The sequence below is a fragment of the Limosilactobacillus gastricus PS3 genome (assembly GCF_000247775.1).
Taxonomy (GTDB): Bacteria; Bacillota; Bacilli; order Lactobacillales; family Lactobacillaceae; genus Limosilactobacillus; species Limosilactobacillus gastricus_A.
In genome coordinates this window covers 57,672-105,880 of the sequence record NZ_AICN01000014.1, presented here as the reverse complement: position 1 = coordinate 105,880, position 48,209 = coordinate 57,672, and the positions used below count along the sequence as shown (strand labels likewise).

The window sequence follows — 48,209 nt, the reverse complement described above, 5'->3', positions numbered from 1 at the left end:
GGCTGGAGTATTAATTTACACAATTCGTGGACGATAATTTTACTGGGCTTATTAGTAGTAACCATTGTTATTGGAATCGTATTTTAAGATACAAAAGCTGGATAGAAACATACCTCATGTTTCTATCCAGCTTTTTAAACTAGTTCAATTTTGATAATCCTAACTTGATAAGTGAACTCCGGAGCGGTAACGGTCACGATTTTACCGACTGATTGATGCAAGATGGCACTACCGAGAGGAGATTCATATGAGATTTTTCCTTGATTAACATCAGCTTCTTGACGTCCAACCACCTGGTAGATCATTTCTTCTTGATCTGATAGATCTTCTAAGACGACTTTTGTGCCAATTTCAACTAGTTTAGAATCTGTTGGCTCAATCACCTTAGCATATTTTAACTGTTTATTTAAAAAGCGGAGCCGACTATCAATATGACGTAAATCACGCTTAGCAGTACTATATCCAGTGTTCTCTGATAAATCACCCAGAGCTCGGGCAGCTTTTAAGCGGGCCACGAGGGTAGGACGCTGTGACTTTAATTTAGTGATTTGGCTTTCGATTTCCTGATAACCAGTAATCGTCATCAGTTGATAATAGATTTCGGGCATGGGTTCTGCTCCTTACTAGATTAGGGTTATAATAACAAAAAATAATTTAAATTTCAGGGAGCGGTTGAAGATGAGTATTGAAATTCCCACTAATATGGAAGAAGTGGCCATGAAAGTGGCCCAACAACAAGTTCGTGGTAATAATATTACGGTTGATCAAGTCATTCAAACAGCGATTCAAGAAACCATGCAGGCACTCTTAGATAATGCGTTCGATGGTCATTATGATGAAGTTAAGTGGCAGGATCAATCCTTGGTGGTGATTGATTTTATGGGGGAACTTGTTGGTCAAGCCACTAGTGAAACGAGCTTGGTTGATGAATTTAAGTCCAACGCTGATCAACTAACGGATCGCTTAGCTCAGGCCACTGAACAAATTGTTGGCGGTAGATAAAATCAGCTTAATGGCATTGTAATAAAGACGCGAGCTTCGAGAAAATCTTTTCGAAGCTCGCGTCTTTTTAGTTGAGGCGTTTTTTAACTTGGTAAGGTTGTGCCGCTTCATGATCGGCTGGCTTGGTATCCTTAGCATAAAAGATGGCATACTCTTCATCATGCGGGCCCTTAGCGATTACTAATTCATCATCAATTTGTTTTTCGCGAAAAATTTGTCCTTGCCGAACCGCTTCATCATAATCATGAACATTAGCAATTGAGTCAGCAGGATTAAAAAAGATTCTTGTAGGCATAAGATAATTCTCCTTTGTTTAGGCGCGACTAGGAATGGTCAACTTGGCTTTTTCTAAGATGTGTCCTTGGGCAGCCTTTAAAAATTCGTTCAACCAGTAACCTTTTGATAAAGGTAACTCTTGATCTAGCGCATAAACCGTTAGCGTATAATCATGATTTTGATCCGGTGGTTGGGGACCGACGTAGCCAGTTATAATCTGAGGATCGCCATTCACGAGGCTACCAGCATTGCTATTGTTACCTTGGACAAACTGATCAGCCAGTTTTCGGCTAGCGTCATCAGGGATTTGGGTCCACGTGGCTGGAAGGTTAGTTGCTAACCAGTGGATCCAAGTGAAACCGCAGACGGGAGTAGAGTCATAGTCAATGAAAACTAAGGCATAGGCTTTCGTCGCTGCCGGTGCCTCCGTAATATCGATGGGAAAAGAATGTACCGGATGGTCAGCTAATAAATCTGCTTCCGGTGCATATTTACCATATTGATCAGGTAAGAGTCCGTTAATTAATGGAACCGAAATTTTCATGGTGGCCTCCTTAGTCATCTAAATAGAGCGTCCGTAAATCTTTTAAGTCGGTGGCACTTAACTGCAAAGCATCCCTTAAGAACCGCTGAGTTGAACCATAGTTAGTGTTAATCTCTTGGATGGCAGAGTTCAGGTAATCCAAGGAAACGCCAGCTAATTGAGCGTAATTATCGATAAAGGTTTGGGTCGCTCCCTGATCCTTTAATTCATTCAACCGGTCATCAATCCATTGTTTGGTGGTTTGATTTGTTAAGAGATAATCTTGTTCGATGTTTTTTTGGTCTACCCCTAAGGTACTTAGTACCAGATATGCGCCAATTCCGGTACGATCTTTACCGGCTTGGCAATGGAAGATGACGGCACCATCTTCGGGAGTTTCCAGAAGATAAGTAAAGAAATTTCGATAGGCCTTAGTAGCGCTATCTAATTCGGTCATGAGCCGGTAAACCTCCCGCATATGTTGCGACCCGGTATTTGGTTTAACGTTCATCACGGGTTCGAGTTCGGAGGTGCGTTTGGAAGCCTCGGTTAAATCAGTTCCAAAAACGGGCTCATGATGAAAATGAGTGCCTTCGGGGACGCGGTCCGGTAAGGAGTTAACTTCGCGGGGGGACCGTAAATCAATATCATGAGTGAGGTTGAATTGTTGCAGGTAGGTTAAATCATTGGCCGAGAGTCGCCCGAGAGCTCCAGAACGAATTAATTTTCGCCATTTGACGGTGCGACCATCAGTTGTTTGATAGCCCCCTAAATCACGGAAATTTTCGCCATCATTAATTGATAATAATCGTTGAGTCATTAGTGGCTCCTTTCAAACTTGCTTATAAGTTGATTATACAAGCTTTTTGGGTGAGTGCCAAAAATCATGCCGGCCCAAAATTCTAAATTTTAATAAAAATGTAAGCGCTACCTTGACTGATTTAATGGGCAATAGTAAGATGAACAAGTAAAAGATTTTACTTAATTTTACTTAGAAGTGAGGAAAAAACATGGATAAAGCAGAATTATTAGCAAAGTATCAAGACCTCTTTCAAGTACCAGGAGACGATGTCTTCTTCTCACCAGGACGGATTAATGTGATTGGTGAACATACAGATTATAATGGTGGACACGTTTTCCCATGTGCTATTAGTCTAGGCACCTATGGGGTTTTTGGTAAGCGTGATGATCAAGAAGTGCACCTTTATTCTGGCAACATGGAGGGTGATGAGGTTATTTTTGACCTGAATGATGACCAACCGGAAACGGATGATGATCGGAAGTGGGCGAATTACTTTAAGGGGATGTTGGTGTACTTAAAGCAAGGTGGCTTTACAATTGATCAAGGTTTCAACCTCTATGTATATGGAAATCTTCCTTATGGAGCGGGACTCTCATCTTCAGCTTCAATTGAATTACTAATGGGGAATGTTTTAAAAGATGAATATAAGCTGGAGATTGAACAACTAGATCTCGTCAAATTAGGCCAGAAAACCGAAAATGATTTCGTTGGGTTAAATTCAGGAATTATGGACCAATTTGCGGTGGGGATGAGCAAAAAGGATAATGCCATTTTCCTCGACTGTAACACCTTGGAATATGAGTACTTGCCATTGAACTTAGGTGATTACGAAATCGTCATTATGAGTACGAACAAGAAGCATTCGCTTGCTGGGTCGGCTTATAATGATCGGGTGGCAGAATGTGGTGAAGCCGTGAAACGGCTCCAACAAAAGTTAGATATTCAGACTTTAGGTGAATTAGACGAACACACCTTTGATGAATACTCATACTTAATTAATGACGAATTGTTAATTAAACGGGCTCGGCATGCGGTCTTAGAAAACGACCGGACCTTGCGAGCTACGAAAGCGATGCAAGATGGTGATCTAGAAAAATTAGGTCGCTTAATTAATGCCTCCCACGTTTCCTTACACTATGATTATGAAGTTTCGGGAACGGAACTAGATACCTTAGCAGAAGCAGCCTGGGCCCAACCAGGAGTTCTGGGGGCCCGGATGATTGGTGGTGGCTTCGCTGGGAGTGCGATCGCCATTGTCAAGAAAGATCAAGCCGAGAACTTGAAGCAAGCCGTTGGTAAGATCTATCGGGATAAAGTAGGTTATGATGCTAGCTTCTACGATGCGGAAATTGTTGACGGACCACACAAGATTTAAGAGATGAAGGGATCGATGAAGATGGGTGTAATTAGTCAATATGCAGATCAGGTAATTGCCAGTGGCGCTTATGAACCGCTGGATCGCAATTATGTCATGAATAAAATCCGAGGATTAGTTGGTGATGAGGACGTCGCAGTGGGTGATGGCCGATTAGTCGATCAATTAGTGGAACTCGCGATTGCTCATGGAGCCATTGAAGACAGTGTAACTGACCGTTCAATTCTAAATGATCAATTATTTGATTTGATGACCCCAAGCCCAGCGCGGGTTAATGCGCGCTTTTGGGAAGATTATCATCGGAGTCCCCAAGAAGCGACTGATCATTTTTACCAACTTTGTACAGAAAATGATTATGTCAAAGTCGCGGCAATTAAAAAGAATATTGAATTTGTTAAAAAGGTCCAAGATGGCAATGAATTAGAAATTACCATTAACCTCTCGAAACCGGAGAAGGATCCTAAAGCCATCCAAGCGGCAGCTCATGATACAGCGGTGAAATATCCCCAATGTGCCCTTTGTATGGAAAATGAAGGTTACAAGGGTCGCTTAGGCTATGCTTCACGGAGTAACCACCGGATTATTCGCTTGACGGTGGGTGGTCGTGAATGGGGTTTTCAATATTCGCCATATGCTTACTTTAATGAGCATTGCATCTTTTTATTAGCCCAACATGAGCCAATGGAAATCAACCAACAGACCCTGGTTAACTTGGTTGAAATTGAGCAGACTTTCCCCCACTATTTCGTCGGGAGTAATGCGGATTTACCAATTGTGGGTGGATCAATGCTTGCTCATGAACACTATCAAGGAGGACGGCATACTTTCCCAATGATGAAGGCACCGATTAAGCAGGAGTTGACCTTCCCAGATTACCCAATGGTCACGGCCGGGATTGTTGATTGGCCAATGAGTGATCTTCGCTTAACTAGCACCGATACGACGGCCTTAGTTAACCTAGGTAGCCACATTATGCGGACTTGGCAAAACTATAGTGATCCAAGTTTACAAATTAATGCGGGAACGGCAGACGACCGGCATCATACAGTCACCCCAATTATGCACCGGGATGGTGATCAGTTTATTCTCGACCTAGTTTTGCGGGACAATAATACGACGAATCAATATCCGTTAGGGATTTTCCATCCGCACGAAAAATTGTGGCACATCAAGAAGGAAAATATTGGCCTGATTGAAGTGATGGGACGAGCAATCTTACCAGCCCGGTTAAAAGATGAGTTAGCCGAAGTCAAGAAGTATTGGTTACAAGAACCTAACAAAATTGCCGAAAGTCATTTGCCATGGGCTCAAGAAGTCCAAGCTCGACAAACGATTACGGCTGATAATGTTGAAACAGTGCTTGAACAAGAAGTGGCCCAAGTCTTTAGTGATGTCCTAGCTGATGCGGGAGTCTTTAAGCGTAATGCTGATGGTGAGGCAGGTTGGCAACGATTCATTAAACAGTTGTAAATTGAGGAGATGATCAGATGGCAGTCACCTTAAAAAATATAGCGGATGAAGCGGGCGTCTCGTTAGCCACGGTTTCTCGGGTGTTGAACAACGATCCCCAACTATCCGTTAGCCCCGAAACACGAGAACGGATTGTCACGATTGCCCAACGTTTGGACTATAATAAACGACGGCGTCAATCACCGATTAACCGGCGATTAGCGATCGTTGAGTGGTATTCGACTGAGCATGAATTATCAGATCTATACTATTTAAATTTGCGATTGAACGTGGAACGAGCTGCCCAAGAAGCGGGCTATTCGACGGCCACGGTCTTTGCAGGAAATTTGACTTCCCTAGCTGATCCGGTAGATGGGATCGTTGCGATTGGGAAATATAGTGCCCGTCAATTAGAAAAAATGAAGCGCTATGCCGACGTGATTGTGGATGTGGATGGCGACGCATTAGCTCAATCTATCCCTTGTGTTGTACCAGACTTTGTTGGGGGCATTACCCAAGCAGTTGATTATCTAGCTCCCCAGCATCAGCGGATCGGGATGATTGCGGGTCAAGAAACGACCGGTGACCAAGAAACGGTGGTCGATTTACGGTTAAAGACCTTTGTTAATTTGATGCAGGAGCGCAAACGGCCGGACAATTTAACCTGGTTAGGGGATTATTCGGATCATAGTGGTTACGAGCAAATGCAAGCTATTTTACAACTACCAGTTGACCAACGACCAACTGCCGTCATCGTAGCCAATGATGCCATGTCCATTGGGGCTAATCGCGCCTTACAAGAAGCTTCAGCGGCTGGGATCAAATTAATCTCGTTTGGAGACGTGGCTGGGGTTGCTAATTATATCTACCCACCCCTTGATGCGATTCATGTGCCGACTGATCAAATGGCCATGATCGGGATTGACCTGATTTCCAAGTATATGAACAATCAATTAGCGCCAGAACGCGTGGTGGTAGGGACGCAACTCGTGACAAGGTAGCTTTAGAACATAAAGTGATAAGGAGGCATTAGGGCCTCCTTTTTTAGTCACTAAAAGGAAAAACTTAAATTTATTAAAAAAGTCCTTTACATTCAACTTTGATCGCGTTACATTAGACTACAATTAAAAAATGATTAGAAAATGTGAGGCAAAAAGATGACAAGAAAAGTAGGTGTTATTGGTTTAGGTCACGTCGGGACAGCAATCGCGAATTATCTGTTAGTGACGGGAGCGGTTGATGAATTAGTCTTAGTTGATACTAATGAATTAAAGGTGAATGCGGAAGCGACTGATTTTGAGGATGCGGCTGCGAACTTAAATTGGCATAGTAAAGTGGTGGTGAATGATTTTGCAGCTTTGGCGGATGCGGATGTAGTTGTGTCATCCGTGGGGGCAATTAGCTTACAAAATGATGATGCTAAACATGATCGGTTTGTCGAGCTTAAGTTTACCAGTCAGGCGGCTAAAGAAGTCGGAACTCACTTAAAAGAAGTTGGTTTTAACGGGGTGCTGGTATCGATCACGAATCCGTGTGATGTGATTACGGCGCTATACCAACGCTTTACTGGCCTACCAACCGATCAAGTGATTGGGACTGGGACTTTGCTTGACTCGGCTCGGATGAAGAAGGCGGTAGGGCAAGCACTCGATATTGATCCGCGTTCGGTAACGGGCTATAACCTTGGTGAACATGGTAATTCGCAATTTACAGCTTGGTCCCAAGTTCGGGCCTTAGGTCATTCCCTGCCAGAATTAGCGGAAACTGAGGGGCTGGATTTAGATGAATTAGCAGAAGTTTCGCGGGCCGGCGGTTACACCGTGTTCCACGGGAAACACTACACTAATTATGGGGTCGCTTCTGCAGCCGTCCGGTTAATCAACGTGATTTTAAACGATGCGAATGCGGAATTACCGGTTTCAAACTGGAATGAAAAGTACAAAACTTATCTTTCTTACCCAGCGGTTGTTGGTAATAATGGAGTGGTTCAACAATTAAAGTTAAATTTAACGGACGAAGAAGAACAGCAATTAGCTCAATCAGCTAATTACATTAAGACGCGTTTTGATGATGTTTATGCCAAACTAACCGCAAATGACTAAAAACTCGGCCCACAAGTAGGGCCGAGTTTTTAGTTGAGCAAGTAGGTTATTGCTTTGTTTTAGCTTGTAAGTGGAAATTGTACCAAACAGTAATAGCGATAATAACCGCTAAGACAAACATCATAATAAAGTCTTGACGACCACCCAGGTAAGTGTGAAAGGCAATTGCACTGGTGGGTTTACTCCGTTGCTGGATAGAAATGAGAGCGGCCGAGAGACTCACGCTGATGGATCCAGCAAATTGTTGAACCATATTAAAGACAGAATTAACGTCAGCAGTTTCTTGCCGGCTCACGACGGTGGAAGCGTTGGAGATGGTGTTAGCAAATGCCAAGTTAAAACCAACTCGGATGACAATGTACACTAACGAGATCATGAGAGGCGTTAGTAACGACTGTAAGCCCATGTAAAACCAGGTCCCAATAATTAATAAGTAGCTCCCAATACTGATCGGTAGACGGAATCCAATGCGATCAGCGAGAGTGCCGGCAAAGGGGGAAGTGAAGGCGCCCGCAAAGGATCCGGGAAGTAAGATTAACCCGGCTATAAAAGAAGAACTATGCAGCACATAGATGGCATAAGTAGGAATAATAACAGAAAGACCAATGTTGATAAATTGCAAACAGAAATAGGTGATGGTGGCTAAGGAAATCGAGCCGTTTTTAAAAATTCTGAGATTAATTAATTCGGCTTTGCCAAAGTGATTAACGCCAATAAAAACGACCAAGAAGAGGATGCCAAGTAGACACCAGATCCAAAAGTCTTGATTAAAGCCATGGCTACCTAATTGGGCGGTAGAATAAACAAAGGCGAATAGGGATAAACCGAGGACGAATAAGCCCAAGTAACTAAAGGGCTTGTCGTTACCCATTGGATGGTTGCGAATAGTTAATTGACCGATAACGGTCCCTAAGATGACAAAGGGAATAATGATCCAGAAGATCCAACGCCAGCTAAGACTAGTGGCGACGGCCCCACCGAAAGTTGGTCCTAAGGCGGGGGCAAAAGAGATCACCATCCCAGCAATTCCAGACATAACCCCTAATTTATTCTTCGGGATCTGGGTGAAAATTAAATGAAACATTAAGGGAGTGGAAAATCCGGTAGCAATTCCTTGAATCAGGCGCCCAACTAAAAGGACCGGGAAATTAGGAGCGAGGGCACATAATAAACAGCCGATAATAAATGCGATCCCCGCCGTCAAGTGGAGCCAACGAGCAGCGTATTTCCGAATTAAATAGGCCGTGGTCCCCATGACGATGGTCACAATTAACAGATAACCAGCGGTGATCCACTGGACCATATCTAAAGAAATATGGAATTCATTACATAAAATTTGATAGGTAACGTTCATGGAGGTCTCGTTTAAGATTCCTAAAAAGGTGATTAAAGCAGTACTAAACAGGGCCCAATAAGTGGTTTTGCTGGTTGTTTCGGTCATAATTTGCCATCCTTCACAATAAAAACGGACTGATTAGCGATGGTCTTCGCAACAGTCCGTTTAGTAATTTTCTATTTTATTTTAATCAATTTAGGAATCGATTTCAAACCCCAATTATGATTATTTAATCGCTTTAGCGATAAAGAGGCTACCCTTAAAGTCAGCAGGATCCTTTTCAGGGGTCCGTGGCATTACCCGTGGAACAAAGTAACCAGCTGACATTAATTCTTGGCCACTAAAGACTTCATCGCTGTCGTTAACTGTGTATTGCTTTTCAGGATCCAGTCCGGCAAAGTAGAAGCGGATGTAAGCTGGGTTAGCCCCGTTTAGGACCTGGAAGCGAGCACCGATGGCTTCGGTTTGATCGTCGTTAACGACTTCCCAACTAAAGACATTTTGTGCATCACTATCCGGGCTTTCCAAGCGGTAGAACTTCCCAAATTGGAAGAGGTGCCGGTATTGCTTGTAGAAAGCGACCTGATCGCGAATGGTTGCTTGTTCTTCGGGACTTAACTTGGTGATGTCTAATTCGTAACCAAAGTCACCAAAGTAAGCTACTTTAGCCCGTAGGTCAATGGAAGTCAGTCGACCGACTTGGTCATTTGGCACGGCAGAAACGTGGGCTCCCCACATATTTTGGGTGTAACCATATGAAGTCCCATCCTGGATGGCTAACCGTTCTACGGCATCGGTATCATCACTAGCCCATGCTTGGGGAGCATAGTACATCATCCCAAGATCAAAGCGTCCACCACCCGAAGCACATGATTCAAAGAGGACCTTTGGAAAGGCCTTGGTTAAGCGGTCATAAAGGTCATAAACCCCTAGGATGTAGCGGTGACCAAATTCAAGTTGCCGATCGGCAGGTAGGTCGGCGCTAAAGGCTTCGGTAATACTCCGATTCATGTCCCACTTAATGTAATCAAGCTGGGTATCTTTGATGATCGCACTCATCTTTTCGTATAAGTAATCAACGACTTCCGGCCGCGACATATCTAAGACGAATTGATGCCGGGCAGGCGTTAGTTGCCGTTTTGGCGCTCCGATCCGCCATTCGGGATGTTGTTGGAATAATTCACTATCCACGGAAATCATTTCTGGTTCGAACCAAAGGCCGAACTTCATGCCGAGATTATGAACTCGGTAAGAGAATCCGCCAATCCCGTTGATAAATTTCTTTTGATCAACGAACCAATCACCGAGACTGGAGAGGTCATTATCCCGGTGACCGAACCAACCATCATCCAGGACAAACATTTCGATCCCTAATTCCTTAGCCTTCTCCACGATTGGCATCAACTTATCTTCGGTGAAGTCCATGAAAGTAGCTTCCCAGTTGTTGATTAAGATTGGCCGATCTTGGTTAACGAAGTTTTGGTTCAAGAGGTGGTGGTTGTAAAAGGCGCCAAGTTGTTGACTTAATTGGTTAAATCCATTGTCGGTATAGGTTAAGACAGCTTCAGGAGTTTGGAAGGATTCGTCCGTTCCAAGGTGCCAACCGAATTCTTCTGGGTTAATTCCGACCAGAACTCGGGTGGTATCGAATTGATCGACCTCAACGCTATCTAAGAAATTACCAGAATAGATCAAGTTAAAGCCGAAAGCCCCCCCTTGGTTATTATCCGTGTGTGGTCGAGCTAACATAAAGAAGGGGTTAGATTGGTGACCAGAGTGAAGACGAAGACTGCTGTTACTTTGAGTACCGTAACGAAGTGGACTCCGGTGGAGATGACGTTCCCGGGCCCAAGATCCGTCAAATTGGACGAGATCATATTGGCGATCAGGTAAGTCTAATTGCATACTTAAAGCACGGTTTAATTCGACCGGTGCGCCATGATTGATAAAGGTGCTACTGCGGACGATGACATCTTCATTTTCAAAAACAGTGTAGTTAAGGACTAGTTCGACTTGGTTAACATCGTCTAAAAAGTGAAGTTTAAGCGTTTGACTGTCATCTTCGTCGCTAGCGAAAGCGGATGGTTGACCAGCCAATCGTTCCTTCCCGTTCGTTAGTTCATAATGATGGTACTTAAATTCACTGATTCGTGAACCGTCGGGATTAGTTAATTGGAATGCTGGGTAACGGAAGTCACCTTTACCAAAACTAGCATATTCTTGCTTTAATAATTCCAATTGGAAATCAGTTTGGTCATCAGTTAAAGTGTTGGTACAATCGTGTTCTTCGTGGGTGTCAAGGTTAAGGTAGTCGGCTTTTACCGGAATTTTGGTTCCGTAGTATAATTGGCCAGCATCGCCGTTGATCATCACGTGGAAGATGTAACTAGTGTTAGCGGTTTGTAAATGGAAAAGTTGATGTTCTTCATTAACATTAATACTCATGGAAGTTTCCTCCTCAATAATTTAAAGCAAAAGCGAGATTTACCATGGTAAACCTCGCTTTTTGTAGCCATTTGTTTACCAGACTACTTAGTCGTAACTTCTAGAACGGCTTCATTATGAAGGACCGCGCCAGAATCTTTAATTGTCGTAAGATCAAAGTCTGGTGATTTTTCATTCTTGGTAAAGACAACCATTACAGTATCATCTTTGCCGGCATTCTTAATAGCACTGGATGAGAATTCGAGTAATTTATCATCGGCGTGAACTCGTTGACCGTTATGAACGAAGCTGACGAAGCCCTCTCCTTGCATCTCAACGGTGTTAACCCCAACGTGGATTAAGACTGGAATACCATCATCAGATACTAAGGCCACCGCATGGTTAGTTGGGAAGGTTGCGACCACTTTCCCATCAAATGGGGCGTAAACATCACCAGCAGATGGATCGATCGCAAATCCTTCACCCATGGAACCACTGGCGAAAGCTTCATCACTTACGGAAGCCAATGGTAAGAGTTTTCCGTCAACTGGAGCTAAGAATTGCGTGGTGCTGTTAGAACCGTAAGCCGCATCTTCGTCCCCATCACGGGTTGCAATGGCTTCAGTATCATCTTCAGCCAAGTTTTGGTGCCAAGTCCGTTCCAATTCATCCACGATTTCAGCGTGGTATTGTTCAGATAACTTAACCTTCTTAGCGAAGATGAAGACTGAGATAATAACCATTACGGCAGGAACCGCAAACATCATCGTCTTGAAGACCAAAGATCCGTGGCTCGTAATCGTATCTGCCGTGGCACCGGAAATCATGCCGGCAGCAGTAGCAGTTAAACCAACAACCCCAGAAGCAACGGCGCCCCCGAACTTATCAAGCAATGGACGAACAGAAAGGACTAACCCTTCATCCCGGTGACCTAACTTCAGTTGACCATATTCAACACTATCCGTGATGATCATTAAGACAACTAAGAAGTTTAATGGTTGTGGTAAGGCAAAGAGCACCCCGGCAATCGTGGCCATAACGACTGACTTACCAGCAAAGGCAAAGAGGACAACAGCACAAAGCATGATGGCTACTGAACCAAAGAAGACGTTCCGCCGCGTGAACCGCTTGGAAAGGGCAGGGTAAAGTGCCACAGTGAAGATCCCGATTACCCCATTCAGTAATGGAAGGTAGGAGTAAGCAGCTGAGTTACCAATGATGTATTGGAAGTAGTAAAGTTCCAAAGAGTTAAGTAAGGTAACCCCAGTGGTGTAGAACAAGTAAGTAACGGCAATTGACATTAATTGGTCGTTATGAACCAAAACGCCTAAAACTTGACCAATCGTCGTAGATTCCTTGTTCTCCCGGAGTTCGTTTTGCTTTTCATGGGTGAAGAGACCCACCCCGATAGCAGTAATGGCGGAAATTCCGGCAACGATTAAGGCGAACATGAACCAACCACGGTCATCACCAGTTCCCCCATTTGACTTAATGGAGAAGAAGAGGACCACCGGCATAATGATGACCCCAACTAAGTTACCACCAATTGTTGACCCGATCCGGGCGAAAGTGGCGGTCTTTTCCCGTTCTTCCGAGTCAAATGAGATCGCAGGGATCATTGACCAGAAGGCCACATCGTTAAATGAATAGAAGATATCCATCACAATGTAGATAACGGCGAAGATTGCCAAGTATAGGTAAGGGCTACGAGTCGTCAAGCCACCCATGTTAGTGAACAAGATGGCGATAGCAACGGCAGAGATAATCCCCCCACCAACAACCCAAGGCTTAAAGTGCCCCAACGAGTGTTGGTTTTGTCGATGGCATTCCCGATATATGGATCGATGACCAATTCAACGATCCGCAAGATCATGATCAAACCAGAAATGTAACCGACCATCTTAGCGGTATTAGCGCCGCTTGAGAACAAGTGTCCCGTCACGAAGTTCATGAAGTAGGTGGACAACATCCCGTAGAACATATCGTGACCAAAGGCACCAAATGAATATGAGATCCGCGCGGTCATACCATTACCGCGTGGTGCAGTAGCGTCATTCATAAAAGAACCTCCTATCAAGCTTTATGAAATTCACAAATATAGTGTAACCGCTTTCAAATAAATGATCAAGATGTTTTTAGTAAAAAATTAAGTAAAAAATTATTTTTTACTTCACAAGTTGGTAAAAAGCCGGAATCATCGCTTTTGTGAAAGACTAAAATCTTATTGACCTTGCTAAAGCTTGGTGTCATAATTTTGAAGGAATCAGAATAACTAATGTCTGAGAGCATTAATTTTGGAGGGAAATATTGTGAAACAAGTAGATGCCAATTCATCGTCGATGAGTGCCAATCAAAAGTGGGTCTTAGCATCCCTATCGTCAGGGTTTATGTTGGAGAATATGGACGTGATGTTTCTGTCCTTTTCTTTATCAGCGATCATTGCCCAATTGCACATTTCTGGTGCCGCTGGTGGTTGGATTGGGACCTTCACTAATTTAGGGATGTTTGTTGGGGGTACCTTGTTTGGACTCCTAGGTGATCGAATTGGTCGGGTCAAAACCTTTACTTATACCATTTTTATTTTTGCGATCGCCACCGGCTTAACTTTCTTCGCCCATAACATTACCAGTTTGTATATTCTACGGTTTATCGCCGGAATTGGAGCCGGTGGGGAATACGGCGTTGGGATTGCCTTAATTGCTGAAAATTTCCGAGCCAGTCAAATTGGTCGCATGACTTCGATAGCAGCTATTGGTGGTCAAGTGGGATCGATCTTAGCGGCTCTGTTAGCGGCTTGGGTTGTCCCAACTTGGGGTTGGAATACTTTGTACCTCTTCGGGATTTTACCCGTGATTTTGACTTACTTTGTCCGTGAACACGTGCAAGAAAGTGATAGCTTTTTAAAGGCTCAGGCCCAAGCCAAACAGAATCAAGAGCGGATTTCTTTTGGTCGTTTGTTCGCAACGCCAAGCTTAAGCCTGCAAACCTTAGGCTTAATGTGGATGACCATTGTACAGATTGCAGGTTATTTTGGTTTGATGAACTGGTTACCATCAATTGTTCAACAACAACATGGCCTGAGTGTTTCTGGTTCATCCTATTGGATGATCGCCACGATTATTGGGATGAGTCTGGGGATGTTAGTTTTTGGAACAGTTCTCGACAAATTAAGTCCACGGTGGGCCTTTACTATTTTCTTGTTGGGGAGCGCTGGAGTAATGTTCACCATCTTAAATGCTCATACCATGGTAGGAATGTTGCTAGCGGGGGCATGTATCGGTTTCTTTTCCAACGGAATGTTTGGTGGCTATGGTGCCGTAATTAGTCTGCTTTATCCAACAGAGATCCGGTCAACTGCCAATAATGTCATCATGAACACGGGTCGAGCAGTTGGTGGATTTTCTTCGGTGGTAATTGGTTTGCTAATTGATCATTATTCCTTAACAGTTGTCATGGGCTTTTTGGCAACCCTCTATATTTTGAGTTTTCTGGTAATGATTTCATTGCCAGGATTGCGGAAAATTAAATCTTAATTTAATAACGATCAGTGAAGTGTCTACACTCTTCGCTGATCTTTTTTATAAATTTTGAAGCTCGTCTTTTGCCTATACACTAACATTCACGTGAATGAACGATATATAGTTCGTGTTTTAATGAAAAATATACCTTGATTTTTAATTAAAAGTTCGTTATTATGAAGTTGCGTTCGAACGAGAGATAGATAATTGATTAGAAAAGAGAGGTAATTGACGAATGGAATTTTCAACAGTTGAAGTGGCCTTGGAACACTTACAAAAAGGCGGTTTTATTATTTTAGCTGATGATGAAGGACGGGAAAATGAAGGTGACTTGGTGGCCTTAGCCCAAGACATCCAACCAGCTGTTGTTTACCAAATGTTGCATGAAGCAAATGGCTTAATGTGTGTACCAATGCCAAAGGCGTTAACTGAAAAGCTCGGCTTTACTCCAATGGTTAAGCACAGTACGGATCCTCATGGGACTCCCTTTACAATTACTGCCGACGGAACATTAGAAGCTACTGGCGTGACGACTGGGGTGTCTGCTTTTGATCGGGCGGCAACTATTCAACAAATGGCTAAGCCGGATGCAAAGGCAACTGATTTTAATCATCCAGGTCATATTCAACCCTTATATGCTCAACCAAATGGGTTGCGGGACCGGGTAGGGCATACCGAAGCGGCGGTAGATTTAGCCTATCTAGCTCATCGTCAACCGGTGGCGGTGATTATTGAAGTTTTAAAGGCTGATGGGACGATGGCCCGCCGGGATGCTTTAGCAGGAATGGCTGATCGATTAGAGGTGCCTTTCTTAACGATTGACGCTATTGTTAAGTACATGGATGACCATGGGATTGTAAAGGCTGCTGATGAGGTAGCTGAATTGGTTAAATAGTAAAATTAACTGCCAAATATAAAGATTTCATAATGACGCAAAATAAAAATCGAGAATGGTGAAATTTCACCATTCTCGATTTTTAATTACCAGGGCAGTGCTTTGCCATCCCGGAAGAAGCCACCTGTGGGGCCGTCATCCGGTAGTTCAGCGGCCCAGATAACACTCTTTGCACTATCTGCGACCTTTCGACCGAACCCACTGCCGTAAGTGTCAGTTACGTCTGGGCAGACGGAATTGACAAGGATGCCATATGGTGCGAGATCCCTGGCCATTTTCACGGTGAGTCCGTTGAGGGCCAGTTTACTGATACCATAGCCCATTGCGCCAAATTTACCATAACGAAGGCCGTAATCTGGATCGTCATAAGAGCCAGCACCACTAGATACGTTTACAATCCGGGGGTGGTCCGACTTCTTTAAAAGCGGTAACAACTTTTGGGTAACGTTCCAGGCACCAACGACATTAGTATCAAGAGTTTCCTTCATCAATTTAATGCTTTCTTCTTCGATGGAAGCACCGGCTTTCATTAAGGCCGCGTTATTTACGAGAATATCAATTTTGCCGTATTTGGTCGCAACGACTGAGGCAGCTTGTCGAGCGCTTTCTTCGTCAGTAACATCAAGTACAACATAAGAAGCATTAATATCGCTATCTTTTAGTTCTGCAACCAGATTTTCTAATTCTACTGCTCTTCTGGCGGCTAGAATGACAGTATACCCTTTTTCGCCCAGTTGTTTTGCTGTTTCGAATCCTAAGTTTCCTTGGCGTCCTGCGCCGGTGATAAGTGCGATTTGCATAATGAATACCTCTTTTTTCTGCATCAAAATATGATGGGGTGATTTTTGGTACCCAAAATTGTATCACATGGGAGGCGGAAGATGAATTTTCATGCATTTCGAACTCATTGATACAAAAGAACCATCAATTCCTGATATTTCAAGAATTGGTGGTTCTACATCGTTTTGGTTAATGTAATGTCGATTTAAAGTCAAGATGGTGATGCAGTTGCGGGAAAATATGTTGGTCAGCCCAACCAATAATGTAACCTTGCATCACAAAGTTAAGAATAGTCCCAATGTTAACGGCAAAGAGTTGATGCGTAAGGATGGCAGTAACAACGATGATGGCAATGGGTGGAATATTGCTGTCCCATTGTGACCAGCATGGTGATCCATGTAGAAAACGGAACCTTAAAATGAAAGGTAAATCATCATTTGGGTGTAAGACAACGTTGGCCCGTTGATAAAGGGACACGGCCACGGCCACGCCAGTTAGGCCAACTAGGTCGAGGACAAAGCGCCAGCCAATTGGTAATAAGGGAATCCCCATAGCGAAGAAAAGTTGCTTAAACCAGGCTAACAGATAACTATATGGCACAATAAAGATTAAATTACGGAACAAACGGAAGTAATCAAACTGCCCAAGTAAAATTAAATTGACAATGGCAACAATAACACCCTCTAAAAAGAGGGTGTTGCCTAGTGAAAGATTAAACAAGTGTGCCAAGTTAACGGCTGAAGCAGTCCAGACGGCACTTCCCATATTGGTAGAAACCGTTAAAGCGTTAAAAAAGACGTTCAGCAAAATTGATAGCATCAAAAAAATTAGACGCCCATCAAAGGTATTGGCAACTTTTTCTGACAAGATAAGATCCTCCCGTAAATCCTACTTTATAACGGTACCCATCTTAACACCTTTTTCAAAGGATGAACGATTAATTTTAAGATTTATCAGGATTCTGCTAAAATCATTAAATAATAAAGAACGATGAGGAGATTTAGTCTAAATGCCAAGCACACACTTACCTTTACGAAAAGATGTCCCGAATGAATTAAAGTGGGATTTAAGTTTACTTTATTCCGATGATCAAGCCATGCAGGCGGACTTAGCCGAGATTACTAAACTGACGGCACAATTAGGTGACATGAAGGGGCACTTAGGTGATAGCGCCCAAGCTTTAACTCAGGTTTTACAAGCGTCCCGCGACCTTGACGTGAAGTTAGAAAAAGCCTATGTCTATGCTTTCTTGCGTCGGGATAGTGATACTACTGATGCGAGGGCGAATAATTTATTTGGTCAAGCTGCGCAAACCTTAGTTCAGGTACAAACGCAAACGGCCTTCATTGAGCCAGAATTATTGGCACTTCCCGAAGATAAGTTAGCGAACTGGTTAACAACAAGTCCGGCCTTGCAAGAATTTGCAGTGGAAATTAAGCGGATGCGTCTTCAACGGGGCCATGTTCTCAAAACGAGTGAAGAAGCCCTTTTAAATCGACTAAATCGAACTTTAGACAGTGCTGAAGAGATCTACAATACCTTAAATGATGCCGATCTAAAATTTGGACAAATTAAAGATGAGCACGGCCAATGGGTCGAGTTAACCCATGGAAACCGTAGCCAGTATACCGAATCAATGGATCGCTCGGTACGCCAAGCAGCGGTAAAAGCCTATGCTAAGCCATACCATGATTTAAGAAACACCTTTGCCCAGACTTTTAATAGCTTTGTCAGCAGTCAAAATGCCCAAGCAGAAATTCGTCATTATCAATCGGCTCGGCAGGCAGCGCTTACTCCCCACCAAATTGATGAACAAGTTTATGACACCTTAGTGACCACGGTAAATGATCATCTAGACCTAGCTCATCGCTGGTATGCAATCAAGCAACGGACATTGGGAATTAGTGACTTTTCACAAGCGGACTTTAACGTTCCTTTAGCTGGCAATGAGGTTATGAAAACAACCTTTAGCCAAGGGAAGGAACTTACACTGGCGGCCTTAGCGGTGCTGGGTGATGATTATGTGAAAGGTCTCCAAACAGAATTTAACCAACGGTGGATCGATGTGGCCGAAAACAAAGGAAAACGCTCGGGTGGTTATCAAGTTAGTGTTTACGATGGCAATCCCTTCATTCTTTTAAATTGGACTGATAAGCTATACAGTACCTTCGTTTTAGCGCACGAATCTGGTCATGCGATGCATAGTTGGTTTAGTCAACACCATCAACCAGCCCAATATGCGGATGCACCGATTTTTCTCGCTGAAGTGGCTTCAACCTTTAATGAAAATATTTTGACCGAATATTTACTGGCCAAGTATCAAGACGATCCGCAAATTCAACTTTACGTTTTAGAAGAATCAATTAATGGCTACATTGGGTCCATTTTCCGCCAGACCCAATTTGCGGAATTTGAGCATCAAGCTTATCAAGCAGAACAAGACGGTCAAACCTTAACGGCCGATTATTTAGATCAACTTAGTACTGAGCTTTTGCATCGATACTACGGGCCCCAGGTGAGCTTATTAGCAGGAGGTGCTAGTCAGAGCTGGGCCTATGTACCGCATTTCTATATGAATTATTATGTGTACCAATACGCTACTTCTTGGGCTGCTTCATCCAGTCTTGCCCAACAAGTTTGGGCGGGACAGACAGGGGCTCTAGATCGGTACCTAGGCTTTTTGAAGTCAGGCAGCTCTAAAGATCCGATTGAAACCATGCAGGCAGCTGGCATTGATATGACCGGCCGTGCTTATCTTGATCAAGCTTTAAAGATGTTTGCAGAACGATTAGATCAAATCGAGGACTTGTTAAAACATCAAAAATAAGGTTCCGCTCGCGATCGGAACCTTATTTACTTTCTTCTTCTTCGGCGTCACTAAACATGATGCCCCGGTTTTCAACACTGGTGGAAAAGACAATTTGGGTGCTGGTTTTACCAAACCGCCGTTGGATTTCATTAATGAAGGAATCGAGTTCCGCAGTGGTAGGGAAAGCAACCTCCATGACTTCTGAAAAGTCACCTGTGACACAGTTACATTCGATGACATTCGGGACTGATTGAACATAGGGATAAAATTCGTCCTTTTGCCGTGGTTCGAGTTGAACCATGATGAAGGCTTTAACATAGTAGTCAATCGCATCGAGGTTGATGCTCATGTGATAGCCGTTAATGATCCCGGATTTTTCGAGCTTGTTAATCCGCGCCGCAATAGCGGGTGAAGAGATAAAACATGCATTGGAGAGCTCTTTAAGTGAGATTCGAGCATTCTCCTGTAGCATGTTAAGAATTTTCTTATCAATTGCGTCCATGATACAACTCCCTTAGGCTAGTAATATTAATTACTAAAATATTATTAGATTTTGATTAAAATGTCAATTGGATTATGGAAAAGCGTGGCAATCGTGAACCAGTGAATATGGTATAATAAATATAAAGATAGGTTGCACATGGAGGTTGAGATCATGCAAGAATACAACAACATTTTAGTTCCGGTGGACGGTTCAAAAGAAGCGGAGATTGCTTTTGAAAAGGCGGTAAACAATGCCAAGCGGAACCATGCACACTTAGATGTTTTAAATGTTATTGATACCCGAGCAATGTCATACAACTTTGCGGGGATGTCAGATAGTAGTATTGCTTACCAATTGGTAGATAAGTCTCAAGAATACTTAAATGAATTAGTTCAACGAGCTAAGGACGAATTTGATTTTACGGATGTAGATGTACATATCCGGCTAGGTAACCCAAAGACGGTGATTGCATACGATTTCCCAAAGGATCACCATAATGACTTAATTATGATTGGGGCTAGTGGTTTAACGCGGATTCAACGAGCGATGATTGGTTCGGTAACTTCATATGTTAAGCGGTGTGCGCCGATTGATGTTTTAGTGGTGCGGACAGAATTAGATAAATAAATTGGCTTAAAGAAAAAGCGACTGACGGTTAATCGCAAGATTGATGGTTGGTCGCTTTTAGTATGCATTAGGAGAATGGTACCATGTGAAATAAGTTCTGTTAGGGCCAGCAAATTTTACCTAAACTAATTATACCAACTTAGAATTTATTAGGAGGATTTGATAATGACTATAATCCGATTTCGAAATCGATTGATGATTACTATCATGACCATGATATCGGCGTTGGCAGCTTTTTGGAGTAATTTTAGTCAAGAAGACCAGGTCGAAGCGAGTCCGACGGCTGCCGCGAAAAAGACCTTAATCATTTACTTTTCTTTACAGGGCTCGACAAAAGAAGCTGCTCAGTATCTTCAAAAACAAACGGGTGCGGACATGGTTCGGATTTATCCTCAAGATCGGTATGATGGCTATAATGATGCAGCAAAGCGTGGGGAACGAGAGTTGAAGAATAATATTCACCCGGCCTTAGCAACGCAATTACCGGATCTGGATCAATACGATACCATTTTGTTAGGTTATCCGACCTGGTGGTCACGCCCGCCAATGTTATTTTGGACTTTATTTGAGGAATATAATTTTAAGGGTAAGACCATTATTCCCTTTACCACGAGTATGAGTACCCCCATTAAGGACTCTCAAAAATATGTTCGTCAATTGGCTGAAGCCGATGGAGCGAATTTCAAAAATGGGCTCCGTTATGATGATAACCAAGCCCAAGTTCGTCAATGGCTAACCAAGTTCGGTTTGATCAAGTAAGCATAGGGAGTTGCGAACCGTTCTTAATTTATCGAGTGCTATCTGAATGATTGACATTATATATATTAATTTGGTATTATAGATAAGTTGGATAAAATCAAATTAATAGGAGGGAATCATGAAGATTCAAAACTATGTCGCCGAATTCTTCGGTACATTCATGTTGGTCTTTTTAGGGACCGCAACAGTAGTCATTGCTAAGGGCAATGTCTTAGCAATTGGGTTAGCCTTTGGGTTAGCCATTACGATCTCCGCATACTCATTTGGAGCCGTATCTGGCGGGCACTTTAACCCAGCCGTAACGACGGCTATGTGGTTAAACAAAAAGATCGAAGGGGCCGATGCAATTGGCTACATTATTTCCCAATTTATTGGGGCACTTGTGGCTTCTGGCTTTGTAAAGTACTTTGTCTCTGCTTTAGGTCAAGATACCACGGCTCTTGGACAAACTGATTTTACGAAGATTTCATCATTCACCGCTTTAATCGTTGAATGTTTAGCAACCTTCTTGTTTGTCTTGATCATTTTATTGGTGACCAGCGATCGTTTTGGTAACGGGATGATGGCCGGTTTAATCATTGGGATCACTTTAGCCTTCTTGATCATTGTTTGCTTGAACTTAACGGGTGGTTCCTTAAACCCAGCGCGGTCATTTGGTCCAGCACTCTTAGCTGGTGGTAGTGCAATCAGTCACTACTGGGTCTACTTATTAGCACCCGAAATTGGGGCAGTTTTAGCAGCCTACTGTGCGCGGTTCTTTGATAAATAATCATGATGACGTCACCAACTTGGTGGCGTTTTTTGTTAGCCAACACTTTTTGATCAAGATGTTGTGTTTAGATTATTGATTATTAGTTATAGTATAGATAATCAAAGCAGAGCATTTTGGAGGAAAGAAAGATGTCAATTAACGAAAGAAATCAAAAAATTGCGAAGCAAGTGGTAGCCGCCCATCATCAAATTGAACAGGGTGTGACCAAGGCTTATCAAAAAACGGAAACGATGGCCGTGGATGGCTTTAACAATATTTCCGATAAATTCATTGCCCGCTTCTTTACCAGAGACGGCGAGGATATCGCCAGTGCGAAAGCGCGCTTAAAAGCGTCTGCTGAGGAATCGAAGCGTCACCATCAGGAGAAACAGTAAAATGGCAACTAAGGCGCAGATTAAATTACAACAAGCCCTGATCTTGTTATTAGATGAAGCAGATTTTGATCACATTTCGGTAAGTAAAATCTGCCAAACCGCTGGAGTAAATCGCTCCACCTTCTATGCTTACTATGGTAATCAATATGATCTGTTAGAAGAGGCCTATGAGTATCTAGTAGAGTTATTCCGGGCGGAGTTCGCGACATATCAAGCTGCGGGTTCATCGAATGAGGATCAAAGCCTGGTTAGTGAGCAATACTTAAAACCATATCTTCAGTTTGTGCGTGATCATGCACGAATTTACCGAATTTATTTAACCCACCAACGCGACTTTCATCATCAGGATCGCTTTGATCAATTGGTCGCTAATATTTTCCGACCACGGTATCAAAAGCATGGGGTGATGGATGAAGAGAAAATTCGTTATATGAGTAGTTTCTTCATGGCAGGAATTACCCAAGTGATCAGTCGCTGGTTGCGGCGAGATTGCCATGAAGATATTGATGAGATGGTGGAAATTATTCAAGCTTGCATTCCGCAAAGTCAATAAAATAAATAAGTATATAAAATTAGCTTGTTCCCACTAATTATTATGATATTATTTGAATAATCTTTAGTAATATTATTGGGGGACATTATGAAAAAATTGACGAAGGCAGATTATCTGATTCGGATCCTATGGTTGTTCTTACTTTATCTGGTTATCTCAATCCCGCCGGTCTTTCTGATGATCATGGGAAATTGTGAGAAAAATATTCGGTTAGAGCTTTTCTTTGGTGCTATAGCCCTGATCGCGTATGGATTAATTATTTGGTGGGTTGCATCTTATTATCCTAAATATCGACGTTGGCCAGTCGTGACAATGTCAAATGGTAAGAAGGCCCTTTGGGTTTTGGGTGGCTTAGTCATTGGCCGGGTATTGGTATCTTTATTTAGTTGGTTAAATGAGGTCCTTGCTCATCAAGGGGAAACGGCTAATGATATGCAGATAAATCAAATTATGAACGGTAATAAGATTTCGGTAACTTTTGTCGTGATCTCACTCGTCTTTATGGCTCCAGTGGTGGAAGAATTAATCTTTCGGGGCTTGATCATGAATTTATTCTTTAAAGATGAACGATTCTGGTGGCCAATTATCTTATCAGCCACTTTGTTTTCGGCTTGTCATGCAAGTACCACTATTTATAGTTTCTTGATTTACTTCTCGTTGGGGTGTGTCTTAGCTTTTATCTATCGGAAAACGGGTAATATCAAACTTTCGATTGGGGTACATTTCTTAAATAACGTGGTTGGATTCATTCCAATGTTGCTAATTCTATAAAATCAATGTTAGTGCTAGGTGGACGATGGGGTTGCCTAGCATTTTTTTACTGCATAGAAAAAGGCTCCCAAATTAGGGAGCCTAAAAACGTTTTAGGAATGTTTTTATTGTTCTTCGTACCAGCTGTAGTGGTAGTTACCGTCACGGTCAGTCCGTTCGTAAGTGTGAGCACCGAAGTAGTCACGTTGTGCTTGAAGCAAGTTAGCAGGAAGCACTTCAGCCCGGTATGAGTCGTAGTAGCTAATAGCTGCTGCGAAGGCAGGGACCGGAATACCAGCCTTAACAGCTAGAGCAACAACGTCCCGGATAGCCTTTTGGTACTTCTTAGTGATTTCCTTGAAGTAGTCATCAAGCAATAAGTTCTTCAATTCTGGGTCCTTTTCAAAAGCATCCGTGATCTTTTGTAAGAATTGGGCCCGAATGATACAACCTTCACGCCAGATTTGAGCCAATTCACCGTATTGAAGGTTCCAATCGTAACGTTCTGAGTCGATCCGCATTTGTTCGAATCCTTGAGCGTAACTCATCACCTTACCGAAGTAAAGAGCTTCCCGAACCTTTTCGATGTATTCTTGCTTTTCTTCATCCGTGAAGTTAGCACTTTCAACATCTTCTGGAAGGGCCTTGCTTGCAGCAACCCGTTCGTCCTTCAACATTGAGATGTAACGAGCGTAAACAGCTTCCGTGATAACTGATTGAGGAGCACCACCATCAAGGGCCGTTTCTGAACTCCACTTACCAGTACCTTTGTTAGCACCACGGTCGAGAATCATGTCAACGATTGGCTTAGTCTTGTCGTCACCTAAGTCATCCTTACGAGTTAAGATGTCAGCAGTGATTTCAACAAGGTAACTGTCCAATTCCCCCTTGTTCCAGTCAGCAAAGATGTCAGCCATGTCATCAACTGAAAGGCCAAGGACATTACGCATTACATTGTATGCTTCGTCGATTAATTCTTCATCACCATATTCGATCCCGTTGTGGACCATCTTAACATAGTGACCAGCACCGTTAGGACCGATGTAAGTAACACATGGCTTACCATCTTCAGCTTTAGCAGCAATTTGAGTCAAGATAGGTTCAACCAAGTCGTAAGCTTCCTTTTGACCACCTGGCATTAATGAAGGTCCTTGTAAGGCACCTAATTCACCACCGGAAACACCCATCCCGATGAAGTTAATTCCAGATTCGTCAAGCTTAGCATTCCGTGCCATCGTGTCGTGGAAGTTAGTGTTACCACCATCGATCAAGACATCACCCTTGTCAAGTAATGGGAGTAATTCATCGATCACTGCATCAGTCCCTTTACCAGCTTGAACCATCATCAAGATCCGGCGAGGTTTTTCTAATGAGTCAACGAAGTCTTCAATCGTGTAGCTTGGTACCAACTTCTTTTCACTGTGGTCCTTCATCATTTCGTCAGTCCGGTTACGGTGACGGTTGTAAACACCAACAGTAAATCCGCGGCTTTCAATGTTAAGCGCCAGGTTCTTACCCATAACGGCTAAACCAATAACACCAATTTGTGCTTCTTCTGACATTAGTTTGTCACACTCCTTAAAAGTTTTTACTCTATTATTATAACAGATAAACGGGGCTTATGTTAATTATTTGATAACTAGTGAGCAACATGAATAAATCTTAAGAATTGATGGATTCGCGCCATTTAAATACACCCAAATGACTGAAAGAAACTAAGCGTGATTCATATCACAATTAAAAACTCAGCACCCGCCGGACGGTCTCCAGTAATAATTCTTTGGTAATGTGCCCATGCCGCAACAAGAAACTAAGGTTAACGGCATTGTCGGCCATGGTGTTGTATTCATCCTCACTTAGGCTTTGGACTAATTGGTCTGCTTCGGCGAGCGTGTCTGCTAAAATCCCTAGGTGGTGTTCTTCGATGAGGTCGGCACATGAAATGTCACGATTAGCGACGACTGGCATCCCGGCTGCCAAATAGGTGCTGAGCTTATAGGAAGCATTCCATCTTGAGTAATCGCGTTCATCTTTTTCCGGCGAATTCTCACTCCAACATAAGCCCAAGCCGCGATTTAATTGATATAAGAGCAACTCATCGGGATAAAAGCCCTTGAAATTAATATTTAAATCCTGGAATTGTTCAGGATCGCCCATGGTGTATACGTCAACCGGGGTAGTAAAGTGCCAATTTTTGATAAAGGGGAAGCGCTCCGGTTGCCCAGTAAAGGAAAGTTTGCGTTCAAAAGTTGGCCGTTGGGGTTCAAAATTGGTAGGGTGATCCCACAAGCGTTGGAAGATAATATGATCGTGATCCATGGTTAGCCCTTCTTCACGCAATTTAGCTTCCATATTTGGACTCGGCAAGATCAAGTAGTCACTTTGATCATAGAAATCAACGAAAACTGGCATCCAGTCATGATAGTTACTCTTGAACATTAAGGGGAGAATGTCCTGGACGAACATGACGATTTTAACGCCATAGGCACGAGCTCGTTGCAAGAAGAGGCGATCGTATTCAATGGCATTCCAAGTTGGCAGTTGGAAGATAATGATGTCGCCAACGCCTACTGAGGCTAAGATCCCATCAATACGGGAGGCGCGTTGCTCTTCAGATTCACCCAGAGCATTATAGTAGTAGATTCCTAATTCGTTAAAGCCAAGCTCTTTGGCAATGTTGGTGACCTTGTTTTGGGCTAATTGGGCAGTTGAGTTAGCTGCCATTCCGTATAGATTTGTGATATTTACTTTCATCTTAATTTCCTGTGTATATATTTAAATGCTGAGATATTACTATTCAAATAATAATCAATTCTGGTTGATAAGGAAAGCGGGAATTTTAAATTGAGTAATAAAAAAACTCATCCCGACAAAGGATGAGCTTCTAAATAATTAAGAATTTAGTTTAGTAAACCCATTGACGACCATCACGAGCTAATAATTCATCAGCTTCTTTTGGTCCCATTGAACCAGGTTGGTAGTTCGGGAAGTTTGGTTCTTCGTGGTCCCAAACTTGGCGAATGACGTCAACGAATTGCCAAGCATCCGCGATTTCTGACCAAGAAGCAAAGTTGGTGCTGTTTCCTTCAAGGGCGTCGTGGAAGAGTCGTTCGTATGGTTCTGGCGAAAGAGCCTTTTGTTCGGCACTTTGATTAAAGGTCAAATCAATTGGTTCAGTGGTATAACCTTGACCAACCTTTTTAGCATTAAGGGTTAAGCTAAAGCCTGGTGTTGGATCAATGTAAATAGTTAAAACGTTGTTGTTTAACTTTTGATCGTTGGAATTGGCTGGAGTAGCAAAAATGTCAATAAGTGGTTTCTTGAAGACAACGTCAACACGGGTGAACTTACCAGCTAAAAGCTTCCCGGTCCGGACGTAGAAAGGAACTCCAGCCCAGCGGTAACTATCAAAGGTTAACTTAGCTGCCACGTATGTTTCAGTGATGGATTTTGGATCAACCCCATCTTCTTTACGGTATTCGTTATTGTTGTCACCGGCAGCGTATTGACCACGAACAAAATTAGCAGCTGCTTCAGATGGGGTGTACTTCCGTAAACTCCGTAAAGCCTTAGCTTTTTCAGCCCGGATGTCTTGGTCAGTGAAGGTTAATGGTTGTTCCATGGCTAATTGGGCTACTACTTGCATGATGTGGTTTTGGACCATATCCCGTAAAGCCCCAGATTGATCATAGTAACCAGCCCGTTCTTCAACCCCCATGTCTTCGCTTAAAGTAACTTGGATGTTGTCGATGTATTGGTTGTTCCAAAGAGCTTCGATGGCAGTATTACCAAAACGAAGGGCAGAGATATTTTGGACCATTTCTTTGCCTAAGTAGTGGTCAATCCGGAAGATTTGATCTTCATCAAAGGTTTCGGTTAATTCCTTATTTAATTCTTGAGCTGAGTCAAAGTCACGGCCAAATGGCTTTTCAATGACGAGACGGTTAAAACCATTGTCAGAAAGCAATCCTTGGGACTTGATGTTAGCCGCAATAGTCCCAAAGAATCGTGGGGCCATGGACATGTAGAATAACCGATTACCTTCAGTAGCGAACTTATCTTCTAGTTCAGCGATACGTTCGTTTAACTTATCGTAGTGTTCAGGATTAGTAACGTCATGTGGTTGGTAGAAGAAGTGCTTAACGAAAGCGTCGTATTGACCTGCTTGGTCTTCGTCAACTTTACTAATTGATTCACGAACCTTTGCTTGGAAATCGGCATCGCTCCACTCACTCCGAGAAGTCCCTAGCAAAGCAAAATTATCTGCGAGGAAACCTTTGCGGAATAAGTTAAATAATGATGGGTAGAGCTTCCGGTGCGCAAGGTCACCAGTAGCCCCAAACAATGTGATAACAGCTTTAATTTCGGTAGCCAAAATCGTCACTCCTTATGTTTATGATTGTGATCTAAATACATGTGATATTATAGCCTTTTTTGTTAATAAATGCACTAATACGGCGATTTTTAACCTTGACAGCTAAAAAGGTCTGGATTAAAAAATGGTCATGTAATCGCTTTTTATTAAATTGGTCTAGAATTGGTCTAGTTTAAAATAAATTCTAGTTAATGTATTGGTGCCGTTCGCTTAGGGCGCCAAAAGCGATCATAATGACGACGATGATAATGGTCATCCATAAACTGGCCTGCCAATTACCAGTCGCTGCTTTGATGTTTCCGGCAATCACAGGGCCTAAAGCCGCGAGAATGTAGCCGACGGATTGGACCATCCCTGATAACCGGCTCGTTTCTTCTGGCGAATGGGTTTTAAGGCCAAAGAGGGTGATAACAATCCCAAAAGTGGCCGAGGTTCCCGTTCCCAAGAGGAAACTAATAAAAATAAAGTAAGCCAAGGAGTTAAGTGGCCAGAGCAATAAGATCAGACCGATTAATAGGGGAGTGGCCGCCATAATAACTAAGGGAACTCGATTTTTAAACCGGGGAGTGATGGTCGGAATAAGAAAGGCAGCCGGGAGCGATAATAGTTGGAAAGAACTCGCGACTAAACTGGCGGTTGCATTTGAAAGCCCGGCGGCCATGGCAATCGAAGGAAGCCAAGCGACGATGATATAAAAGGCAAAAGACTGGAGACCAAAATACATTAATAACAACCAAGCCCGAGGATTTGTCCAAATCCGCGTTTGGTTTCCTGCTTGGATAGGAACGAGATGGCGGTGGTTAAAGCGCAGGTTAGGCAACCAGACGATAAAGGTCACGCCAATCAGGAGGGTAAAACCGATAATGGCGGTCTGCCAATTCGTTGCTTGGGTGACCGGGGTGATTACATAGGCGCCAATCGCACTAAAAATCGCTAAAGAAACATTGTACATCCCGGTCAAGAGACCAATCTTTTGCGGAATCTTCTCCGTAATTACAGCTGGCAATAATACATTTAAAAAGGTGATGGCAATTCCGACTAAAATTGTGCCAAAGATCAAAGTTACAAAATTAAAGATCCGGAGAAAAGAACCGATCACCATGATCAGCAAAGCTACCCCCAAAGTGACTTCGTTGCCCCAGCGGCGACTGATAGACGGTACAATAGTGGAACAAAGTCCAAAACAAATTAGGGGGATCGTGGTCAAGATTCCTAGATTAGTGGCTGGTTGATGGAAGCTAGCCGCAATTTGATCGATCACGGATGGCAAGGAAGTAAAAGGTGAGCGCATACAAGCAGCAAGTAAGAAGATTCCTAAAACTAGCCACCGACTGTATTGGCGTTTTTTCATAGATTTGCTCCTCAGTTAATTAAAGTAAATTCCGTCCATCATTCTATCATAGTAGAAGGCCCTGGTTTGACGGAAATTCGGATCTTGCGTATAATTTATCCATCGCGAAATGGAGGCATTATATGGCAAAAATATATCCATACTTAATTTTTGACAATGCGAAAAAGGCGATGGATTATTACGTTGAACAATTTGGTGCGGAGATCATTGCTCACCGGCCCCTCAGTGAGGAACAAATCGAATCGATGGGCTTAGATCCCGATCAAATGATGGATACGACCATGCAAGCGGAATTTTCGATTGCGGGACAAGTGATTGTGTGTGCGGATGCGTTGATGTCGGATCCACAGGTTTCATCGAGAATCGCTATTATGCTTGATTTTGATGATGACGAACGCGCGGCCAAGGAACTCTTCCAACGTTTATCTGCATCGGACCAACAGCGGGTCACGATTCCCTTTGGAAAACGGGAAAATGATGGGCAGATGGGTCAGATTGTGGATGCTTATGGAATTACTTGGCAGATTAGTGCGGGAATGGTTGATGCAGTTTTGTAGAATGGGGCTTGACAAGCGGGCCTGAGCTGAATAGAATCAATCATAAGTTAAATGAAAATGATAATTTCAAACCCGAAAGCGTTATGGTAATTGAACAGAGATCCAGTCCTGCTGAAAGCTGGTCATAACGTGAATACACACTTGAGAATAGATTATCCGGGCCGCTCCGTTAGTTGCGTAAGTCAAGACTGACTTAATGAGGTGATAATTGTGAGATTATCACGAACAGAGGTGGCACAGAGTTATCAACTCCCTCCAGGCATTTGCCGTGGGGGAGTTTTTCTTTTGGAATTAATAATTTAAAAGTTAGTTGGAGGGAAATATGGCAAAGGCAAAGAGTCGCTATCAAAAACCAAAGGGAACCGCCGATATTTTACCGGGGGATAGTGAATTATGGCAAAAGGTGGAAGCAGTCGCTCGGGAGACCTTCCATCAATATGGTTATTCGGAAATTCGGACCCCGATGTTTGAGGAATTTAATGTTTATTCGCGAAACGTCGGTGAAACGTCAGATATTGTCACCAAGGAAATGTACGACTTTGATGATAAAGGTGGCCGTCACATTGCCTTGCGACCAGAAGGGACGGCTGGTGTGGTCCGCTCTTATGTGGAAAACAAGCTTTTTGGCCCAGAATATCCAAAACCATACAAGATGTTTTATATTGGCCCAATGTTTCGCTATGAACGGCCTCAATCTGGTCGGCAACGCCAATTCACGCAAATCGGCTGTGAAGCCTTAAATAGTGAATCGCCACAAATTGATGCCGAAGTCATTTTAGAAGCCTTAACCTTCTTTAAGCGATTAGGGATTAATAACTTGCGGGTGGCAATTAATACCTTGGGAGATCGCGAATCACGGGAGGCCTATCATGCTGCCTTGGTCAACTACTTAACCCCTTATAAAGATGAATTAAGTGCGGATTCTCAAACTCGGCTAGAAAAGAACCCACTACGGGTCTTAGATAGTAAAGATGAGCATGATCAAGCAATTGTGGCCAATGCGCCATCAATTATGGATTCATTAAATGAATACTCGGCCAATTACTTTGCCCAAGTAAAGAGCTTGTTAGATGACTTTGAAATTGATTATGTGGTGGATCCGACGATGGTTCGGGGCTTAGATTATTACACCCATACCATTTTTGAAATTATGTCTGATTCTAAAGCCTTTGGGGGAGGTTATGTCACCGTCTGTGGTGGTGGTCGTTACAATGGTTTGATTGGCCAATTGGGTGGCCCCGAAGAAGAAGGCGGGATCGGTTATGGCCTTGGCTTCGAACGTTTATTATTACTCTTAGAAGAAGAAAATCCGGCCTTTATTCCCCAACCATCCCTGGACCTTTTCTTCGTATCCGCCAATCAAACAGGTGACCAGTATGCCTTTAAATTAATGCAAAAGTTGCGAGAACAAGGCCTGGCAGTCGATAAAGATTATCAAGGGATTAAGCTTGGGAAGCAGATTAAAGAAGCCGAACGGAAAAATAGTCGATACTTTGTCGTGGTTGGTGATCGCGAAGTTGAAACTGAAGAATTAGAAATCAAATCGGTGACTGATAATCAGCGTCAACGAGTGCAAGTAAAAGACTTGTTAGATGACCCAGAAAAGTATTTGAAATAATCAAAAAGTATATCGGATCGCATAAGCGAACCCCCTAAGTTGGATGGTTGGTCTAACTTAGGGGGTTCGTTTTTTATATATCAATTTAGTTTTTCTAAGTGGATTTATTTAAGACGACGGAGGCCTATCAGGCTAAGGAAACTAGTCAAACTAGCCATTAGGAAGGCAAAAACAGTCGTTGATTGATTGCCAGTTTGTGGCAAGGTAGTGTTCTTCTGGCCTTCATTAGTTGCCTTTTGAGTAGATGCGGTCGTATTTGTGGCAGAAATTGTTACGAGGCTGGTTGCTTTAGTAGCGGTGGCTGGAAGAATGTGAGGAGCTTGGCTAGTGGAAGTAACTGGAGTGGTTTCAGATACTAATGATGCAGTTGAAGCTGAGATAACATTCACTTGACTAAGCCGATTTGCAGTACTTGCCACGGTTGACGATGCAGTTGACTGAACGGGGTCTTGACTAACCATTTCACTGCTAGCAGTTGAGGTGCTTTCGACAGAGTTATTACTGGTTTGGTTAGTGGAAGTCGACGTTGCTGTAACAACTGAATTGCTAGTAGAAGTTGCAGATGTCAAGACAGTCGACGCAGTTATTGAATTGGTAGTCGCTAAACTAACGCTTGTGGGGCTCGTAGTCATTGAGACACTTTCAGCGGTGCTTTGACTGATTTCTTCACTAGCGGATGCCGTCGTATTTTCAGAAACAGAGTCACTCAGAGAAGAGTTGTCTGACACTGGAGCAGCGGTGTCGTCATCAGTAGGGATCGCGGTTACGGGAGTGGATGAGAGAACTGAATCATTGTTCGTAGCATTGCTTGCCTGATTCAATTGCTCTGTCGCCGTAGCTAAGGCGAGGTTGTAAGTTTCATTAGCCGCTTGAACTGCCGAAACGTAATCTTGGTTGATTTGAGCGGCGGTTGCTTCCAAGGTTGATAATTCACTTTGGGCATTTTGCCGAGCCGCGGTTAAAGCTTCTTGAGCTGCCACGATATTATCGCCAGTGTAGTCAATGTAAGTTTTGCTAGTGGGACTAGTAGCTTGCTTGATTTGATCAATAATCCCTGAAGAGACGGTTTCTTTACCGTTATCAGTGAGGGCTTGACCATTTTTAATACCGGCAAATTCCCAAATGACATAATAAGTATCGTCATCAACGTATTGGGTAGCGAGTGAAGCTTCCGAATTGTATGGCGTCAAAGCATTAAGCAGGTGACCACTGACGTAATAGGCTGGGTGTTCACTAGTACTGTCAGGAGTTTCTTGTAGTACCTCACTCCATAGCATGGCTTGCATCTTGTTGTAGAGGTCAACCTCTAGTTGCAACATGGTCTTTCCTGAGATCTCATAAAGGTTTTCGCCGGCATAAGAACTCTTATTGGCCGTTAACTGACGATCATTGGTCATTGCCCGATAGGTATATTGGGATCCCCGTCGGAAGCCCGAACCATCGAGGCCCTTTAAATTAACACTGTGTTGATAGCCAAGTTGTTCGGCGGAACGTTCCGCAGCGACTGCGCTTCATTAAAGTAGTCGAGATGGCTACTTAAAGTTAATAATTGGTTATCAGCGGTTTGGAAATCATCTTTGGAGTATTTTTCATCACTCGTGGCCGATTGAATGGTCCAGCCCAGGGTGTTGTAAATGTAGTTGCGCATCCAGTTCATCCAAGTATTGGACAGGTCATTTAATTCGATTACTTGATCCCGAGTCAGTTGTCCGGAAACCGTGGCTGAAGTGTCATTAGTTGGATCATACTGTAAGATCCCAGGATAAAAGGTTAAGGGAAGCTGATCGACAGAACCAACTATGTTGGTGGTTACGCCGTCTTTAAAGACATTGGTGCTGTTTTCGCCAATCGTGATGGTGGGGTACATACCGGCTAATTCAGCGGGATACGAAGATTGATAGTATTCATTTCCAGGTGTCGTCACAATGGCTTGGATCGCATTTTGTTCGGTCGTCGTTAATTGATTCCAATCATCACTACCAGTGGCGGCTTGTTGATTAGCGGCAACCGTTTTAGTAACTTCAGGCGCATTAGCTACTGCTTCGTTGTAGTTATTTTGTGCTGTTTCTAGCCGATTATTCACTGCTTCTACAGCGGCTGAATTAGCTGATAAAGCTGCGGATTGACTGGTTGCTGCACTTGCGATCGCTTGGTCCCGAGCAACTTGGGCAGAATCAATGCTGGCAGCGCTGGAGGAGTTAGTAATGCTTGGAGTTGAGTCGGCATGAATCGTGACTGGCTGACTCGAGAAGATCATTCCTGAGAGAACGGCAGCACTAAAGATGGTACTGATGACCCATTGTTTACCACTTTTGTATAATTTTCGGCGTGTTTTAAAATCCATAATGAAATCCTTTCGAATATACTCCTTGGTATCAGGGTCAGTTTTCACAAAGTTATGCGTTAATATATATTATATTCATTTAGAAATTTAACTGAAAGTAGGATAACTAACGATATATATCAAGAAATAATTTAAAATAATTAAGTTGCGGAGATAATTTAGCACTATTTTCGAAAATTCACTATAAATTTTGTGAAAAAGATCTTTTGATAAGTTTGTGAATAGATTTCTGTGTTATCAAATAAGTTTCGGCTTTATAAAGTCAGGCTTAAGATTAAGAAAATAAATATATGTTTGAAAATAATGAAAGCCCTGCCATCCTTGGCAGGGCTTATTTAAACGCCTTTTTAAATAACTTTTGATATAACTTCAAATGATCGAATAAAAATTTTCGAGGACTGATAACCGATAACTATTGATAAATACAGGCTTGACGTTGATTTATGTATATAACTCGATACATATATTTATTGGCAACAACATGCTAAAATGACGCAACTCCAAAATTAGAAAGGATGGTGAATTATGAAAAAGACCATTTTAACCCTTATTTCAACAACAGTCTTGGCGAGTGGAATTTTCTGGAGTCAGTCGCCAACCGTCAGAGCGGATAGTTCTGGCACGGCCGCTACTAACTCAAGTGCTACCAACCAGCAAAGTTCAGCTCAGGCGGCGCAGTCAGCTGTGGATTCGGCGCAAACAGCGGTTGACCAAGCCCAAAGTGAATACGATCAGGCACAAGCGGCAGTCAATTCAACCTCTGCGGCAGTCCAAAATATTCAAAGTCAACTGACGGCAACTTCGGCCAGTTCAGCGAATACCCCAACGGTAACCGTGAATACAGCTATGCAAAGTGCGACGAATGATTATTTAAAGGTTCTGACTAATAGCAATGCAACGAGTGCCCAACTGAGTGCTGCTCAGCAAACTTGGGGGCAAGCACTTGATCAAGGTTACGCCTTAAATTCATATGCGGATACGGATGCTAGTGACTTAGCGACCGCTGCTGATTGGACTAACTTGACTACTAGCCAGGCTGATGAACTATCTTGGTTTGCGGCCGAAGTAATTAACCAAGCGCGGGAACAGTTAGGTTTAGTTGATTATACTGGTCGGGTAGTTGTCACGACGGGAGCTGTTGCGATGGCAATTGATGTGGCCAATAAATACCAAAATGATCGTTATACTGATTTACAACATTACTACAGTGGAATCAATGCGGTGGCGAGTGGTTATGGATTGGCAACTACTAGCGGCAATAGTCAGTATTATGAGAATCTAGCAATTAATGTCCTTTGGGATTCTACTGGAAAATATGAAACAACCACGACCATGGCGGATTTGAAAAATCAGCTCTATACGGCTATTATGCAGATGCTCTTCCAAGATGCTGATTCCAACTATGGTCACACCGTTTCCTTGCTAGGAACCTTGAGATACAATAATTTTATTCGGGATCAAACTCCGGTAGAGCAACGGATTACTTATCTTGGTGTAGCTACGGATGCGATTGTAAATGATGGGAATTTGTATACTCGAATTCATATTATTGATATTACAGATGCCAGTGCCTATATCAAAGACCAAACGACCTTCCAGGATAAGGGAGGCGAAACAATTTTGACCGCACCGACAACCACGACCAGTTTAGATGCGAGTCAAAGCGCTAGTTTACAAACAAACTTAGCGCGGGCGCAAGCGGCCTATCAAGCCGCTCTAGAGCAACTAGACCAAGCCCAAACGAAACTTAACCAGGCTCAGGCCAACTTAAAAGCTGCGCAATCTCAATTATCCGCGGCAGACATAACAAGTTCATCGACTGGTTCGAGTTCCAAGAGTGGGACGAGTAATAATTCATCCTCATCCACGACGATTGTTAAAGTAATCGGTCCCGATGGTCAAGTGATCGGGACATGGTCCTTAGATGATCCTAATTTTCCTTATCGCTGGGCCCTAAATAGATGAGGTTGGGATACGGTCTGAAAAATAATGTCAGATATAAAAAATAGTGAAAACCCCATCGCTTAGATGAGAATTTTCACTATTTAGGCTAAACTACCTTGTTATGTCCCGAATCTTGTCTATTAAGCATCTTGCTTAGTATCAGCAATTTGAATTTCCCGAATGTTAACGGCTTGAGGCATGTCATATACAAAATGAACAGTCTTGGCAACGTCTTCTGGAGTTATTCGACCGACCCCAGTTTCTTTGAGCCAGGCATTGTAGTCATCTTTGATAGTATTACTAGTAGTATGGCTTAAAAGGTTAGTGTTAACCGCGCCAGGAAGGATACGGATAACACGGACGTCGTTAGCAGATAGCTCCATTCTGGCAACTTCTGAAAGACCAGAGACAGCGTATTTGCTTGCGCAGTAGGCAGCGTGGTTAACAAAGGGCTTAACGCCAGCAAGAGAAGAAAAATTAACAATCGTACCGTGCTGTCTTTTCTTCATATCTTCCATAACAATTTGCATACCATTCATAACGCCCATAACATTAATGTCTAGCATTTGCTGCCATTCTTTTGGATCTTGAATTTCTAGATTCCCTAACAACATAACACCAGCATTGTTAATAAGAAGGTCAGTCTTGCCATAAACTTCTTCAGCCTGACGGATAGCCTTTTGGAAAGTATCCTGGTCAGTAACATCGACTTTCTGGCAGATTGTATCCGAAAAGCCCAATGCTTCTAACTTTTCTACGTGGCGAGCTAACAGTAAAAGTGGATGACCTGCGTCGTGGAATTCCTTGGCCATCGCCTTACCAAAACCGGAACTTGCACCCGTGATTACAACTAATGATTTCATTTGTTTTTCTCCTTAGATTTTTGATACTTGTATGTTAATATCTAGAGTGAACTCTAGGTCAAGAGATTTTTGAAAAAATTAGGGGAATTTAAAATGGAATACAGTATTGGGCAATTTTCAGAAAAAACAGGATTAGGGATTCACACTTTGCGGTGGTATGAAAAAGAGGGCCTCTTATTTGATATTGCTCGAACCAAAAGTGGTCGGCGGTTATATAGTGACAAGGATGTAGAGATGGTGGAGGTCATCACCTGCCTTAAAAACACAGGGATGAGTATTGAAGACATCAAAGACTACATTGATTTATTCCGTCATGGTAGTGAGACCTATGCGGCTAGGGTAGACCTATTTAAAATGCAAAGAAATAGCATTAAGAAGCAGATGGCAGAACTTAGCAAGCAACTAGCCCAGACTGAATATAAGATTTGGTACTATCAAAACTTAGAGGAATTGGGAGATATTTCTGATCCTAAAAATTGTGACAATATGAAAGCCCTCTACCAACAACTACAAAGTCAATAACCATAAACAAAAGATGCTTAATCGAAGAGAAAACGCTTCACATAATTTTTTCATACGTGAAGCGTTTTTTGTGAAGTTTCGGTTTTATATTTTATCCTTATTTACGATAGTTCTTAGCTACTTGTACTAATTGGTGGTAAATTCGCTCAATATCCTCGTCGGTACCGCGGAGTTCGTAATCGCCAATGACCTCACTGTGACATTCCTTAGCGTACTTCCGAGCCGTTAAGCAGTATTGTTCGTTGAAGTTCTTGTTACCACTGCCAACAACCCCCATGACTAAATCAGTGTTATCGCCATCTAATAGGTATTCACCAAAGGAATTGGTCATAACTTCCGTCGTCCCAGTTTCAAATCCGTTTCCACCATCGAGGTAGGTTGGTACGAAAACGAAGAAGGGGCGGTCTTCGCGAGCAGGGATAGATTGATCGGAAATTTCCTTTAGATCAATGAGTGGGTAATCTTGATCAGGATTAATAGTATGAAGTTGAAGGGCGTATTCCTTCAGGCGTTGCATGAAGGAGCGGGTATTTCCGCTGATGGAAATGTAAAGGCAGTATAGTGGATCCATGACAGGTCTTCCTTTCGATTTAAGAGATTGTATATACTATTGTAGCGACAAATTTGGTGGATGAAAAGGCTTGTTTAACAGGTTCTATGATAATTTTTGTAGGATATTTAGAGTAGCTTGCAGATCATTTTCATCAATTTTTTCTAAGATTTGATTATAGTATTCATCCTCGCGCCGATGCATGGTCAGATGAATATGAGAAACTTGCTGACCAGTAGGGGTGATTTTTAAATAGACGGATTTTTTGTTGCCATTACGATGAAACTTTTCCAATAAACCGTTGGTAGTTAGTCGGTTCACATAACGCGAAATCATCCCTTGAGAAAGCTCGAGCTCCTGGGTTAATTGCTGATAAGAACATTCGCCGCCGTGGTTATCGATATAGGAAAGTAATTTCATCTCAGAATGTGAAAAGCGGTCCTGATTAAAACGATCTGTGAGTGTTTGGGGTAAAGGCGTTGCTTGCTCCTGGATAATCGTTTGAATTAACTGTTGTCGCCGGGATTCGCTAGCTTCATCAAAGTGCTGGAGGGCCTGACGAAGCTCTTGGAAAGTAATCATAATCATTCTCCTTTTTTGATTACGGGTAATTTATATTGACATTATAGCACAACTAGGTATAATTAAAATAAATTACCGGTAATATAAAAAGAAAGGAATGATAAATGATGAAATCAACAATGCAAGCTGCGGTGGTCGAAGATTTTAATAAGATCCCGCAAATCAAAGAAATCCAAGTTCCACAACCCCAAGCGGGACAAGTTTTAATCAAGGTGATAGCGGCCAGTATCAATAATGTGACTCGTTCACGGGCGAATGGGAGCCACTACTCCGCAGGTCAAGAAACTGGCTTTGTAGCAGGGTTAGATGGGGTTGGACAAACTGATGATGGGAAATTATATTATTTTCTGGGTTCAGAAGGACGATACGGATCATTTGCTCAGTATACCTTGGTGGATCAACACCGACTGTTACCTTTGCCGTCATCCACGGATGCCGCTAGCTTGGCAGCTTCGATGAATCCGGCTTTATCATCGTGGATGGCAATTTGGCAACAATTGTCTGCAGGGGTTAAAGGTAAAAAAGTGCTAATCTTAGGAGCGACGGGGAATGCCGGTAAATTAGCGATTGAAATTTCTCGTTATTTAGGTGCCCAAGCGGTTATCGGTGTCGCCCGGAATGCGGAGGCTTTGCAGCAGTTGAATTTAGATGGGCGGGTCTTGCTGGATGATCACTTAGCGCAAAATCTGCAACCCTATGCCGATGTAGATATGGTCTTGGATTACCTGTATGGTCAGCCAGCTGCCGACCTGATGGCGACCCTTTTAGCTGCTCGGACAGAGCATGATCGCTTATTAGAGTGGGTTCAAATTGGGAGCATTTCTGGTTCCGAAATGACTTTACCGGCTAACTATCTACGGTCCAATAATCTGCGCCTTCTTGGTTCTGGTCTGGGTAGCATTGCCACGGTTACTTTTGGTAAAGAATTATTTTTACTAGCTCAGTTAATTGCTGCCGGGAACTTTACAGTGGCCAATTATCCGATTCCATTAACGAATTTAAATAAGGAAAATTGGTATGAAAATCGGCACCGGGTGGTTTATCTCCCTAATCAACCTTGGCAAGCCCAACCCGTGTCATTTATTGAGAAAGTTAAATTTGCGGTAATGAAAACAGTAGTTTCGCTGAAATTAAAATCAGGTCGCTAAACCTTAATTTGGGTTAGCGACCTGATTTTAATTTATAAATTAGCATCCATCTTAAAAGTTAATTTAGATAATTCGAGTCCATGCATCATTAGTTGACTCATTAATTTTTTGGTGCGCTGGGCCATTTCCGCCGTTAGTTCGGTAGAAGCTGTATTTAAGACTTGAATTGCTTCGTTGGCAGTTAGATCAGCCGTTTGATGCGCGGTATCTTCAACAAACCGATACAGATACTCGCGAGCATCCTTGAGATAGTCGTAGTCAGCCTGGATAAACTCGGCATAATGGCTTTCGACGAGCATAGAAAGCCCTCGGTACATCCAGTAGGCACTCTTGAAATCAGGGTTCATTTCTGGCGGCGTTAGCCGATAAGTGGCATCTAAGGTATCAGCATTGCCAAAGAAAGGTACATAGGGAGTAAAGGATGGGATACCAAGACTCATCCACATGATCGTCGAAGCCATTTCCGGTAGGTCGGAACGAACCTGAAGGATGTGTGAATTTTGGGTCCGATTTAATGAAATCGGCCGGAATCGCTGCTTGTCAGCATCACTCCCATGTCCCAAGGGATCATAAGGAGTATTTTGATAGTGACTCGACAGGACGGCTTCCACATCGGTTAAGGATAATTTGCGATCAGGTTCTTGAATAAAGGGCAGATCGAAATCCGTGGGCTCAAGTTCTAGACTTGGCTTTAATAGGCGGTGACCATACCATTGCCGAGGGGTATTGTAATGTTGATCAAAGGTAGTAGCGGTTCCAAAAATATGGCGGAAGTTCCAGCCTTTTAAATCAGGATTAAGGTGATGTTGATCAACGAAGTCACGGATGCCATCTGACCACATGAATTGGTGGGGATCGGTGAAATCAACGTCTTGGATAGCGACCCGATTGCCGGTGACGGCATATGCTTGATCGGGAATCCGTTGGGCGACCCAGTGATGACCGGTAACGATCTCCATATACCAGACATCGTCACGATCAACGAAAATGACCCCATTCCCTTCGGCGGAACCATATTTCGCAATTAATTGGCCGAGATATTGGACCCCTTCTTTGGCAGAGTGAATAAAGGGCAGGGTCATCGCAACGATCACGTCTTCGTTGATCCCAGATTCAGTATTCAATGGGTCAAAAGCGAGCACGTGTTCGTTAGCATAAACACTTTCGGTGGCGCTCGTGCCGACATTGAATTCGTTGAAGCCATTTTCATCAAAGACCCCTTCTTGTTCGTAATTCACGTTCGGAACCCCTTGATAACGTGCGCCCTCCGCCGGTCGATCACCAACGAAATGGTTTAAATACGAATGTACTTGATTCGGGTGTTGCCGATATTTGGGATAAACCACCACCCGCTGGGGCGTTAAGGGCTTAAAAGTATCATCATTACGGGCAGCCATGGTAGAACCATCAATAGTGGCTTTTTTACCGACTAAAACCGTGGTACAAGCGGATAAGGATTGAGACATAGGTAAAACCTTCTTTCTTGAATTAACGTTTAAATAGATACATTAAATAAAAGGCTAACAAGACTAATAAATTGCAGGCAATTGCTAAGGCAAAGGCCCAATAAACCACTGGGAACCATGAGAAGATAGCGGTTTGAAAAGCACTTGCCGACATCAATAAACTTAATATAAGGGTAATAACGACAATTAAGCCAAGGGCAACAATTAAGCCTTGCTTAGAATTTTGTAAATCAGCGCGACTAAGATCAAAACAACCCACGCTAATATGAATCACAAGAATGATCGCGATTAAATATTGCCACCAAGGTGTTTGATTGGCAATCACCAGGTGTTCACTGCCCATCAAGGTTAGCCACCAATCGTACATTCCCGGCGTCAGCCAACGAAAAGTTGCTAGAAGAGCTGCAATTCCGCCAAAGAGAGGGGCAATCCCAATAAAAAGGTTCCCAACTTGTTGGTAAAAACTTTGCGGATTCCAAGTGTGGTTGACATACCCTAAGGCGCGATCATTGGGATCGTTTTTCCGCGGGATATGGAGCAGCCGAAAGCCGGTAATATGATGACGAAAAAGCAAGGCCATTAATAGGTGACTTAATTCATGGATCATGACGCCGAGTCCACCAAAAATAATTTGACCATAAAAACCGCCAAAGCGAACGGTCGCAGTTTTGCTGAGACGACCCACATAACAAAGAGCGATACTTAAAATCGTGGGGATGGCAATGATCCAGATTAAGATTACAAAGAAGATATTAATTAAATTTTCCATAGGCTATTTCTGTAAGTCGGCAAAGGTGGCGTCTACGAGATCGGCTAAATCACTGGCCTTGAGTTGGACGGAGCGCCCCACCTGTCCGGAAGAAACGTAAATAGTAGGGGTCGCTTGAGCTTCGTTATCGATGAAGATTGGGTAGTGGTATTTTTCGTAAATCCCGATCGGTGTATTAGCACCGTGGACATAACCAGTCGTTTTCAAGAGATCCTTTAAGGGGACCATTTCGACCTTTTTATTGCCGGAAACTCGTGCTAAGGCTTTTTCATCAAGGTGTCGATCGATGGGCACGACGCCGACCAGTGGTCCAGTGACGTTCCCTCTCAAGACAAGTGTTTTATAGATGAGATGGTCGTTAATGCCCTGATGATACATTTTCAAGGAACGGGCGCTGTCGCCATCCTGGGTGGTCGCAAAAGCGGCCTGCTGATATGGGATATGATGTTTATCTAAAATTTGTTCGACCTGGGTCTTTTTGATCCCTTTTTTCTTACTCAAGATTGGTACCTCCGTAAGCAAAAGTGGTTCGATCCAATTAATAAGGAATTAGTATCCACAAATAAATTGGACTGATATAATATAAAAATAGTGAATGACTAAAGGAGTCAAATTTAAATGGTAGATTTAGTATACCGCACCGTCATGAAAGATATAAAACAAAAGATCATGCATGGTGAGTACCCGGAAATGAAACTGCCGGATGAGCGGAGCCTGAGTCAACAGTATGCCGTTAGCCGTAGCTCGATCAAACGGGCCTTAGAAATTCTAGTGCGCCAAGGCATTATCTTTAAAAAGCGGGGCTCGGGAACCTTTATTAACCCCTTATACTTAAAGAAGCAGGCAATGTTTTCTTATGAAGGATCCAATCTGGGGATTACGGATAGTTATCAATTCGACGGAAAGACCCAGCGCATTGAGGTTAAGTCCTTTCAAGTAATCCCGGCCAGCGAAGAAGTTCAGACGGATCTATTCTTGAAGCCGACGGATTTTGTCTATGAAATCAAACGGATTCGTTATATCGATGACCAACCCTTCATCCTGGAAACGGGTTATATCCCGATTAAGATTGCGCCAACGATTTCAGAAGAAGTGGTTCAAGGATCGGTCTTTAATTATATCGAAGCTGCCTTGGGAAAGACGGTCACCCGCTCTTATGTTTCCGTTTCGGCCGCTCCTTCAACGGCCGTGGATCAAGAGTTGCTGGATTTAAAGCCGACCGAACCGGTAGCGGTTTTAGATGGGGTCTTCTTCTTAGACGATGGGACGCCTTTTGAGGTGTCTAATATGCGTTTTCACTACCGATATCTACGTTACAACACTTTTACCAACATTAATGGAGATTAAAAATGATTAAAGCAATTGCTGTTGACATGGATGGGACCTTTTTACATTCTGATGGAACTTATAATCACGACCGTTTCTTAAAGGTCTTTCGACAGTTACAGGACCATCAGATTACCTTGATTGCGGCGAGTGGGAATCCACATTACCAATTAAAAAAGCAGTTTGCTCCGGTCCAAGCCGACTTAGCTTACGTGGCTGAAAATGGGGTTGAAGTGATCCAAGCCGGACAGGTGCTGTCTTGTGAGCAAATGACTTCAAGTGCGATTCAAAATGTGTTCCAGTTACATCAAGACCTGCCCAATAGTCAATTTATCCTCTCGGGCTTTAATCAAGCTTATTTGATGGGCGAAAAAGATGATGAGTTTTTTGACTCCGTCAAGCACCATTATCTGGGCTTAAAACGAATTGATGATTTACAAGAAGTTAACGAGCCGATCGTTAAGATGCAAATCAAGGTCCCCGTGGATCAGACCAGCCAGCTTCAGACCTACATTAATGATCATATTCAGGGCGTGACCGCCGTTACCAGTGGCTATGACGATCTCGACTTGATTATTACTGGCCAAGATAAAGCGGCGGGTCTCGCCAAATTATGCCAAGCTAATCACTGGCAGGCAAGTGAGTTAATGGCCTTTGGAGATGGTCAAAATGACCTATCGATGTTGAATTTTGTCGGGCACAGTTATGCCATGGCCAATGGGATGGCGATCGTCAAGGAAGCGGCCCAAAATCTAGCACCGTCTAATGATGAAGATGGGGTTTTACAAGTCATTGAAGCTTATTTAATTCAGCAATATGGTTAAATATATAAGTTTTTTTAAAATTGGACCGGTCCAATTTCTAAAAAGGTTGACATTTCCGTCAAAACCGTTATGATAGTCTTTGTAATTTCGAGCAATGTGCGAGTTTACAATGCGTTTATAAGTCAAACGTAGTAGTTACTTTTTATCTAAAGGAGATAATATCTATGACTGTAGATTACGATTCCAAGCAATACTTGGAAAGCGTTGACGCCTACTGGCGCGCAACCACTTATCTTTCAGCTGGTGCGATGTTCTTAATGCACAACCCATTATTACGTCGGGAATTAAAGCCATCTGACGTAAAGCCAAAGCCAATTGGTCACTGGGGTACGATCGGACCACAAAACTTCATTTATGCTCACTTAAACCGGGCAATTAAGAAGTATGACCTTAACATGTTCTACATCGAAGGTTCTGGTCACGGTGGTCAAGTTATGCAAACTAACTCATACATCGATGGTTCATACACAGAACTTTACCCAGAATTTACCCAAGATGAAGCTGGGATGGCTAAGTTGTTCAAGCACTTCTCATTCCCAGGTGGGACTGCTTCACACGCCGCTCCAGAAGTACCAGGTTCACTTCACGAAGGTGGGGAACTTGGTTACGCCCTTTCTCATGGGGTTGGGGCAATCTTAGATAACCCAGACTTGATCGCTGCCGTTGAAATCGGTGATGGGGAATTCGAAACTGGCCCATTGGCTACTTCATGGTTCTCTAACAAGTTCATCAACCCAATCAAGGATGGGGCTGTTTTGCCAATCCTTCAAGTGAACGGGTTCAAGATTTCTAACCCAACTATTCCAGCGCGGATGAGCGACGAAGAACTTACTAAGTACTTCGAAGGAATGGGCTGGAAGCCACACTTTGTTTCTGCTTTCAAGACGTCTGACGATCCATTTAGTGGTTACAAGGACATCATGGAAACTCATGAACAAATGGCTAAGGAATTGGATGCTGCCGTTGAAGAAATCAAGGCTATCCAAAAGAACGCTCGGGAAAACAATGACAACTCCTTGCCAGCATGGCCAGTAGTTGTTGTTCGGGCACCTAAGGGTTGGTCTGGTCCAACGACTGATCTTGATGGGAACCCAATTGAAAACTCATTCCGGGCTCACCAAGTTCCACTACCAGTTTCACAAGATGACATGGAACACGTTGACATGTTAGTTGACTGGTTGAAGTCATACAAGCCAGAAGAATTGTTTGACGAAGATGGTCACCCAACTGAATTAGTTTTGGCTAACGCTACTGAAGGTAGCCAACGGATGGCTCTTAACCCTGCTACTAACGGTGGGGCAGACCAAAAGCCATTGGCATTGCCAGACATCAACGACTTTGCCTTGAAGTTTGACCAACCAGGTTTAGTGGTTGCTCAAGACATGATCGAATGGGCTAAGTACCTTGCTAAGATGATGGAATTGAACCCGAACAACTTCCGTGGGTTCGGTCCTGATGAATCCAAGTCTAACCGTCTTTACACGGTGCTTGACCAAGACAAGCGTCAATGGATGGAAAACATTCATGAACCAAACGATGAAAACTTGGCACCACAAGGTCGGATGATCGATTCACAACTTTCCGAACACCAAGCTGAAGGTTGGTTAGAAGGTTACACCTTGACTGGTCGTCACGGCTTCTTCGCTACTTACGAATCCTTTGGTCGGGTTGTTGATTCTATGTTGACTCAACACATGAAGTGGTTACGTAAGGCTAAGGAACAATACTGGCGGAAGTCCATTCCAGCCTTGAACTTCGTGGATACTTCCACGGTCTTCCAACAAGACCACAACGGTTACACTCACCAAGATCCAGGTCTGTTAACGCACTTGTTTGAAAAGGAACGTCCAGAATTAATCAAGGAATACATTCCAGCTGATACTAACCAATTATTGGCAGTTTCTGACGTGGCCTTCAACGACCAAGATGTCATTAACTTATTCGTTACTTCCAAGCAACCACGAGCACAATGGTACTCACTTGACGAAGCTAAGACGATTGTTAACAATGGTTTAGGCTACGTTGATTGGGCATCTACTGACCAAGGGGCAGAACCAGATGTTGTCTTTGCAGCTGCTGGGACGGAACCTAACGAAGAAGCCTTGGCTGCGATCGACATCTTACACAAGGCCTTCCCTGAATTGAAGATTCGTTTCATCAACGTGGTTCAACCACTTAAATTGATGTCACAAAGTCGGAACCCAGAAGGACTTTCAGATGCTGAATTTGACCATTACTTCACGGCTGACAAGCCAGTGATCTTCGCTTGGAGTGGTTTCCAAGACATGCTTCAAAGTATCTTCTTTGACCGTCACAACCACAACTTGAGCGTTCATGGTTACCGTGAAAATGGTGATATCACTTCAACCTTTGATGTGCGGGTTATGAGCAAGCTTGACCGGTTCGACCTTGCTAAGGACGCAATTTCAAAGGTTGCTGGTTACGAAGAAAAGGCAACAGCATTTGTTCAAGAAATGGACAACATGCTTGCTAAGCACACTGCTTACGTTCATGCTGAAGGTAAGGACTTACCTGAAGTTACTAACTGGAAGTGGACGGGGCTTAAGTAATTACTATTGACTTAAAATACATTGTAGATGTGAGAAAGAGGCTACCAATTGGTAGCCTCTTTTTTTAGATATGTCTGTTCTTTCAAGCGTGGAAAAGCTATAATTTGAATGTGTAAGAAAGCGCTATCAAATGATTGAAAGGCATAATTGAAATGAATCAAAATGATTTAAAAGCTTTGGTTGGTCAAGCGGCCGTTGATCAAATTGAATCAGGGATGGTAGTTGGGCTTGGCAGTGGATCAACGGTGGCATATTTAATTAAGGCTCTCGGGAAACGGATGCAAGAAGAACCCTTACAAATTGAAACGGTTACCACGTCTCGGCAGACCATGCAATTAGCTCAGGCAGTAGGCATCGATTGTCGTCAGATCGATGAAGTGCGGCAAATTGACCTCACGATCGATGGGGCGGATGAGGTGGATGCTGATTTTCAAGGGATTAAAGGGGGCGGTGGAGCGCTCTTGTGGGAGAAGATCGTTAATCAGTCATCGACGCGGAATGTATGGATTATTGATGAATCCAAATTGGTTGATCGGATTGGTCGTTTTGGAGTTCCAGTCGAGGTCATCCCATTTGGTTCGCAAAAGTTATTCCAAATATTAGCCGATCGTGGCTACCATCCGCAATGGCGAATGCAAGGTGATCAATTATTTAAGACCGATGAAGGGAATCAAATAATTGATTTAAAAACAGGTGTCATTGCCCATCCCCATGCCTTGGCAAGAGATTTAGCGTCAACAGCAGGAATTGTGGAACATGGACTCTTTCTTGATGCGGTCGATCTGGTAATCGTAGGTCGATCGAGTGGAGTTGAGCTGATGAATGCTCATTGATAAGGTGATGATATCAATTAAACCAACTTCTATTTTTTCAAATAGAAGTTGGTTTTTTTCGTTAATGGAGTTGGATCGAGCCTATAAATATATGTTAGATAAGTCACAAATATAGGGGCTAGTAAAATATTAGGGAAATTATTAGTAAAATTTGCTTATTTTAGAATACCTATATATGGGCGTTTTAAAAGAAAATAGACCATGAAAGATAAAATTTGATGTTGACACCAAAAATGTAAGCGCTATAATTCGAAGTATAAATTAGTGAAACGTTTAACTAATAAAAAGAAGAGATAAATTTTTATTAGACTGTTTGTGGGTGGTTCAAGCTTCATGAAATCATTGAAGTCTTTTTTTAGATGTTTTGGTGAAGCGGTTTACTTTATAAGGTTAAGGAGAATCGGGAATGTTATATGCTAATTTAAATGCTTTTGATTTTAGTGATTACCAACGGATACAAGAAGCTATGGCTTTTCTTAAAGTTACTGATCTCACAAAAACTCCTTTAGGAAGGAGTCATCAGGATGGTGAAAGATTCTACTGTCAGACTTTGGAATATGAAACTAACTCGATAAATGAATATGATTTTGAAATTCATAATAAGCGACTGGATCTTCATTACATCGTTGAGGGCGAAGAAAGAATTGATGTGTCGCCTGATACAAATTTCAGGCCAATCAGTGAATACAATGATGAACGTGATATTCAGTATGTTGAAACTCCAAGTAATTTCAATCAAGTTTTGCTGCATCAAGGTGATTTTATTTTGATTGGGATGCATGAACCACATCGTACAAATGGTTTTATCGATCATCCGGTGCATGTTCGTAAGATAGTTCTAAAATTGGGAAGGTAAAGGAGAAAATTAATGGATTCTACAGTAAAACAATCATCGAGTGGTAAATGGACTGGTAAACAAATTTTTATTATTACCGCTATTTGGCTGGCATTCTTAAT

General features: G+C 42.9%; 46 protein-coding genes and 1 pseudogene (1 of these 47 only partly in view). 25 read left to right on the top strand and 22 right to left on the bottom strand.

Going from position 1 to position 48,209, the window contains the following annotated elements; genetic code table 11:
• Positions 1-134 precede the first annotated feature (134 nt).
• Positions 135-608, bottom strand: coding sequence for a transcription elongation factor GreA (greA, locus tag PS3_RS01835; protein WP_007121839.1), 474 nt, complete (start codon positions 606-608; stop codon positions 135-137).
• Positions 609-678: 70 nt separating this feature from the next.
• On the opposite strand from greA, the gene PS3_RS01830 reads away from it, so the two are divergent.
• On the top strand, positions 679-1,002 hold the full coding sequence (locus PS3_RS01830) for a hypothetical protein (protein WP_007121838.1): 324 nt from the start codon (positions 679-681) through the stop codon (positions 1,000-1,002).
• A 67-nt stretch (positions 1,003-1,069) separates the two neighbouring features.
• On the opposite strand, the gene PS3_RS01825 is transcribed toward PS3_RS01830, so the two are convergent.
• The 3 genes from PS3_RS01825 to PS3_RS01815 are packed head-to-tail and all read right to left on the bottom strand — an operon-like array spanning position 1,070 to position 2,621.
• Positions 1,070-1,297 carry a hypothetical protein gene (locus PS3_RS01825; RefSeq protein WP_040467890.1) on the bottom strand — a complete coding sequence of 76 codons (228 nt, stop codon included), beginning with the start codon at positions 1,295-1,297 and terminating at the stop codon, positions 1,070-1,072.
• Positions 1,298-1,315: 18 nt separating this feature from the next.
• Entirely contained in the window at positions 1,316-1,822 is a 507-nt protein-coding gene (locus PS3_RS01820; protein ID WP_007121837.1) for a YbhB/YbcL family Raf kinase inhibitor-like protein, read from the bottom strand.
• Positions 1,823-1,832: 10 nt separating this feature from the next.
• The gene (locus PS3_RS01815) at positions 1,833-2,621 is read right to left on the bottom strand and encodes a tyrosine-protein phosphatase (protein ID WP_007121836.1); all 789 of its coding nucleotides are present in this window, start codon (positions 2,619-2,621) and stop codon (positions 1,833-1,835) included.
• Positions 2,622-2,811: 190 nt separating this feature from the next.
• Here PS3_RS01815 and PS3_RS01810 point away from each other — a divergent pair, with 190 nt between their 5' ends.
• The 4 genes from PS3_RS01810 to PS3_RS01795 all read left to right on the top strand — a co-directional run bounded on the left by PS3_RS01810 (position 2,812) and on the right by PS3_RS01795 (position 7,529).
• Positions 2,812-3,978, top strand: a complete 1,167-nt coding sequence (locus PS3_RS01810) for a galactokinase (protein WP_007121835.1) — start codon at positions 2,812-2,814, stop codon at positions 3,976-3,978.
• A gap of 21 nt (positions 3,979-3,999) precedes the next feature.
• Positions 4,000-5,448, top strand: a complete 1,449-nt coding sequence (locus PS3_RS01805) for a UDP-glucose--hexose-1-phosphate uridylyltransferase (protein WP_007121834.1) — start codon at positions 4,000-4,002, stop codon at positions 5,446-5,448.
• A gap of 17 nt (positions 5,449-5,465) precedes the next feature.
• The gene (locus PS3_RS01800; RefSeq protein ID WP_007121833.1) at positions 5,466-6,428 is read left to right on the top strand and encodes a LacI family DNA-binding transcriptional regulator; all 963 of its coding nucleotides are present in this window, start codon (positions 5,466-5,468) and stop codon (positions 6,426-6,428) included.
• Between the two features lie 156 nt (positions 6,429-6,584).
• Positions 6,585-7,529 carry an L-lactate dehydrogenase gene (locus tag PS3_RS01795; RefSeq protein ID WP_007121832.1) on the top strand — a complete coding sequence of 315 codons (945 nt, stop codon included), beginning with the start codon at positions 6,585-6,587 and terminating at the stop codon, positions 7,527-7,529.
• A gap of 46 nt (positions 7,530-7,575) precedes the next feature.
• Here the strand turns inward: PS3_RS01795 and PS3_RS01790 are convergent, their stop codons facing one another.
• From PS3_RS01790 to PS3_RS01780, 3 genes and pseudogenes are all read right to left on the bottom strand, one after another.
• A complete protein-coding gene (locus tag PS3_RS01790; protein ID WP_007121831.1) occupies positions 7,576-8,970 on the bottom strand; it encodes an MFS transporter in 1,395 nt (464 codons plus the stop codon).
• A 120-nt stretch (positions 8,971-9,090) separates the two neighbouring features.
• A complete protein-coding gene (locus PS3_RS01785; RefSeq protein WP_007121830.1) occupies positions 9,091-11,310 on the bottom strand; it encodes an alpha-galactosidase in 2,220 nt (739 codons plus the stop codon).
• An 83-nt stretch (positions 11,311-11,393) separates the two neighbouring features.
• Positions 11,394-13,348 (bottom strand): annotated as a pseudogene (locus PS3_RS01780) (glycoside-pentoside-hexuronide (GPH):cation symporter).
• Between the two features lie 280 nt (positions 13,349-13,628).
• On the opposite strand from PS3_RS01780, the gene PS3_RS01775 reads away from it, so the two are divergent.
• Complete coding sequence (locus PS3_RS01775) at positions 13,629-14,822, top strand: MFS transporter (RefSeq protein WP_040467904.1); 1,194 nt, start codon at positions 13,629-13,631, stop codon at positions 14,820-14,822.
• A 220-nt stretch (positions 14,823-15,042) separates the two neighbouring features.
• Complete coding sequence (gene ribB / locus PS3_RS01770) at positions 15,043-15,702, top strand: 3,4-dihydroxy-2-butanone-4-phosphate synthase (protein WP_007121827.1); 660 nt, start codon at positions 15,043-15,045, stop codon at positions 15,700-15,702.
• 86 nt (positions 15,703-15,788) lie between these two features.
• Here ribB and PS3_RS01765 read toward each other — a convergent pair whose 3' ends face one another.
• Both PS3_RS01765 and PS3_RS01760 read right to left on the bottom strand, forming a co-directional pair.
• A complete protein-coding gene (locus PS3_RS01765) occupies positions 15,789-16,502 on the bottom strand; it encodes an SDR family NAD(P)-dependent oxidoreductase (protein ID WP_202798047.1) in 714 nt (237 codons plus the stop codon).
• Positions 16,503-16,671: 169 nt separating this feature from the next.
• Entirely contained in the window at positions 16,672-17,352 is a 681-nt protein-coding gene (locus tag PS3_RS01760) for a membrane protein (protein WP_040467888.1), read from the bottom strand.
• 139 nt (positions 17,353-17,491) lie between these two features.
• On the opposite strand from PS3_RS01760, the gene pepF reads away from it, so the two are divergent.
• The gene (gene pepF, locus PS3_RS01755) at positions 17,492-19,309 is read left to right on the top strand and encodes an oligoendopeptidase F (RefSeq protein ID WP_007121825.1); all 1,818 of its coding nucleotides are present in this window, start codon (positions 17,492-17,494) and stop codon (positions 19,307-19,309) included.
• Between the two features lie 22 nt (positions 19,310-19,331).
• Here the strand turns inward: pepF and PS3_RS01750 are convergent, their stop codons facing one another.
• On the bottom strand, positions 19,332-19,793 hold the full coding sequence (locus tag PS3_RS01750) for an Lrp/AsnC family transcriptional regulator (RefSeq protein WP_007121824.1): 462 nt from the start codon (positions 19,791-19,793) through the stop codon (positions 19,332-19,334).
• A 150-nt stretch (positions 19,794-19,943) separates the two neighbouring features.
• On the opposite strand from PS3_RS01750, the gene PS3_RS01745 reads away from it, so the two are divergent.
• The 6 genes from PS3_RS01745 (at position 19,944) to PS3_RS01720 (ending at position 23,631) form a co-directional block, all read left to right on the top strand.
• Positions 19,944-20,402 (top strand): universal stress protein, encoded by a 459-nt coding sequence (locus PS3_RS01745; RefSeq protein ID WP_040467902.1) that lies wholly within the window; start codon positions 19,944-19,946, stop codon positions 20,400-20,402.
• Between the two features lie 165 nt (positions 20,403-20,567).
• Complete coding sequence (locus PS3_RS01740) at positions 20,568-21,161, top strand: flavodoxin (RefSeq protein ID WP_081478365.1); 594 nt, start codon at positions 20,568-20,570, stop codon at positions 21,159-21,161.
• 124 nt (positions 21,162-21,285) lie between these two features.
• A complete protein-coding gene (locus PS3_RS01735) occupies positions 21,286-21,930 on the top strand; it encodes an MIP/aquaporin family protein (RefSeq protein ID WP_040467900.1) in 645 nt (214 codons plus the stop codon).
• Between the two features lie 131 nt (positions 21,931-22,061).
• Positions 22,062-22,307, top strand: coding sequence for a hypothetical protein (locus PS3_RS01730; RefSeq protein ID WP_040467887.1), 246 nt, complete (start codon positions 22,062-22,064; stop codon positions 22,305-22,307).
• Between the two features lies 1 nt (position 22,308).
• On the top strand, positions 22,309-22,860 hold the full coding sequence (locus PS3_RS01725; RefSeq protein WP_040467886.1) for a TetR/AcrR family transcriptional regulator: 552 nt from the start codon (positions 22,309-22,311) through the stop codon (positions 22,858-22,860).
• 87 nt (positions 22,861-22,947) lie between these two features.
• A complete protein-coding gene (locus PS3_RS01720; RefSeq protein ID WP_040467885.1) occupies positions 22,948-23,631 on the top strand; it encodes a CPBP family intramembrane glutamic endopeptidase in 684 nt (227 codons plus the stop codon).
• Between the two features lie 104 nt (positions 23,632-23,735).
• Here the strand turns inward: PS3_RS01720 and gndA are convergent, their stop codons facing one another.
• The 4 genes from gndA to PS3_RS01700 all read right to left on the bottom strand — a co-directional run bounded on the left by gndA (position 23,736) and on the right by PS3_RS01700 (position 29,336).
• Positions 23,736-25,172 (bottom strand): NADP-dependent phosphogluconate dehydrogenase, encoded by a 1,437-nt coding sequence (gndA, locus tag PS3_RS01715; RefSeq protein ID WP_007121821.1) that lies wholly within the window; start codon positions 25,170-25,172, stop codon positions 23,736-23,738.
• A gap of 175 nt (positions 25,173-25,347) precedes the next feature.
• A complete protein-coding gene (locus tag PS3_RS01710; RefSeq protein WP_040467884.1) occupies positions 25,348-26,364 on the bottom strand; it encodes a sugar transferase in 1,017 nt (338 codons plus the stop codon).
• Positions 26,365-26,515: 151 nt separating this feature from the next.
• A complete protein-coding gene (zwf, locus tag PS3_RS01705; RefSeq protein ID WP_007121820.1) occupies positions 26,516-27,985 on the bottom strand; it encodes a glucose-6-phosphate dehydrogenase in 1,470 nt (489 codons plus the stop codon).
• Positions 27,986-28,169: 184 nt separating this feature from the next.
• Positions 28,170-29,336 carry a CynX/NimT family MFS transporter gene (locus PS3_RS01700; RefSeq protein WP_007121819.1) on the bottom strand — a complete coding sequence of 389 codons (1,167 nt, stop codon included), beginning with the start codon at positions 29,334-29,336 and terminating at the stop codon, positions 28,170-28,172.
• 122 nt (positions 29,337-29,458) lie between these two features.
• Here PS3_RS01700 and PS3_RS01695 point away from each other — a divergent pair, with 122 nt between their 5' ends.
• The gene (locus tag PS3_RS01695) at positions 29,459-29,893 is read left to right on the top strand and encodes a VOC family protein (protein ID WP_040467883.1); all 435 of its coding nucleotides are present in this window, start codon (positions 29,459-29,461) and stop codon (positions 29,891-29,893) included.
• 322 nt (positions 29,894-30,215) lie between these two features.
• The gene (hisS, locus tag PS3_RS01690) at positions 30,216-31,511 is read left to right on the top strand and encodes a histidine--tRNA ligase (protein WP_007121818.1); all 1,296 of its coding nucleotides are present in this window, start codon (positions 30,216-30,218) and stop codon (positions 31,509-31,511) included.
• Between the two features lie 104 nt (positions 31,512-31,615).
• Here the strand turns inward: hisS and PS3_RS01685 are convergent, their stop codons facing one another.
• Both PS3_RS01685 and PS3_RS01680 read right to left on the bottom strand, forming a co-directional pair.
• Positions 31,616-32,908: an LPXTG cell wall anchor domain-containing protein gene (locus PS3_RS01685; protein WP_040467882.1), complete on the bottom strand. Its 1,293-nt coding sequence runs from the start codon at positions 32,906-32,908 to the stop codon at positions 31,616-31,618.
• Positions 32,909-32,961: 53 nt separating this feature from the next.
• A complete protein-coding gene (locus PS3_RS01680) occupies positions 32,962-33,855 on the bottom strand; it encodes a KxYKxGKxW signal peptide domain-containing protein (protein ID WP_040467881.1) in 894 nt (297 codons plus the stop codon).
• A 525-nt stretch (positions 33,856-34,380) separates the two neighbouring features.
• On the opposite strand from PS3_RS01680, the gene PS3_RS01675 reads away from it, so the two are divergent.
• Positions 34,381-35,820: an SEC10/PgrA surface exclusion domain-containing protein gene (locus tag PS3_RS01675; protein ID WP_040467880.1), complete on the top strand. Its 1,440-nt coding sequence runs from the start codon at positions 34,381-34,383 to the stop codon at positions 35,818-35,820.
• A 119-nt stretch (positions 35,821-35,939) separates the two neighbouring features.
• On the opposite strand, the gene PS3_RS01670 is transcribed toward PS3_RS01675, so the two are convergent.
• Positions 35,940-36,662: an SDR family oxidoreductase gene (locus tag PS3_RS01670; protein WP_040467879.1), complete on the bottom strand. Its 723-nt coding sequence runs from the start codon at positions 36,660-36,662 to the stop codon at positions 35,940-35,942.
• Between the two features lie 93 nt (positions 36,663-36,755).
• Between PS3_RS01670 and PS3_RS01665 the strand changes: the two genes are divergently transcribed.
• Complete coding sequence (locus PS3_RS01665; protein WP_081478364.1) at positions 36,756-37,184, top strand: MerR family transcriptional regulator; 429 nt, start codon at positions 36,756-36,758, stop codon at positions 37,182-37,184.
• Positions 37,185-37,281: 97 nt separating this feature from the next.
• On the opposite strand, the gene PS3_RS01660 is transcribed toward PS3_RS01665, so the two are convergent.
• Entirely contained in the window at positions 37,282-37,755 is a 474-nt protein-coding gene (locus PS3_RS01660) for a class Ib ribonucleoside-diphosphate reductase assembly flavoprotein NrdI (RefSeq protein ID WP_007121817.1), read from the bottom strand.
• 84 nt (positions 37,756-37,839) lie between these two features.
• A complete protein-coding gene (locus PS3_RS09730) occupies positions 37,840-38,316 on the bottom strand; it encodes a MarR family winged helix-turn-helix transcriptional regulator (RefSeq protein WP_050950790.1) in 477 nt (158 codons plus the stop codon).
• 104 nt (positions 38,317-38,420) lie between these two features.
• Here PS3_RS09730 and PS3_RS01650 point away from each other — a divergent pair, with 104 nt between their 5' ends.
• Complete coding sequence (locus tag PS3_RS01650; protein ID WP_141566730.1) at positions 38,421-39,464, top strand: quinone oxidoreductase family protein; 1,044 nt, start codon at positions 38,421-38,423, stop codon at positions 39,462-39,464.
• Positions 39,465-39,496: 32 nt separating this feature from the next.
• On the opposite strand, the gene PS3_RS01645 is transcribed toward PS3_RS01650, so the two are convergent.
• The 3 genes from PS3_RS01645 to PS3_RS01635 are packed head-to-tail and all read right to left on the bottom strand — an operon-like array spanning position 39,497 to position 42,200.
• Positions 39,497-40,930, bottom strand: coding sequence for a C69 family dipeptidase (locus PS3_RS01645; protein ID WP_007121816.1), 1,434 nt, complete (start codon positions 40,928-40,930; stop codon positions 39,497-39,499).
• A 22-nt stretch (positions 40,931-40,952) separates the two neighbouring features.
• Positions 40,953-41,699, bottom strand: coding sequence for a hypothetical protein (locus tag PS3_RS01640; RefSeq protein ID WP_007121815.1), 747 nt, complete (start codon positions 41,697-41,699; stop codon positions 40,953-40,955).
• 3 nt (positions 41,700-41,702) lie between these two features.
• A complete protein-coding gene (locus PS3_RS01635; RefSeq protein WP_007121814.1) occupies positions 41,703-42,200 on the bottom strand; it encodes an aminoacyl-tRNA deacylase in 498 nt (165 codons plus the stop codon).
• A gap of 117 nt (positions 42,201-42,317) precedes the next feature.
• Between PS3_RS01635 and PS3_RS01630 the strand changes: the two genes are divergently transcribed.
• The 6 genes from PS3_RS01630 to PS3_RS01605 form a co-directional block, all read left to right on the top strand.
• Positions 42,318-43,046, top strand: a complete 729-nt coding sequence (locus PS3_RS01630) for a GntR family transcriptional regulator (RefSeq protein WP_007121813.1) — start codon at positions 42,318-42,320, stop codon at positions 43,044-43,046.
• A 2-nt stretch (positions 43,047-43,048) separates the two neighbouring features.
• Positions 43,049-43,849, top strand: a complete 801-nt coding sequence (locus PS3_RS01625) for a Cof-type HAD-IIB family hydrolase (RefSeq protein ID WP_007121812.1) — start codon at positions 43,049-43,051, stop codon at positions 43,847-43,849.
• A gap of 164 nt (positions 43,850-44,013) precedes the next feature.
• Entirely contained in the window at positions 44,014-46,419 is a 2,406-nt protein-coding gene (locus tag PS3_RS01620; protein WP_007121811.1) for a phosphoketolase family protein, read from the top strand.
• 152 nt (positions 46,420-46,571) lie between these two features.
• Positions 46,572-47,252 (top strand): ribose-5-phosphate isomerase RpiA, encoded by a 681-nt coding sequence (gene rpiA / locus PS3_RS01615; protein WP_007121810.1) that lies wholly within the window; start codon positions 46,572-46,574, stop codon positions 47,250-47,252.
• A gap of 406 nt (positions 47,253-47,658) precedes the next feature.
• Positions 47,659-48,108, top strand: coding sequence for a NanQ anomerase/TabA/YiaL family protein (locus PS3_RS01610; protein WP_081478362.1), 450 nt, complete (start codon positions 47,659-47,661; stop codon positions 48,106-48,108).
• 12 nt (positions 48,109-48,120) lie between these two features.
• Positions 48,121-48,209: the 5' end (the start) of an MFS transporter gene (locus PS3_RS01605; RefSeq protein ID WP_040467878.1), read on the top strand. It continues 1,177 nt past the right edge of the window; the window shows 89 of its 1,266 coding nt (coding positions 1-89); its start codon is at positions 48,121-48,123; its stop codon lies off the right edge, out of view.

Bases quoted from the DNA above. Each gene is read 5' to 3' on its own strand.
- PS3_RS01685 (WP_040467882.1), bottom strand. From the start codon at position 32,908: ATGACCAATGATCGTCAGTTAACGGCCAATAAGAGTTCTTATGCCGGC.
- PS3_RS01815 (WP_007121836.1), bottom strand. From the start codon at position 2,621: ATGACTCAACGATTATTATCAATTAATGATGGCGAAAATTTCCGTGAT.
- PS3_RS01785 (WP_007121830.1), bottom strand. From the start codon at position 11,310: ATGAGTATTAATGTTAATGAAGAACATCAACTTTTCCATTTACAAACC.
- PS3_RS01610 (WP_081478362.1), top strand. From the start codon at position 47,659: ATGTTATATGCTAATTTAAATGCTTTTGATTTTAGTGATTACCAACGG.
- pepF (WP_007121825.1), top strand. From the start codon at position 17,492: ATGCCAAGCACACACTTACCTTTACGAAAAGATGTCCCGAATGAATTA.
- PS3_RS01790 (WP_007121831.1), bottom strand. From the start codon at position 8,970: ATGACCGAAACAACCAGCAAAACCACTTATTGGGCCCTGTTTAGTACT.
- PS3_RS01800 (WP_007121833.1), top strand. From the start codon at position 5,466: ATGGCAGTCACCTTAAAAAATATAGCGGATGAAGCGGGCGTCTCGTTA.
- PS3_RS01675 (WP_040467880.1), top strand. From the start codon at position 34,381: ATGAAAAAGACCATTTTAACCCTTATTTCAACAACAGTCTTGGCGAGT.
- PS3_RS01670 (WP_040467879.1), bottom strand. From the start codon at position 36,662: ATGAAATCATTAGTTGTAATCACGGGTGCAAGTTCCGGTTTTGGTAAG.
- PS3_RS01620 (WP_007121811.1), top strand. From the start codon at position 44,014: ATGACTGTAGATTACGATTCCAAGCAATACTTGGAAAGCGTTGACGCC.
- PS3_RS01830 (WP_007121838.1), top strand. From the start codon at position 679: ATGAGTATTGAAATTCCCACTAATATGGAAGAAGTGGCCATGAAAGTG.
- PS3_RS01660 (WP_007121817.1), bottom strand. From the start codon at position 37,755: ATGGATCCACTATACTGCCTTTACATTTCCATCAGCGGAAATACCCGC.
- PS3_RS01820 (WP_007121837.1), bottom strand. From the start codon at position 1,822: ATGAAAATTTCGGTTCCATTAATTAACGGACTCTTACCTGATCAATAT.
- PS3_RS01740 (WP_081478365.1), top strand. From the start codon at position 20,568: ATGACTATAATCCGATTTCGAAATCGATTGATGATTACTATCATGACC.
- PS3_RS01725 (WP_040467886.1), top strand. From the start codon at position 22,309: ATGGCAACTAAGGCGCAGATTAAATTACAACAAGCCCTGATCTTGTTA.
- PS3_RS01680 (WP_040467881.1), bottom strand. From the start codon at position 33,855: ATGGATTTTAAAACACGCCGAAAATTATACAAAAGTGGTAAACAATGG.
- PS3_RS01645 (WP_007121816.1), bottom strand. From the start codon at position 40,930: ATGTCTCAATCCTTATCCGCTTGTACCACGGTTTTAGTCGGTAAAAAA.
- PS3_RS01720 (WP_040467885.1), top strand. From the start codon at position 22,948: ATGAAAAAATTGACGAAGGCAGATTATCTGATTCGGATCCTATGGTTG.
- PS3_RS01650 (WP_141566730.1), top strand. From the start codon at position 38,421: ATGATGAAATCAACAATGCAAGCTGCGGTGGTCGAAGATTTTAATAAG.
- ribB (WP_007121827.1), top strand. From the start codon at position 15,043: ATGGAATTTTCAACAGTTGAAGTGGCCTTGGAACACTTACAAAAAGGC.
- PS3_RS01810 (WP_007121835.1), top strand. From the start codon at position 2,812: ATGGATAAAGCAGAATTATTAGCAAAGTATCAAGACCTCTTTCAAGTA.
- PS3_RS01665 (WP_081478364.1), top strand. From the start codon at position 36,756: ATGGAATACAGTATTGGGCAATTTTCAGAAAAAACAGGATTAGGGATT.
- PS3_RS01625 (WP_007121812.1), top strand. From the start codon at position 43,049: ATGATTAAAGCAATTGCTGTTGACATGGATGGGACCTTTTTACATTCT.
- PS3_RS01710 (WP_040467884.1), bottom strand. From the start codon at position 26,364: ATGAAAGTAAATATCACAAATCTATACGGAATGGCAGCTAACTCAACT.
- PS3_RS01730 (WP_040467887.1), top strand. From the start codon at position 22,062: ATGTCAATTAACGAAAGAAATCAAAAAATTGCGAAGCAAGTGGTAGCC.
- PS3_RS01825 (WP_040467890.1), bottom strand. From the start codon at position 1,297: ATGCCTACAAGAATCTTTTTTAATCCTGCTGACTCAATTGCTAATGTT.
- gndA (WP_007121821.1), bottom strand. From the start codon at position 25,172: ATGTCAGAAGAAGCACAAATTGGTGTTATTGGTTTAGCCGTTATGGGT.
- PS3_RS09730 (WP_050950790.1), bottom strand. From the start codon at position 38,316: ATGATTACTTTCCAAGAGCTTCGTCAGGCCCTCCAGCACTTTGATGAA.
- hisS (WP_007121818.1), top strand. From the start codon at position 30,216: ATGGCAAAGGCAAAGAGTCGCTATCAAAAACCAAAGGGAACCGCCGAT.
- rpiA (WP_007121810.1), top strand. From the start codon at position 46,572: ATGAATCAAAATGATTTAAAAGCTTTGGTTGGTCAAGCGGCCGTTGAT.
- PS3_RS01700 (WP_007121819.1), bottom strand. From the start codon at position 29,336: ATGAAAAAACGCCAATACAGTCGGTGGCTAGTTTTAGGAATCTTCTTA.
- greA (WP_007121839.1), bottom strand. From the start codon at position 608: ATGCCCGAAATCTATTATCAACTGATGACGATTACTGGTTATCAGGAA.
- PS3_RS01775 (WP_040467904.1), top strand. From the start codon at position 13,629: ATGAGTGCCAATCAAAAGTGGGTCTTAGCATCCCTATCGTCAGGGTTT.
- PS3_RS01805 (WP_007121834.1), top strand. From the start codon at position 4,000: ATGGGTGTAATTAGTCAATATGCAGATCAGGTAATTGCCAGTGGCGCT.
- PS3_RS01765 (WP_202798047.1), bottom strand. From the start codon at position 16,502: ATGCAAATCGCACTTATCACCGGCGCAGGACGCCAAGGAAACTTAGGA.
- PS3_RS01630 (WP_007121813.1), top strand. From the start codon at position 42,318: ATGGTAGATTTAGTATACCGCACCGTCATGAAAGATATAAAACAAAAG.
- PS3_RS01640 (WP_007121815.1), bottom strand. From the start codon at position 41,699: ATGGAAAATTTAATTAATATCTTCTTTGTAATCTTAATCTGGATCATT.
- PS3_RS01695 (WP_040467883.1), top strand. From the start codon at position 29,459: ATGGCAAAAATATATCCATACTTAATTTTTGACAATGCGAAAAAGGCG.
- PS3_RS01795 (WP_007121832.1), top strand. From the start codon at position 6,585: ATGACAAGAAAAGTAGGTGTTATTGGTTTAGGTCACGTCGGGACAGCA.
- PS3_RS01750 (WP_007121824.1), bottom strand. From the start codon at position 19,793: ATGGACGCAATTGATAAGAAAATTCTTAACATGCTACAGGAGAATGCT.